Genomic DNA, 57,671 nt, shown 5'->3' with positions numbered 1-57,671 from the left:
GGCGGCGGGGCGAGCAGCGCCCGGAGGCTCTCGACGTCGGTGTGCGACGGGTCCAGCCAGGCGTCCCAGCGGTCCGGGGTGAGCATCAGGGGCATCCGGGGGTGGATGTCGGCGAGTGCGGCCGGGCCCTCGGCAGGGGCGACGGCGAGCGGGGCCGTCTCGGCCTCGGTGGTGATCACCGAGCAGGTGACCCACCATGCCTGCGGGTGGTCGTCGGGCAGGGTGCGGTCGCGCCAGAACTCGTACAGGCCGGCCATGGCGAAGACCGACCCGTCGGCGGGGGTCACGAAGTACGGCTGCTTGCGGGGCCGCTTCTTCTTCCCCTGCTCCTCCAGCTGCCGCTCGTCGGTTCCCGTGACCCACTCGTAGTAGCCGTCGGCGGGCAGGATGCAGCGCCGCGAGACGAAGGGGCGGCGGAACGACGGCTTCTCGTGGATCGTCTCCGACCGGGCGTTGATCATCCGGGCGCCGCCCTCCGGCGACTTGGCCCAGGACGGCACGAGTCCCCATTTCAGTGCGCGCAGCTGCCGAACCGGACGGCGGTCATCCGCGTCTTTCACGGGACGTTCCAGTACGGCGTAGACTTCTTTGGTCGGCGCCACGTTGTAGTCGGGCTCCAGAGCCTCCGCCGGTTCCCACTTCTCGACGCCGAAGAGTCCGGTGAGATCCTCGGGCCGCCGGCTCGATGCATACCGTCCGCACATAAGTGCCAGACTGCCACGACCCACCGGCACGACCGCAAGGAGCCGCCCGCACATGGACAGCACCGATCTCGGCGATCTGTGGGATCGCGTACTCGGCACCCAGCCCGCACCTGCCCAGTGGCTGGTGGTCGTGACCGCCACGGCCGCGCTCATCGCCGTCGTGCCGAACGTCCTGTGGCGGCTCTCCCGTAACGCGATCACCATCGCGCACGAGGGCGGCCACGGGCTGATAGCCCTGGTCACGGGGCGCCGGCTGCAGGGCATCCGGCTGCACTCGGACACCAGCGGGCTGACCGTCAGCCGCGGCAGGCCCACCGGTATCGGGATGATCCTCACCGCGGCCGCCGGCTACACCGCGCCGCCGCTGCTCGGGCTCGGCGGTGCCTGGCTGCTGACCAGCGGGCGGATCACCCTGTTGCTGTGGGTGGCGACCGCGCTGCTCGCGGTGATGCTGGTGATGATCCGCAACGTGTACGGGGCGCTGTCGGTGATCCTCACCGGCTCGGCCTTCCTGCTGGTGTCCTGGCTCGCCTCGCCCGACGTGCAGTCGCTGTTCGCATACACCGTGGTGTGGTTCCTGCTCCTCGGCGGCGTGCGCCCGGCCTTCGAGCTCCAGTCGAAGCGGCGCCGCGGCGGCGCACCGGACTCGGACGCCGATCAGCTGTCCCGGCTCACGGATGTCCCCGCGGTGCTGTGGCTCTTCCTCTTCCATGCGGTGTCGCTCTGCTCACTGATCGGCGGCGGCCGCTGGCTGCTCGGCCTGTGAGCTGCGTCAACACCCGGACCACGGTTCGCCGCGACGGGTACCCGTCTTGCGTTACACCCCGGTTTCCACCTATTTGATCAAGATCCGGGTTTGCGGTGAGCCACTAAAGTGAGGGCCATGACCGAAAGCTCCGTGCACCCCGCCCTCTGGCCCGCTCCCCAAGCGAGCGGATCCGTCGACGCCACCGTCACCGTGCCCGGGTCGAAATCGGTCACCAACCGGGCGCTGGTCCTCGCCGCTCTCGCCGCCGAGCCGGGCTGGCTGCGCCGCCCGCTGCGCTCCCGCGACACCCTGCTGATGGCACAGGCGCTGCGCTCGATGGGCGTCGGCATCGAGGAGGGCGTCGGCCCCGACGGCTCCGGCGAGGCCTGGCGCGTCATCCCGGCCGGGCTGCACGGTCCCGTCACGATCGACGTCGGCAATGCCGGAACGGTCATGCGCTTCCTCCCGCCCGTCGCTGCGCTCGCGGACGGGCCGATCCGCTTCGACGGCGACCCGCGTTCGTACGAGCGGCCGCTGAACGGTGTGATCGACGCCCTGCGGGTGCTCGGCGCAAGGATCGACGACGACGGTCGGGGCTCACTGCCCATGACCGTGCACGGCGGCGGTGCGCTGGACGGCGGCCCGGTGGAGATCGACGCCTCCTCGTCCTCCCAGTTCGTCTCGTCGCTGCTGCTGTCGGCACCGCGTTTCAACCAGGGCGTCGAGGTACGGCACACCGGTTCCCGGCTGCCGTCGATGCCGCACATCCGGATGACGGTCGACATGCTGCGGACGGTCGGCGCCCAGGTAGACGAGCCGGAGACGGGCGGTGAGCCGAATGTCTGGCGGGTCTCCCCGTCGGCGCTGCTCGGCCGCGATCTGACGGTCGAACCGGACCTCTCCAACGCCCAGCCGTTCCTGGCCGCGGCACTGGTCACCGGTGGCCGGGTCACCATTCCCGACTGGCCCCTGCGCACCACCCAGCCCGGTGACGCGCTGCGCGAGATCTTCACCACGATGGGCGGCAGCTGCGAGCTGACCGAGCACGGTCTCACGTTCACCGGTTCGGGCCGCATCCACGGCATCGACGTGGACCTCGGCGAGGTCGGCGAACTCACCCCGGGCATCGCGGCGGTCGCGGCCCTCGCCGACTCCCCCTCCACGCTGAGCGGTGTCGCACATCTGCGGCTGCACGAGACGGACCGGCTCGCCGCGCTCACCAAGGAGATCAACGAGCTCGGCGGCCAGGTCACCGAGACCGCCGACGGGCTCCGCATCGAGCCGCGCCCGCTGCACGGCGGTACCTTCCATACGTACGACGACCACCGGATGGCCACCGCGGGGTCGATCATCGGCCTTGCAGTCCCCGGAGTGGAGATCGAGAACGTGGCGACAACCGCCAAGACCCTGCCGGATTTCCCGCAGATGTGGACCCGAATGCTCGGGGTCTGAGTCATGCGTCGTTACGGCAAGAACCCCGACGAGGACGACATCCGGATCCGCCCCAACCCGAAGGGCAACCGGCCTCGTACGCATACCCGTCCGAAGCACGAGGACGCCGAGGACGGCATGGTCCTCACGGTCGACCGCGGCCGCCTCACCTGCCTTGTCGACGACCGTACGGTCATGGCGATGAAGGCCCGCGAACTGGGCCGGAAGGCCGCGGTGGTGGGCGACACCGTCTCACTCGTCGGCGATCTGTCCGGCGAGAAGGACACCCTGGCCCGTATCGTCCGCATCGGTGAGCGCCGCTCGGTGCTGCGGAGGACGGCGGACGACGACGATCCGTACGAACGGGTGGTCGTCGCCAACGCCGACCAGCTGGCGATCGTCACCGCGCTCGCCGATCCGGAACCCCGGCCGCGGATGATCGACCGCTGTCTGGTGGCCGCGTACGACGGCGGGCTCTCCCCGCTCCTGGTCCTCACCAAGTCGGACCTGGCGTCCCCGGAGAAGCTGCTGGAGGCGTACATCCCGCTGGGCGTCCCGTACATCGTCACCAGCCGCGAGGAACTGGAGAACGGCGATGCCGCGGACCGGGTGCGCGAGCAGCTGAACGACCGGATCACCGCGTTCGTCGGGCACTCTGGCGTCGGGAAGACCACGCTGGTCAACGCCCTGGTGCCGAAGGACCGGCGGCGTACGACGGGTGTCGTCAACGCGGTCACGGGCCGTGGCCGGCACACCACCACCTCGGCTCTGGCGCTGCCGCTGCCGGACGGGCGCGGCTGGGTGGTCGACACCCCCGGTGTGCGTTCCTTCGGGCTGAACCACATCGACCCGTCGCGGGTCATCCACGCATTCCCGGACCTGGAGCCCGGCACCGAGGACTGCCCGCGCGGCTGCACCCACGACGCCGTCCAACCGGAATGCGCCCTGGGCGCCTGGGTGACGGCCGGACATGCCGATCCGGCCCGGCTCGACTCGCTGCACCGGCTGCTGGCCACCCGCGAACGACGCGAAGGCGACTGACCCAGGCGCGTTTGCCGACTGCTGCTACCGGTAAGTGCATAATCGCTCAGCGGAACAGAGCAGTCACCGACGTGGGAGGGCACCGACGATGGCGTGGCTGCTGGTCGTGGTCGCAGGACTTCTGGAGACCGGCTTCGCCGTCTGTCTGAAGCTGTCGCACGGCTTCACCCGGCTCTGGCCGACGATCGCCTTCTGCGTCTTCGCGCTCGGCAGCTTCGGTCTCCTCACGCTCTCCCTGAAGAAGCTCGACGTGGGCCCCGCCTATGCCGTGTGGACGGGCATCGGCGCGGCGGGCACCGCGATCTACGGCATGGTCTTCCTGGACGATGTGGTGTCCACGCTCAAGCTGATCTCGATCTCCCTGGTGATCGTGGGCGTGATCGGGCTGCAGCTGTCGGGCTCGTCCCACTGACCTGCGGGGATCCGTCGACTGCACCGGGGCCGGCCGGCTGACGAAGCAGCGCGCCGGCCTCGCCCGCCCGTCACACCGCGGGCCACCGCTCCACCACCTCGCGCACCAGCGGCGCCGCGTCCGTGGGGACGGCGGACGCGGCTACCGCATACGACAGCGCGAGACGCAGCGCGATCTCACAGGTCACGGCCAGCAGAGCCGGGTCGTGCGGCGGGCGCCCCTCGCTCAGGGCGGCGACCGCGCGGTCGCGCACCAGACCGAGGAATTCCGCGGGCGTCGGCGGGCGGGCGTCGGCCCGGCGCTGCGCCGGTACGGGCGAGGAGGACGGCACCGAAAGAACTGCGGGGCGGGGTAACCACTCGCCCCAGCAGCCCGTGAGCAACGCCCTGACCAGGGCGTTCGTACGGGCGGCCCGCACCGTCCAAGCGGCGGTGGCGGCCAGTCTGTCCCCCGTACCGCCAGGCGGTTCCAGCGCCCGCTCGACACCGGCGAGGTAGCCGTCGGCGGCGCGCCGGACGAGGGCCCGGGCCAGCCCGTCCTTGCTGCCGAACTCGTTGTAGAGGGTCTGCCGGGAGACTCCGGCGGCGAACGCGACATCGACCATCCGCACGGACGGCCAGGGCCGGGTGGTGAGCGCCGCGAGGGCGGCGTCCATCAGTGCTTCTCGCGCCGTAGGCATCGTCGCCTCCCACGCCGGGGGTCTGCGGTTCAGAGTTGACTCGCCGCCCGGCACTGTCAAGAGCCCGTGCGGCCTCCGGGGTCGTGTAGCCCTGATCACCTGCGGTCGATACTGTGACGACATGCCCGACTACCACGATGATCTGCGCCTCGCCCATGTACTGGCGGACGCCGCCGACGCGGCGACGATGGACCGGTTCAAGGCTCTGGACCTCAAGGTCGAGACCAAGCCGGACATGACGCCGGTGAGCGAGGCCGACAAGGCCGCCGAGGAGCTGATCCGCGGTCATCTCCATCGGGCGCGCCCGCGCGACGCGATCCTCGGCGAGGAGTACGGGATCGAGGGCACCGGCCCGCGCCGCTGGGTCGTCGACCCGATCGACGGCACCAAGAACTACGTGCGCGGTGTGCCGGTCTGGGCGACCCTGATCTCGCTGATGGAGGCGGGCGAGAACGGCTTCCAGCCGGTGGTGGGCGTGGTGTCGGCCCCCGCGCTGGGCCGCCGGTGGTGGGCGGCGAAGGGTGCGGGGGCCTACACCGGCCGCAGTCTGACCTCCGCGACGCGGATGCACGTATCGAAGGTGGAGCGGATCGCGGACGCCTCGTTCGCGTATGCGTCGATGACCGGCTGGGAGGAGCAGGGCCGGCTCGACGGCTTCCTGGACCTGACCCGGGCCTGCTGGCGTACGCGTGGATACGGGGACTTCTGGCCGTACATGATGGTCGCTGAGGGTTCGGTGGACATCTGCGCGGAGCCGGAGCTCTCGCTCTGGGACATGGCGGCGAACGCGATCATCGTCCAGGAGGCGGGTGGCCTGTTCACCAGCCTGGACGGGGTACCCGGTCCGGGCGGTGGGAACGCGGCGGCTTCGAACGGGCTGCTCCACCACGAGCTGCTGGGGTATCTGAACCAGCGCTACTGATCTGCCTCCGCTGATCCGGAACGACCGATACGAGGCGTACGGACCCCCGAGGGGTGTGCGATGCGAGCGAGGGGCGCGGTGTACTTCCGCGCGCCCCTCGAATGATCTCCGCGCACCCCTTGTTGCCGTCCCGTAAGGATGCAACGCTGAAAGTCCCCCCACTTGTGAACTTGTGAATCGGCTCACGCAGTCGCTTCACGAAGGAGGTGGCTCCTTTCATGCTCGTCCGTGACGCCATGAGCACGATGGTTCTCACCATCGGCCCCACCCACACGCTGCGCCAGGCGGCCCAGCTGATGTCGGCCCGCCGCATCGGAGCGGCCGTCGTCCTCGACAGCGACACCAGCGGACTCGGCATCCTCACCGAGCGCGACATCCTCAACGCGGTCGGCGCCGGCCAGAACCCCGACTCCGAGACCGCGTCCACCCACACCACCAACGATGTGGTCTTCGCCGCACCCACCTGGACCCTGGAGGAGGCCGCGGAGGCCATGACGCACGGCGGCTTCCGGCATCTGATCGTGCTGGACGACCACGGGCCCGTCGGCATCGTCTCGGTCCGCGACATCATCCGCTGCTGGGCGCCCACCAGGCGTCACCCGGTGGAACTGGTCGGCTGACCTCCCCACCGCGCATACGCCGGTGGGCCGACCCCCTCGGTGCGAGGGTGCCGGCCCACCGACGTCGTCGGACCCGTCCGTGCCCGCTAACCGCGCAGGGTTTGGACCGCGGTCTCCAGCCGCTTGCCGAAATCGCCGTCCGCCCGGCGGAAGTTCTCGATCGCACGCTCGGCGATGTCGTCGCGCGAGACCTTGGCGATGAACCCGGCGAGGTTGTCGATCAGCCGGACCTTCTCGTCCTCGGAGAAGAGCCGGTAGAGGTTCCCGGCCTGTACGAAGTCGTCGTCCTCGGCGTGGCGCGGGGCCTCGTGCGTACCGGTCCCACCGCTGACCGTGGTGGCCTCCCACAGCGGCCGGTCGGTCTGGGCCGGGCCGCCGAAGCTGTTCGGCTCGTAGTTCTTCGCGCCCTTGTGCCGGCCGTCGTACAGGTAGCCGTCACGGCTGTTGGTCCGCGCCTCGGTGGCGTGCGGGCGGTTCACCGGAAGGTGGTCGGCGTTGATACCGACGCGGTAGCGGTGCGCGTCGCCGTACGCGAAGAGGCGGCCCTGGAGCATCTTGTCCGGGGACGGGCCGATGCCCGGCACGAAGTGCGCGGGACTGAAGATCGACTGCTCGACCTCGGCGAAGATGTTCTCCGGGTTGCGGTTGAGCTCCAGCTTCCCGATCTCGATCGGCGGGTAGTCCGCGTGCGGCCACACCTTGGTGAGGTCGAACGGGTTGAAGCGGTAGCCGGCCGCGTCTGCCGCGGGCATGATCTGGACCTGCACCGTCCAGGACGGGAAGTCGCCGCGCTCGATCGCCTCGCGCAGGTCGCGCTGGTGGCTGTCCGGGTCCTCACCGGCGAGCTTGTTGGCCTCCGCCTGGATGAGGTTCTTGATGCCCTGGTCGGTCTTGAAGTGGTACTTGACCCAGAAGACCTCACCGGCCTCGTTGTTCCACTGGTAGGTGTGCGAGCCGTACCCGTTCATGTGACGCAGCGTGGCGGGGATGCCGCGGTCGCCGAAGAGCCAGGTCACCTGGTGGGTCGACTCGGGCGACAGACCCCAGAAGTCCCAGACGTTGTCCGCCTCCTGCGAGCCGGTGTACGGGTCGCGCTTCTGGGTGTGGATGAAGTCCGGGAACTTGATGGCGTCCTTGATGAAGAACACCGGGGTGTTGTTGCCGACGAGGTCGTAGTTTCCCTCTTCGGTGTAGAACTTCAGCGCGAAGCCGCGGGGATCGCGCACCGCGTCGGCGGAGCCGAGATTGCCGGCGACGGTGGAGAAGCGCAGGAACGTCTCCGTCTGCTTGCCGACCTCCGAGAGGAATTTCGCACGCGTCCACTGCGAGACGTCGCGGGTCAGCGTGAAGGTGCCGTACGCACCGGCGCCGCGGGCGTGCACGATGCGCTCCGGAATGCGCTCACGGTTGAAGTGCGCGAGCTTCTCCAGCAGCGACTGGTCCTGCACCAGGACCGGACCGCCGACGCCCGCGGTCTGGCTGTTCTGGTTGTCGGCGACCGGCGCGCCGGCCTCCGTGGTGAGCGGTCCCTGTGTCACGAGTGCGCCTCCTGCGTCGTTCCCTGCACATCGTCATGTCCTGACGCCTGCGCGGTCTGTCCCTTGGCGTATGCCGAATTGGATCCTACAATAGACAAAGTCCAAGTCAAGGTGCCATCCAAAGTCACACCCGTTCGGAGCCAGGCTCCCCCACTGTTAGGCTTGCCCTTATGAGTGACCTGCTGGAACGACTGCGCGGACGCGGCTGGCGCATGACTGCGCAGCGGCGCGTCGTGGCCGAGGTCCTCGACGGAGAACATGTGCACCTGACGGCCGACGAGGTGCACGCCCGTGCCGTCGCCAAGCTGCCGGAGATATCCCGCGCCACCGTCTACAACACCCTCGGCGAGATGGTGACGCTCGGCGAGGTCATCGAGGTCTCCACCGACCACCGGGCGAAGCGGTACGACCCGAACGCACACCGCCCGCACCAGCACCTGGTCTGCGCCCGGTGCGGCGCGATCCGCGACGTGCACCCGGCGGGCAATCCACTGGCGGATCTGCCGACGGAGGAGCGGTTCGGCTTCACCGTCTCCGGCGTCGAGGTGACGTACCGCGGCATCTGCCCGAACTGCGCCGCAACCGCCTGAAGCGGAACGAAGGGCCCGGCGCGCGTGACACGCGCGCCGGGCCCTTCCGCGTTCCACCCGACCGGAAGCGGGCCGAAGCCGCACCCCCGGACATCTCCGCGCCGATCCGCTCCGCGCACACCCCCTTCCCGAATCTGACGGACCGTCATATCGTCGGCGGCGATCGTGTCCGCCCCGCGGCGGATCCACACCTCGACCGCGCGAGGAGAGACCCGTGGGAGATCCGCACCCGACCGCACCGTCACCCGCACCCCCGCCCACCGCCCCCACGCTCCGGGCCCAGGCGCTCACCCGCTCGTTCGGGCGCGGCGCCAAGGCGCTCATCGCCCTCGGCCCCGTCGATCTCACCATCGCGCCCGGCGAGTTCACCTGCCTCGTCGGCCCCTCCGGCTGCGGCAAGTCCACCCTGCTGCGCATCACCGCCGGGCTGCTCCGCCCCAGCGCGGGCCAACTGTCCCTCCATGCGGCATCACCCCGCCCGGCAGCGATGATCTTCCAGGACTACGGGATCTACGACTGGAAGACCGTCCTCGCCAATGTCCGGTTCGGCCTCGACATCCAGCGTGTACCGCGCAGGGAGGCCGACGCCCGGGCGCGTGACTGGCTCGCCCGGATGGGACTCTCCGAGTTCGCCGGCGCCTATCCGGCCACACTCTCCGGCGGGATGCGGCAGCGCGTCGCGATCGCCCGCGCCCTCACCGTCGAACCCGAAATCCTGCTGATGGACGAGCCGTTCGCGGCGCTCGACGCCCAGCTTCGGACCATCCTCCAGGACGAGCTGCTCGACCTCACCCAGACGACCCGCACCACCACGCTCTTCGTCACCCACAGTCTGGAGGAGGCGATCGTGCTCGGCGACCGGGTGCTGGTGATGTCCGCCAGACCCGGCCGGATCATTGCCGAGCGCCGGCCGCCGTTCACCCGGCCGCGTACCGGCGACGTCCGTTCCGCACCCGAATTCACTGCCCTGAAGAGCGAGTTGTGGGAGCTGCTGCGCGGCGAGGTCCGCAGAGAGGCGGTCCCGGCATGAGCACAGCCGCCACGCGCGCACGGCCGAAGGACGGAGCGACCGTGCTGGTACGCAGGCCGGGCCCGTAGGAGCTGCATCCCGTACGCACGTACCGCAGGCGCCGCACACTGGAGCTGGCGCTCGCCGTCGCCGTACCGCTGGTCCTCGTCCTGCTCTGGCAGCTGGCCGCCGCCCGGTCCTGGATCGACGACCGCGTCTACCCCGCCCCGTCCACCATCCTTGCCGACGGCTGGGACCGGGCGGTCGAGGGCGCTCTGTGGCCGGATGTGTGGGCCACGCTCAAGCGGGTCCTCGGCGGCTATGCGATCGGTACCGTCACCGGATACGCGCTCGGCCTGCTGATGGGCTCGCTCTCCCTCGTACGGGCAGCGCTGGAACCATCGCTCGACGCCCTGTACGTCGTACCGAAACTGGCTCTGCTGCCGGTCTTCCTCAATATGTTCGGCCTCGGCGAAGGACCGCAGATCGCCCTGGTCGCCGCCACGGTCTTCTTCTTCGTCTGGATCTCCACCATGGCGGCGGTCCTCGCCGTCCCGGTCGGTCACCGCGACGCCGGCCAGGTCTTCGGTGCCTCGCCCTGGCAGATGTTCCGCCATGTGCTGCTGCCCGCCTCGCTGCCCGCGGTGCTGGTCGGCGCACGGATCGCGGCGGGCGTGGCCGTCCTGGTCATCGTCGCGTCCGAGCAGATCGCGGCGGCCGACGGGCTCGGCCATCTGATCTTCGACTCCCGGGCGCTGTTCCGGAACGACGTGATGTTCGTCGGCATCGTCTGCGTGGCGGTGCTCGGCGTCGTCTTCTCCGAAGCGGTGCGGATCGCCGGACGGCTGCTCACCCCGTGGGCCCCGCGCGACCGCGGCCGCAGCCAGTCGTGAACGGCACCCCGCCGGCTCCACCGAGCTCTTCGTACGGAGGCACTGTGCGTACACGTACCCCTCTCACCTGCACCGTCGCACTCGTCGCGGTCTCACTGCTCGCCGCGGCGGGCTGCGCCAGGAACGATCCCGGCAGCGGTGGCGCGGATGCCGCGCCACGCACCGTCACGCCCGTCACGGGCTGCGGCGGGGGCAGCTGGACCGACCCTGCCGATCTGACGGCCGACCGCGAACCGGCCCGCTGCGACAAGGGCGCGCCCGCCCCCCGACCGCTGGCGAAGAAGCGGAGGATCACCGTCGCCACCGGCACCCTGAGCGCGGAATACGTCGCTCCGCTCCAGGTCGCCGTGGCAAGGGGCGAGTTCGCCAAGGAGGGCCTGGACGTCGAACTGAAGGTGCTGCCCACCCCGGACGCCCTGCCGCTGCTCGCCAAGGGCGATGTCGATGCCCAGTGGGCGGCCCCCGAGGCGGCCGTGATGAACGGCATCAACGGCGGCTTCGACATCAAGTGGGTGGCGGGGAACTTCTCCCCCGACCCCACATCCAAGAGCGGCCTCTGGGTGCGTCTCAAGGACGGTGAGAGCGCCGATCACGTCACCATGGCGGGCCGGAGAATGGGCACGATGATCGGCAAGGGCTCGGTCATCGCGTATCCGATGGACAGCTCGCTGAAGAAGCACGGCGGCGGTCTCGACAAGATCAGTTTTCAGCAGCTCGGCTCCGCGGACGTGCTGACCGCCCTGCAGAACGGGGGCGTGGACTCCGCCTGGCTGCTCGACCCGGTCTGGCGCAAGGTGGACGGTGACAAGCGGTACGCGTTCCTGGGCGGCCAGCCGGCCGGCGAACCGCTCGGCGGTCTGCTCTTCGGGCCGAAGCTGCTGACCGAGGACCCGGACGCCGGCGTCGCCTTTCTCCGCGCCTATATCCGGACGGTGAACACCTACTTCGCCGGGGACTACAAGTCCGATCCCGCGTTCGTGACGGAACTGGCGAAGCTGATGAAGATCGACGAGGCGACGCTGCGGTCGACGCCGTCGCTGCGGATGGACTGGGAGATCCGGAAGGGCACGACGGATCGGCTGCAGCAGGCCTACGCCGACGCGGGCGTCTCGGAGGGCAGGCCGCCGGTACCCGAGGAGAAGGCCGTCGACCGGGCGATGTACGCGGAGGCGGTGGGCCGCAGGCTCTGACCGGCGCCCCTGCGGCAGGCGCGGGCACCGGCATGCACAGAAGGCCGGATCCTCGAAAGGATCCGGCCTTCTGTCTTCAGTAGCGGGGACAGGATTTGAACCTGCGACCTCTGGGTTATGAGCCCAGCGAGCTACCGAGCTGCTCCACCCCGCGTCGGTGAACACAACATTACGTGACGCCCCGGACCAGTGCAAATCCGTTTCCCGGGGCCTCGGGGCGCGGCGCCGCAGGCCCCGGTGGGCCCCGTGCCGCGCCCCATGCGCGCCGCTCTACGCCGTCAACTCCTGGTGCAGCGCCTCGCGCAGCCGGGCGGCCCGCTCCGCCACCTCCGCCGGGCCCAGCTCGACCGCCCGAGCGCACCAACGCTGCCCCTCGGTGAGCTCACCGCGGCGGGCGGCGAGCAGAGCGAGGCGCAGTGCGGCCCGGCCATGGCCGTCGTTGGCCGCGCGGCTCCACCAGAGCGCGGCCTCGCGCTCGCTGCCCTCGCGGGCGAGGAGCAGCCCGAGGTTGAAGGCACCGTTGCGGCTGCCCGACTCGGCCGCCTCGCGGTACCAGCGCGCGGCGTTCTCCAGATCGCCGCGGGCCGCCGCGAGCATGCCGACGCGTACCTGGGCGCGGCGGTGCCCCTGCTCGGCGGCCCTCTCGTACCAGGCCTCGCACTCGGTCTTGTCCGGCGTCGGCTCGCCGAGCGCGGGCGGTCCCGGCGGCGGCTGACGCGCGTCCAGCACCCCGGCCAGCCGGAAGGCTGCCTCGGCGCTGCCGCCGCCCGCGGCGCAGCGCAGATGGCGTTCGGCCTCCTGCTCCTCGCCGTGGTGCAGCAGCGCCATGCCGACCTGGAGGGCGGCCTCGGTGTGCCCGGCGGCCGCGGCACGCTCGTACCAGCTCAGGGCCGCCCGGTCCTCGTCGCGCCCGGCGTGCAGGATGCCGAGGTTGAAGGCGGCGTCGACGCTGCCCGCCTCGGCGGCCTTGGAGAACCAGGGCTCCGCGCCGGTCGCGTCGCCCGCCTGGAGCAGCAGGACGGCCAGCGCGTTGGCGGCCTCGCGGTGACCGGCGTACGCGGCGCGGCGGTACCACTGCTCGGCCTGCGGCGTACGGTCCTGGGCGGTGCAGAGCAGCCCCAGGTTGTACGCACCGTTGACGTCGCCCGCGTCCATGGCGGCGCGGTACCAGCGCTCGGCGGTCTGCGGCTCCCCGCGCGCGGCGTGCAGGGCGCCCAGGGCGTTGGCGGCGTTGCCGTCGCCCTCCTGGGCGGCGCGCAGCCACCACACGGCCGCGCTCTCCTCGTCGCCCGCGTCGCGCAGCAGAAAGCCGAGCGCGCAGGCGGCCCGGGCCTCGCCGGCCTTGGCGGAGGTGAGGTACCAGCGGCCGGCCTCCTTCAGCTCGCCGCGCTGCTCGAGGATGGCGCCGAGGTGCAGGGCGGCTCGGCGGTGACCGCGCGCGGCTGCCTGCCGGTACCACTGCTCGGCCTCTCCGACGCGCCCGGCGTCAGGGCCCGCCACGGGCCCGTCGTCCTTGCGCCCGCTCGCGCGGCGCGCGACCGGTGCGCCGGTCCCGGCTCCTGCGCCGTCGGCGGCGTCCCCGGCCGCGGGCAGGCCCGCTCCCCTTCCGGCGTCCGCGCCCGGGCGGCCGAAAGCGTCGTGCGGGTCGTCGGCGGCCTTGCGCTCCAGGATGCGCGCCAGGCGGTACGCGGCTTCCCGGTGCCCCTGCTCGGCGGCAGCCCGCAGCCAGCGCTCGGCGCCGACATCGCTGCGGTGTTCCAGCAGGTCGGCGAGGGCGTACGCGCCCAGCGCATGGCCCTGCTCGGCGGACTGGCGCAGCCAGTACTCGGCGCCGGGCTCGTCGCCGCGCTCGCGGTAGTGGCGGCCCAGCGCGTGCGCCGCGGCGGCGGAACCGGCGACGGCCGCGATGCGCCACCAGCCGGCCGCCTCGTCGGCGTAGCCGCGCTGGTGAAGGAGGACGCCCAGGTTGTTGGCCGCGGCCCGGTCGCCGTCGGCGGTGGCTGCGCGCAGGTAGGGTTCGGCGCCGCTCAGATCGCCCCGGCGCAGCAGCAGCGCGCCGAGGACGCTCATCGACGCGGGGTCTCCGGCATCGGCGGCGCGCCGGTACCGCGCCTCGCTCTCGGCGCTCTCGGTGCTCTCTGCGGTGCCGCCGTCAGTCGTGGCATCGATCCCGGCGCCGGCGCTCGCGGAGGACTCAGCGCCCCCCTCGATCCCGGCGTTCTCTACGGCCTGGGCGGCCGCGGCATCGCTTTCAACATCTGCGGCAAAAGCCGCATCTGCTACGTTCCCCATCCGATGGACGCGCCGCTGCACAAACCGCCCTGTCTCCAACAGAGTTGCCCTGTCCCCCATAAATACCATCGTCGCACCACCTGTAACCCGCGTACACCTGGTATATCGCGGCCAGTGAGGTCACTTCAGCGTTTTGTCGACATGCCCACAGAGAGATAAGTCAAACACGTCCGGGCCCAACTCGTGCCCTGCGAACCGCACTTCAGGCCCTCCGCATAAGAAAGTCTCCGGGACACGACGAAGGCCCGGATCCTCGAAAGGATCCGGGCCTTGGTCTTTCAGTAGCGGGGACAGGATTTGAACCTGCGACCTCTGGGTTATGAGCCCAGCGAGCTACCGAGCTGCTCCACCCCGCGTCGTTGTGTTCAAACCGTACCACGACGCGGGGGTGGCGCTTTACCGGCTCCTACCGGCTCCTACCAGCCGCAACCGTCCCTGCCGGCTGCCGCGACCCGTCACTCAGCTGCCCTTCTCCGTCTTGGGCTGGGCCGCCGCCGCACGCTCCAGGGCGTCCTGCAGATCCGCCTGGGCCTTGCCGTAGGCGGTCCAGTCCTGCTTCTTCAGGGCCGCCTCGCCTTCCGCATAGGCCTTCTGCGCATCCGCGATCGCCTGCTTCAGCGCCGCGTCACCGGTGGCCGGTGGCCTCGTGGTGTCGCCCGGCGGCCGGGTGGTCTCCGCCGGCGGCTCCGTGGTGCCGGAGTCCGCCACCCCGAAGACCGAGTTGAGCGCCTCGCCGAGGCTGTTCTCGAAGACGGTCTTCGATCCGTACGAGGCGGCGACCTTGCGCAGCAGCGGGTAGTTCTGCGTGCCACCACGCGTGTACACCGGCTCGATGTAGAGGAATCCCCCGTCGAGCGGCACGGTCAGCAGATTGCCGTACTCGATGTCGGAGTCGGTGCCCTTGAGGTTCCTCACGAACTCGGCGACATCGTCGTTGCCGTTGAGCTCGCTCTGCACCTGGCCCGGGCCCTTCACCGTGGTGGTGACTCTCAACAGCCTTATCGTGCCGTAGTCCTTGCTGGCCGCATCCGCGTCCACCGCCATGAACGCCCCGAGGTCGGGCCGCCCCTTCGGGGTGAACGTGGTGGTCAGCGAGAACTTCTGGGCCGTCTGGTCCGGCATCTTTATGCTCAGGTAGTACGGCGGAACGGCACCGGACTCCTTGTTGGTCGGGTCGTCCGGGACCTGCCACGCGTCACTGCCGCTGTAGAACTGCGCGGGGTTGGTGACGTGGTAGCGGGTGAGCAGCTCGCGCTGCACCTTGAACAGGTCCTGCGGGTACCGCAGGTGGTCCATCAGATCCTGCGGGATGTCGGCCCTCGGCTCCACCGTTCCCGGGAATGCCTTGCGCCAGGTCTTGAGGACCGGGTCCTCGGTGTCCCACTCGTACAGCTTGACCTTGCCGTCGTACGCGTCGACGGTGGCCTTCACCGAGTTGCGGATGTAGTTGACCTGGTTCTGCTGGGCGACGACCGCACGCTGGTTGGTGGTCAGCGAGTCGGCCGTGGTGTCACCGAGCGTCGTACGCGAGGCGTACGGGTACCCGTTGGTGGTGGTGTAGGCGTCGACGACCCACTGGATGCGGTGGTTCACCACGGCCGGATAGGCGTCGCCGTCGATGGTCAGCCACGGGGCGACCGCCTCGACGCGCTCCTTGGGCGTGCGGTTGTAGAGAATCCGCGAGCCCTCGCCGATGGCCCCCGAGTAGAGGATCTGCGGCTCGCTGAACGACACCGCGTACGCGGCACGGTTGAAGGCGTTGGAGAGGCTGACCCCGCTGTTGCCCTGGTAGCTGGTGGTCCGCTCGCCGTCCTCCTCGTAGTCGAGCTCCTTCTGGGGCCCGCCGACGATGGAGTACTGCTCCGTCTTCTCGCCGTAGTAGATCTGCTGCTGGTACGAGCCGAGCTCGCCGGTGGTCGGCAGACCGGATTCGGTGAAGTCCGGGGAGCCCTTCGGGTTCTTGCCCGTCGTGGTGCCCCGGGCGGCGATGGCGCCGTAGCCGTGCGTGTACGTGAAGTGGTCGTTGATCCAGTTGCGCTTGGGGATGCCGTCCAGGTTGAGCTCGCGCAGACCGATGATCGTGTCCTGGTCCTTGCCGGCGGCGTCCTTGTAGCGGTCGACGTCCAGCGTCTTGGGGAACTGGTAGTAGTTCCTCTTCTGCTGGAGCTGCTGGAAGGCCGGGGAGACGACGTTGGGGTCCATCACCCGGTAGCTCGCTGCTTCGTCCGCGGAGGCACGCAGCTTCGCGTCGTCCGTCGTGGTGCTCTTGCCCGTGTAGTCGTCCACCTGCGCGTCATCGATGTCGTACGCGTCACGCGTCGCGTCGATGTTCTTGCGGATGAACGGGGCCTCCTTGGCCTGCTCGTTCGGCTGGACCTGGAACTTCTGCACGATCGCCGGGTACAGCCCGCCGATCAGAATCGCCGAGAGCACCATCAGGCCGAAGCCGATCATCGGAAGCTGCCAGGTGCGGCGCCACAGCGTCGCGAAGAACAGCACGGCGCAGATCGCGGCGATGCAGAACAGGATCGTCTTCGCCGGCAGGTATGCGTTGGCGTCGACGTACCTCAGGCCCGTCCAGTTGTCCGTCGCCTTGAAATCGCTGGACTTCACCGCGAGGCCGTACCGGTCGAGCCAGTACGCAACGGCCTTCAGCGAGACGAAGACACCGAGCAGCACCGACAGATGGCCGGTGGCCGCGCCGGTCGCCCGCGCGCCGGGGCTGGTGATGCGGAGTCCGCCGTACAGGTAGTGGGTCAGCGCGGCGGCGATCAGCGCGAGCACCGTGGCCGCGAAGCCGAAGCCGAGCAGGAAGCGGTACCACGGCAGGTTGAAGGCGTAGAAGGACACATCCAGGTGGAACTGGGGGTCCTTCTGCCCGAACGGCACACCGTTCACATACATCAGCCAGGTACGCCACTGGCCCGACGCGGACGCTCCGGCGATCAGTCCGACGAGCGCGGTGATCGCGAGCAGCACCCACTTCTTGTACGGGGCGAGGCTCATCCGGTAGCGGTCCAGGCTCTGCTGCTCCAGCGACATCGCGCTCAGCGGCGGCCTGAGCCGGTGCGCGAGCCAGATGTTCACACCGACGGCGATCGCCATCAGCAGTCCGAAGACGAGGAACAGCCCGATCTTGGTCCACAGGGTGGTGGTGAAGACGGACGAATACGCAACCGACCGGTACCAGAGCCAGTCCGTCCAGAACCCGGCGAACATGACGAACGCCATGGCGAGGACCGCCAGGACGCCCAGTGTCATGAGCAGGGTACGGGCGCGCCGGGACGGGCGGCCGACTCTGATCCGTGGCCCGGTCGGGCCTCCGCCGCGGTCCGGCATCTGGAAAGCCAACGTGCGCACCTCGAAGTTCGCGGTCGTGTGGAGCGGGCCCCGCGATCGTAGAGCCCACCTATGCAACTTACTGAGGCTTTACCTAGTTCCCGAACCCGGGGCGGAAGGAGGCAGGATATTGAGCATGCCCAACGTTTCCTCTTCAGGCCCTCCGATGGCCGCGAGCCCCCTCACCGTCGCCGTGCTCGAGATCGACGAGTACGCCGCCGGCCTCGGCTGGGACCAGCCGGCCCGGCTCTTCGCACTCGTCGACACCGCCAAGCTGCGCGTCCAGGAGCCCGGCCTCGCCGCCCAGCTCGGTCTCGACAGCCCCGATTCGAAGGCCGCCACACTCACCCCCATCGAGCAGGAGGAGCTTCCCCCCGGAAAGGCGCTGGACGAGTTCCTCGCCACGATCGCCTGGCCCGACGCGGTGGCCGGCTGCGCCATGACGGTGGAGCGCCTGATGCTGCCGCCGTCCGCCGAGTCCTCCGTACCGGAGGGGCTCAGTGACGCCCAGCTGACCAAGTGGGTCGCCAAGCACCCCGACCGGCAGGAGGTGCGGATGACCGTGGCCGTCCTGCGGGACGGTGCCCGGGAGTCGGCCGTACGGCTCCGGGAGAAGGACTCACCGACCGAGGTGCTGACCGGCGCCGGCCTGGTGCCGGGGCTCGCCGAGGCGCTGGCCGCCACATTCGAGTCCTGACCGGATCGAACCGCACCGCCCGTTCCGCCCGCCGGGGCGGCGCGGTCAGCCTGCCGAGCAGCTCGGCAGGTCGGCCGTGTCGCCCGTGCGGATCTTCTCCAGCGACTGCTTCGCGTCGTCGATCGTCTTCACCTTCACCAGCGTGAGCCCGCTGGGGGTGTCGGACGCGGCGGCCTTGCAGTTGTCGGTCGGCGTCAGGAAGTACCTGGCGCCCGCGTTGCGCGCGCCGACCAGCTTCATGTTGATGCCGCCGATCGGGCCGACCGTGCCCTGGTCGTCGATGGTGCCGGTGCCCGCGACGAACTTGCCGCCGGTCAGCTGCCCGGGTGTCAGCTTGTCGACGATGCCCAGGGAGAACATCAGGCCCGCGCTCGGGCCGCCCACATCGGCGAGCTTGATGTCGATCCGGAACGGGAACGTGTGGTCCGTCCCGGCCTGGATTCCGACGATCGCCCGGTTCTGCTCGGGCGCCTTCTTCGTCGTGATGGTGATCTTCCGGCTGCCCTCGGGCTCCTTGCCGGCCTTCTCGGCCGCGGCCGCCGTCTTCGCGGGGATCACCGTGAAGGTGACGTTCTGCCCGGGCTTGCGCTGGGTGACGAGCTTGGCGACGTCCTCGGGCTGCTTGACCGTCGTACTGTCGACCGCCTTGATCACGTCACCGGCATGCAGCTTCCCCTGCGCGGGGCTGTCCTTGATCACCGTGGAGACCACGACCCGCGAGGTGACCGGGATGCCCAGCTCGTTCAGGGCGGCGACCTTGGCGCTCTCCTGGGACTGGCTGAACTCCTCGGCGTTCTCCTGCGTCGACTGCTCCTCGGTCTTGCCGTTCGGGTACAGCGTGTCGTGCGGCACGACCACGCTGTCGTGGGCCAGCCAGCCGTAGACGGCCTCGACGAGGTTCATGGTGTAGTCGGCGCCCGTGACTCTGACCGTCGTCATGTTGAGGTTGCCGGACGTCTTGTACGTCGGGTGCCCGGAGATCTGCAGGACCGGTTCGCCGTCGACCTTGCCGAGGGTGTTCACGGTCGGCCCGGGCGACATCTCCGAATACGGCACGGTGATCATCACGCCTGCGCAGAGGAGCGCGATGAGGATCAGCGTGGAGGCGAGCATCGTCGCGGTGCGGCGTGGCATGGAACGACAGTACGGGAAGGGTCTGTCAGTGCACCGCCGGGGCCGGTCCGTACGGGGCGGAGGGCCGGGCGTCGTGTTGTGCCGCGTGGCGGGGCAGTCGGCGCCGGGATCCGGATCGGCGACTGCGGATGTTTCGGTGCTGCGTCATGCGGCGTCGGAACCGGAATCCGATCGTTCCATCGCTTCGCGGAACCGGGCATATCCGGCAAGTTCGGTGACATCACCGGCTGTGCGATTGCGCGCGGCCCACGTTGCCCATATCGCAGCGCCGAAAGCAGCAAAAAGCGGAATCAAGAGCCAGGCGAGTGCTGCCATCACGACCTCCCTACCCCATGAGCGACCGCAACTGACCGATCAGCAGATTAACCATCTGCAGAAACAACGCTCATGGCAGGGGTGCGGTTACGCAAATCGGGGCGGATGACGGCCGGACGGGTTTGCGCTCAGCAGGCGCCGACCCACTCCTCCGTGCCGTCGGAAAACCGCTGGTGCTTCCAGATCGGGACCTCGTGCTTGAGGTCGTCGATGAGCTTGCGGCACGCCTCGAAGGCCTCCGCGCGGTGCGGGCACGAAACGGCGACGACCACGGCCGTGTCGCCCACCTCCAGTTCACCCACTCGGTGGACCGCGGCGAGCGCCCGGACCGGGTAGTCGGCGACGACCTTCTCGGCCACCCGGCGCAACTCGTCCTGCGCCGACGGATGGCAGGAGTAGCCCAGCGCACCGACGTCCTGGCCGCCGTCGTGATTGCGGACCGTGCCGACGAAAAGCGCCGTGCCGCCCGCGGCGTCGTCCCCGACGGCGCGGAAGATCTCGTCGACGGACAGCGGTGTGTCCCGGATCTCCAGCAGCCGGATCGGGTCCTGCGCCGCCTGCTCGCCGGGGTGGTCGTGGGTGGGTGCCATGGCGTCCATGGTGCCGTACCGCGCCGACATCACGGAATAGCGCCTTTCACCGGCGGGCTGCCGACCGCCTTGGAGCCTTCTACAGCCCCTGGCGCCGCCCGGACCTGTCTCAGATGCGGCGGCGGGCCTTGCGGGCGCGGCGGACCAGGGCAGCGGTGCCGAGCAGCGCGACGGTCGCACCGGCGGCGCCGGCGGCGGTGGCGTCCTTGCGGCCGAGCCTGCGTCCGGCGACGGTGTGGCGGCCCTCGACCTCTTCGAGGAGCGCGGCGAGCACTTCCTCATTGGTCCACCCGGGACGCCAGCCCGCATCGTGCAGCCGGCTCACGCTGACCACCCAGGGGTGCATCGTGTAGGCGAGGTCTCCGGCCGGGGACGGGGTGAGGCCGATCCGGTGCAGCCGGGCGGCGGCGCCCAGGGCGACCGCGGAGGGCAGTTCCATCCGGCGCACACCACTGAGCTCCTCGACCTCGTCCTGCTCCAGCCAGCCGTCGCAGCCGACCGCGAACTCTCCGTCGATCTTCTCCAGGGCGGCGTACTCCAGGGCCGTCACCAGGTCGTCGACATGGCAGAACTGCCAGGTGGGGCGCGATCCGGCGACCACCAGGAGGCGCGGGGACTCGAAGTAGCGGGTGAGCGCCGTGTCCGTACCGCCGACCAGGACGGTGGGGCGGACCACGGTGACGTTGAGGCCGGGGTGGGCACGGGGCGCGCGGCGCCCCAGCCGCTCGATCTCCAGGAGGTCGCCGACGCCGGTGGCCTCCGCGGTGGCACGCAGCTCGGCGTCCTCGGAGAGAGGGATGTCGTTGTCGGGAAGTGCCCCGTAGACCATCGCCGAGGTGCAGAGCACGACGCGGTGGACCCCGACGGCCGCGGCGGCGGTCAGCACGGTCTGGGTGCCGCGGACGTTGTACGCGGTGCGGGCGGCGGGGTCCGTCTCCAGGTCGAGATCGAGTGCCAGATGGACGACCACGTCTGCGCCGCGCAGCTTCTCGGCGATGGCGGGGTCACGTACGTCGAGGATGTGCCAGGTCGCCCCGGAGACCTCGCCCCGCCGCTCGTCGATGGCGATGACCTGCTTGATCTCCTCGGAAGCCGCCAGGCGCGCGGTGAGCAGCTCACCGACGCCGGTCGCGGCGCCGGTGACCGCGACGACGGGACCGCGGTTCTTGGAGCGGTTCTTCGAGGGCGTGCTCTCGGGCGAAGGGTCGGCCAGGTTTCGCGCTGCGCGAACCTGAGGATCTGGGGAACTCACCGGGCGTCTCCAGCGGTTGTCTTCAGTACGTACCCGAATGACGCGTACGTACCAGGTGGCGTCCATCCTGCCGCAGGCCGGGACCCGGCGGAGCACTGAGGCCCCGAGCGGACCAGGTGTCTACGCTGGATGGTGATGTCGGGCAGTCGCCGTCGGTTCGAGCCGGCGGCCCTACGAGCCGAGGAAACCCGTGAGTGACACCCCATTCGGATTCGGCCTTCCGCCGGAGGAGCCGGAGAACGGCGACGAGGGCAAGAAGAAGGACCCCACCGGAGGTGGGCAGGGTTCGGGCGGGCCGGCGAACCCGTTCGGCTTCGGGCCAGGCGCGGGCGGGGACAATCCGTTCGCGGCGATGTTCGGCACGATGAACCCCAACGACCTGGGAGCCGCCTTCCAGCAGCTCGGCCAGATGCTGAGCTACGAGGGCGGTCCCGTGAACTGGGACATGGCCAAGCAGATCGCCCGCCAGACGGTCGCCCAGGGCACCCCGGACGGCACGAAGGACGCGAGCGTGGGTTCTTCGGAGCGGTCCGCGGTCGACGAAGCACTGCGGCTGGCCGATCTCTGGCTGGACGGCGTGACGTCCCTGCCCTCCGGTTCCGTCTCGACCGTGGCGTGGAGCCGCGCCGAGTGGGTCGAGGCGTCCCTCCCCGCCTGGCAGAAGCTGGTCGACCCGGTGGCCGAGCGTGTCGGCCTGGCCATGGGCGACGTGCTTCCCGAGGAGATGCAGGCGATGGCGGGCCCGCTGATCGGCATGATGCGGTCGATGGGCGGCGCCATGTTCGGCCAGCAGATCGGTCAGGCCGTGGGCGTGCTGGCGGGCGAGGTCGTCGGCTCGACCGATATCGGGCTGCCGCTGGGCCCGGCCGGCAAGGCCGCGCTCCTTCCGCTGAACGTCGAGAGGTTCGGCAAGGACCTGAGCGTGCCGCAGGACGAGGTGCGGCTGTACCTGGCCCTGCGTGAGGCCGCCCACCAGCGGCTCTTCGCCCATGTGCCGTGGCTGCGCTCGCACCTGTTCGGCGCGGTCGAGGGGTATGCGCGCGGCATCAAGGTCGACACCAGCAAGCTGGAGGACGTGGTCGGCCAGTTCGACCCGTCGCAGCCCGAGCAGCTGCAGGACGCCCTTCAGCAGGGCATGTTCCAGCCGGAGGACACACCGGAGCAGAAGGCCGCTCTGGCCAGGCTGGAGACGGCCCTCGCGCTGGTCGAGGGCTGGGTCGACGCCGTGGTCCACGAGGCCGCGAAGTCCCGGCTGACCTCGGCGGACGCACTGCGCGAGACGATGCGCAGGCGGCGCGCCTCGGGCGGTCCGGCCGAGCAGACGTTTGCCACGCTGATCGGCCTCCAGCTGCGGCCGCGGCGGTTGCGGGACGCCTCGCGGCTGTGGGCGTCGCTCACGGACGCGCGCGGCCTGGACGGGCGCGACGCGCTCTGGGCGCACCCGGACATGCTGCCGACGGCCGCCGACCTGGACGACCCGGACGGGTTCGTGCACCACGAGCAGCTGGACTTCTCCGAGCTGGACAAAATGCTCGGCGAGGCGGCGAAGGGGTCCCAGACGCCCACGGACGAGCAGAGCGACGCCGGCGACAAGAGCGACGGCACCGGCAAGGACGACACCGACGGCAAGGGCGAGTCCGACCAGTGAGCTTGTACGACGACGCACTCCTCGTACTGAAGCGGTACGAGGACCCGGACACGGACCAGGAGCAGCTGCGCCGGGTCTATCTCGACCATCTGGCGCGGCACCCGGACGGCATGTGGAAGGCCTGCGAGGCGGGCCATCTGACGGCCAGCGCGCTGGTCGTCGATCCGGAACGCGGCCGGGTTCTGCTGACGCTGCACCGGAAGCTGCAGATGTGGCTGCAGATGGGCGGTCACTGCGAGCCGGACGACGCCACGCTGGCTGCCGCCGCGCTGCGCGAGGCCACCGAGGAGTCCGGCATCAGCGGTCTGACGCTGCTGTCGGGCGGTCCGGTGGCACTGGACCGGCATCCCATCCCGGCGCCCTGTCACTGGCATCTGGATGTGCAGTACGCGGCGCTGGCACCCCACGGTGCCACGGCGCAGATCAGTGACGAGTCGCTGGACCTGCGCTGGTTCACGTACGACGAAGTGGCCGAGGTGGCCGATGCCTCAGTCGTACGCCTGGTGGCACGTACGCGCGCGGCGCTGGACGGCGGCCGGTAGCGGCGACGGACCTCAACGGGGTGAGGGGCGCCCTCCCAGGAGGGCGCCCCTCACCCGTTTCCGTGGCGCGTGTGCGTGCGGTGCGGCTCAGTTCCAGGCGTTGTTCTGGTTCTGGCCGTGCGCTCCCTGCGCGCCCATGCCGTACTGGGCGCGCGCCCCCTGACCGATCTGGGCGTTCTGCGGCGGCAGCACCTCGCTCGGCTGGACCAGGGCGAAGCCCTGTCCGAGGAAGCTGAGCTCCCAGCCCTCGCCGGTGTTGCCACGCCGCCGCCAGACCCCGGAGGAGTGCGTCTGGGCCTGCATCTGCACCCGCAGCGAGCTGGACCAGGCGACGATCGCATCGGCGTCGACGTTGACGTACTTGTCGGGCGTCACCTGCATCATCAGCGGCTGGCCCGAGGTCATCAGGGCGACCTTGCCGGTGCCGGAGATGTTGAGCTGGTACTTGCCGGTGCCCGAGATGCCGTACTGGCTGTCCACGGCGATGACCTCGGCGTGCAGCGACGAGTCGAGCGCCAGGACGTAGGCGCTGTCCACCGTCATGCCGTCGTGGTCCACGTCCACGACGTGGACGTACTGCGCCAGATTGGCGAGGTAGACGGTGCCCTGCCCCGAGCAGCGCATCAGGTCGAGGCCCTCACCGGTCCTCGCACGGGCGCGGCGCTGCCCCTGCGACTGGTACTCACCGTCGAACTCCATCAGCCCCTGGTAGGCGACCATCGCGCCCTTGCGGGCGAGGACGTCGTCACGGCCGGTCAGCGACACCCGCAGGAGCTGCGGGTTCTGCATGGTGTACCGGTCCTGGGACTGCTGTTCCGTGTGGTTGAAAAGCGGACTCTGCATGGTGTGTACTCGCTCCCCCTCAGTTCCGGACCCGCAGGCGGTCCGTACTGTCCTCACTCGGCTGGACGACGACGATGCCCTGGCCGGAGAACGCCATCTGGTACGCCTCGCCGCTTCCGCGCCCGATGAGCGAGGAGGCCTTGAAGCTGCGCTTGCCCTTCACCTTGAGGTTCGGGGACCACGCCACGAGGGCGTCCGGGTCGACGTAGGTCTCGTCCTCGCCGCGTCCGCAGTCGACGACGATCGGCGTGCCGCGCGAGGTGATGGCCACCCAGCCGGTACCGGAGATGCAGACGTTCCACAGGCCCTGGCCGGCGAACTTGGCCAGCCCCTTGACCCGCTCCACACCCCAGGTGAGGTGGCCGTCGAAGGCCAGGACGTTGGTGCCGTTGACCGAGAGGGAGTCGTTGTTGAGATTGATGACGACCACATCGGCGCCGTAGTCCGCGAGGTACAGCAGTCCGTCACCGGAGCACTTCATCAGGGGCGCACCCTCGCCGGTGATCCACTGGGAGGCGATCTGGCGGACGGCGGGCGGGTTGGGTTCGTACTGGATGAATCCCTCGTACGACACCATCGAGCCGGTGCGTGCGTAGAGGTCCTGGCCGGTGGCCATGGCGACCTTGAGCATCGAGTGCCCGTGGTTCTCCATACGGGCCGTGACGGGGGTCGGGGCGAAGCCCGCGAGTTGCTGATTCATGACGGGCTCCCTCAGACCTCGTAGGGCTGGACGACGATGAAGTTGCCGGGCGCTCCCCGGAACTGGAGGTTCACGGTCTCTCCGCTGTGCCCGGGATACGCGTTGCGGCGCAGCCGGACCTGGCTGGAGATGATCACCTGGGACGCCGACGACCAGGCCACGACGGCGTTGCAGTCGGCGAACGTGGTCGGCGTGACCGGCAGCACGACGGGAACGCCGTGCGTCTTGACGACGACCGTGCCGGTGCCCTGGAACTGCATGGTGAACAGGGCGCCACCGGGGATACCGTGCCCCTCGATCCGGCGGACCTCGTACTGCAGCGACTCGTCGAAGGCGAGGACGCTCTCCGCCGAGACGCAGATGCCGTCCCCCTGGAGCTCGATGGGGTGCAGATGGGCGGCGTCCTCGGCGAGGAAGACCTGCCCCCGGCCGGTGCACCGCATCAGCTGCATTTCCTGACCAGTGGCGTTTCCGACCACGCGGCCGGCGAAACCGGCACCCTTGTAGCCGAAGTCGACCTTGCCCTGGTACATCACCATGGAGCCCTGGCGGGCGAGCACGGGGGTGCCGCCCATGGTGAGGTCGACCCGCATGAGCTGCTGGTTCTGCGGGGTCCAACGCTGGCCGGTGGCCGTCTCCTTGTACGGCTGGAGCGCGGCCTGCAGACCTGCACCGGACTGCGGCACTCCCTGCGGCACGCCCTGGGGTATACCGGGAGGCTGCTGCCCGAACGGGGCGGGAGCCTGCTGGCCGTACGGGGCGGCGGGCACCGGCTGGCCGGGGACCTGTCCGAACTGCGGCTGCTGCGGCGGCTGGCCCGGCTGCCCGTACGGAGCCGGGGCAGGCGCGGGCGGCGGAACGGTGCCGCCCTGCGGCGTCATCGGAGCCGCGATGGTCGGCGCCGCATGCATCTGCTGCTGCGGCGCAGGAGCCTGGCCGGCCGGGGCCCCGAAGGACGGTGCAGGCTGCGGAACTTGGGGGGCGGCCGGAGCCCCGAAGGACGGGGCCGGCGCCGGGGCGGCAGGCTGCGCGGGCGGGGCGAACGACGGGGCGGCCGCCTGCGGCTGCGGCGCTGCGGGCGCCTCCTCGGCGACCTCACCGCCGAAGTTCTTCAGCAGCGCATCGAGGCCGCCGTCGAAGCCCTGACCGACGGCAGCGAACCGCCAGACGTCCTTCAGGTAGAAGTCGCCCAGCATCACCGCACGCTCGGTGGTGAACTCCGAACCGGTGAAGGCGTACCTGACGACTTCCTCGCCACCCGCGACGATCCGGATGTACCCCGGGCCGACCTGGGACATCTGCCCCGCGCCGTCGACCGTCGCCGTGAAGGAGAGCTTGTGGATGTTCGCCGGAATGCGGTCCAGCGTGACGCGGAACGACTCGGTGTCACCGGCCTGGGCACCGAGGAGCTGAATGGACTCCTCGGGCGATTTCGGCTGGTTGAAGAAGATGAAATACCGGTCGTCGGAGAGCTGCTCATTGGCATCGAGGCCGAAGCAGCTGATGTCAAAGGTCAGCCCCGGGCCGGCGATCTGCACACCTACGTACAGGTCCGTCCCCGGCGTGAGATCACTGATCTTGGCCTTGTGGCCGCGTTGGAATTCCCTGGCCATGCGTAACGACCGTCCCCCATCCCGAATATGAATGCGTCGCGCCAGGCTAGCCGCAAAATCCGACATTGGGCCAAGTCGGTACACACCCGGTACAGAACCACCGCGCGTCACTCACTGCGGGCGGCCGGCAGATGCGGCAGCCGGTCGGCCGCCACCACCCCTTCGAGGTAGCCGCGGGCCCGCTCGGTCCGCGGATACGCCTCCAGCAGCCGCCAGAACCGCGGACCGTGACCAGGAACCAGCAGATGCGCCAGCTCATGCACGAGCACGTAGTCGACGACGTACTCCGGCATGCCCTGCAACCGGTGCGACAGGCGGATACTGCCCTCCGCCGGAGTGCACGAACCCCATCGGGTGTTCTGATTGGTCACCCAGCGGACGGACGCCGGTCTGGCCCGGCCGCCGAAATACTGGGCGGACAACCGCTCGGCCCGCTCCGCGAGTTCGCTGTCACCGAGGATCCGCTTGCTCTCCTGGGCGGCCAGTTTGTCGAGCATCACGCTCACCCAGCGCCGCTCCTCCGCGTCCGACATCCGTGCGGGGATCAGCACGATGGTTCGGTCGCCCTCCCGGTACGCGGATACCGTTCTGCTGCGCCGGGTGCTCCTGCGGACCTCGACCGCGCTCGTCGCCGAGACGCGGGGCGGATGGCTGGCCGCGCTGCGCTGATGATCTCCGGCGCTGCGCGCGGGGGTCTCCCCGGCGAAGCCGGGTGACGGGTCGGCGGGCACGGCACGACGTTACCCGGTACCGGCAGGGGAAGTCCCGCCCCTGGGCTGTTGATGCTTGATCCACTCCACGGCATGCACCATTTGAACGACTAAATGCCCCGCCTGTGGACAACTTTCTGCACGTTTCGAGGCCGGCCTGCATTCTGGCAACGGATCACGCGGAGCTCCGCACGAAGGACACCGACCGGGGGAAACCATGCATCCGATGTTGAAGCCCGCGCTGCGGCGCGCCTGGCGCGGCAGGAACACCGTGCAATTCGGCGTGACACGCGCTCACGCGGTGAAGCTCGGCCCGGTGGACATCGCCACGGGCAGTTTCCTGGAACTTCTCGACGGAACGCGCGGACTGCCGCTGCTGCGCGAAGAGGCACGAGCACTGGATCTGCCGGGTCCTCAGGTGGACACACTGGTGCGGCGCTTGGCGGACGCAGGGCTGATCGACGATGTGCGGGCCGGCGGCCCGGAGGCCGACGCCCTGCGGAACCGGACCGACGTCCTGGAGCGGCAGCGCCCCGACCTCGCGTCGCTCTCGGTCGTCCATCCCGAACCGGGCGGCGGGCTGCGCCGGCTGGCGGCCCGCCGCTCGATGCGGGTCCAGGTGCGAGGCGCGGGCCGGGTCGGTGCCGCCATCGCCGCGTTGCTGTCCGGGTCCGGAGTGGGCCGGGTCGAGGTTCTGGACGGCGGGCTCGCCGAGCCCTCGGACGTCGCACCCGGCGGACTCCCGGCGACCGCGGTCGGAGAGCGCAGGGACACCGCAGCCCGGCAGTTGGTGCGTCGATCGGCCGTCGGACCTGCGCCGCGGGCGACGGAAACCGCGGGCACCGCGGCGGCCGGCACCCGGGGAAGTGGCGTCCCGGTCCTCGGTGATGCGGCGAACGGCGGGCCCGGCCTGTCACTGGTCGTCGTCGCACCCCGGGACGGTCTCGCGGTGTACGCCCCCGACCCGCGCGCCGCCGAAAGCTGGATCGCCTCCGGCATTCCTCATCTCTATGCCGGGGTGATCGAAGCCACCGGCGTGGTCGGCCCCTTGGTTCTCCCCGGGGGTACGGCCTGCGCAGGATGCCTGGAGCTGGCCCGCGCGGACCGTGATCCGCAGTGGCCGCGGATGCTGGCACAGTGGCGGTCCGGTCGGCGCAACGCGGTGCAGGCGTGCGATCTGGGGCTCGCCACGGCAGTGGCGGGCTTGGCGGCAGCCCATGCACTGGCTTTTCTGGACGGCGAACTGCCCGCCACCACCGGGGCCCGGTGGGAGGCCGCTCTGCCGCTGCTGGACTGGCGGTCGGAGCAGATCGGGGCTCACCTGGGCTGTTTCTGCGGGGCGGGTGGGCACACTGTGGGGGAGCGCACCTCAGTGCTCGACGCGGCGCACGACACAATGGCCGGGTAATCGCCGCACGCGGCACAGCAGTCTGGGATTTGGAGGGGCGCATGTCTGATCTTCCCCGGAAAGCGGTCACCCGCACCGCGAAGCTGGCTGCGCTGCCACTCGGCTTTGCCGGCCGTGCCACGTGGGGCCTGGGCAAGCGGATCGGCGGCAGGTCCGCGGAGATAGTCGCCCGTGAGCTCCAACAGCGCACGGCGGACCAGCTGTTCAAAACCCTGGGAGAGCTGAAGGGCGGTGCCATGAAGCTCGGCCAGGCCCTGTCCGTCTTCGAGTCGGCGCTGCCCGAGGAGGTCGCCGGTCCCTATCGGGCGGCGCTCACCAAGCTGCAGGAAGCCGCACCTCCTATGCCGACCCGCACGGTCCATACGGTGCTGGAGGAGCGGCTCGGCGAGGACTGGCGGCAGCTGTTCCTCGAATTCGAGGACAAGCCCTCGGCCGCCGCCTCGATCGGGCAGGTGCACCGGGCGGTCTGGCACGACGGTCGCGACGTCGCGGTGAAGGTGCAGTACCCGGGCGCCGGGGAGGCCCTGCTCTCGGATCTGACCCAACTCAGCCGTTTCGCCCGGCTGCTCGGGCCGCTGATCCCCGGGATGGACATCAAACCGCTCATCACGGAGCTGCGTGACCGGGTGTCGGAGGAGCTGGACTACGAGCTGGAGGCACGGTCGCAGCGGGCGCACGCCGAGGAGTTCGCAGGCGATCGCGATGTGGTGATCCCCGATGTGGTGCACCAGTCCGATCAGGTGCTGGTGACGGAGTGGATCGAGGGGGTTCCGCTCTCCGAGGTGATCACGGAGGGCACACAGGAGCAGCGGGACCGGGCGGGCCAGCTGCTGGCGCGTTTCCTGTTCTCCGGCCCGGCGCGTACGGGCCTGCTGCACGCGGACCCGCATCCGGGCAACTTCCGGCTGCTCCCCGCGGACAAGGAGGACGGCGACGCCGGGCAGTGGCGGCTCGGGGTGCTGGACTTCGGCACGGTGGACCGGCTGCCGGGCGGTCTGCCGCAGCCCATCGGGGACTCGCTGCGGCTGACACTGGAAGGTGACGCGGAAGCGGTGTACGCGCTGCTGCGCGAGGAGGGATTCGTCAAGGAGTCGATCGCCCTCGACCCGGAGGCGGTACTCGACTATCTGCTGCCGATCATCGAACCGGCGCAGGTGGAGGAGTTCACCTTCACCCGGAGCTGGATGCGCACTCAAGCGGCCCGGATAGCGGATCTCCGCTCCCCCGCCCATCAGCTGGGCAAGCAGCTGAATCTGCCACCCGCCTATCTGCTTATACACCGGGTGACGCTGAGCACGATCGGGGTGCTGTGCCAGCTGGGTGCGAAAGTGAGACTGCGGGACGAACTGGCCGCCTGGGTGCCGGGGTTCATGCCGATCGAAGAGGCGCCGGTCGAGGAGGCGCCGGTCGAGGGGCTTCCCGGGCAGGAGCAGTTGGTGGGCGACGCGGCGACCGAGGTATAGGCGCGGGTCCGGGCCCGGCCGGGCCCGTCACCACCAGACCGAGTCGAGGCGGCCCTCGATCGCCCGGATATGGAGCCGGGCGCAGTCGTCGCAGAAGTACTGGCGTCTGCCGTTCTCCACGGAGCAGACCCAGGTCGGCGGCGCGTAGTCGCTGTCGGCGGCGGCGCCGCACCGGGAACACACCACGGCACCGACGCCCGGCTGTGCGGGGTGATGAGTCTCCTCGTCCACCACGTGACGATAACTCCGTCCCCACCGCACGGCACGGCACCACACAGCACGACCGCGGGGCCGGCCCCGTTCGGACCGGCCCCGCGGAAGGGGTACTGACTTGCCGTCGGGCAGAGCGGTGCCCGGCAGCGGGTGCTGCGCTGGTGGAGCCTGACTAGAGCATGACCGCCATGGCCAGCGCACGGCGGGCGCGCATCGAAGCGCGCTCCGCACGGCGCTGCATCCGCCGGGCCGAGACCAGGCGTACGGCCCGGCGTTCGACGTCGGCTTCCCTCAGGCGGTCGTGCATATGCGCACGAGCCAGGGCTTCTGGGATGAGTTGCATTTCGCGGGTCCTGTTCTGACGCGAGTCGTTCGCGCCGATGGTCGTGGCGTTCGGTGTTGCGGAGCCGATGGGCTCATGTGTGGGGACGGACATTGGTGCCTGATTCCGGGGGTCGTGGGTTCGGGGACGGTCGATGGTTCCGATGCGCTTCATGGGTTTGGGGGCCGTGACCCCCAGGCCGGCGGTCACGCCGCGACCGGGTTCTTGCGCGGACGGCCACGCGGCCGCTTGCGAGCGACGACGACGCCCTGGATGAAGAGCTCGCCACCCCAGACACCCCACGGCTCGCGGCGCTCCTTGGCGCCGGCGAGGCAGGCCTCGACGAGCGGACAGGTGCGGCAGAGGGACTTGGCGTACTCGACATCGGCCGGCGACTCGGCGAAGAAGACCTCCGGGTCGTAGGAGCGGCAGGGGACGGGCACGCCGAGGTTCTCGATGGCGTCGTCGAGCGCGGTGAGCGCAGTGAGGGGGATCAAGGTGGAGTCCTCCGTGAGGCCGGGCGGGGGGATCGTTTCGGAAGGCGGTACGGACGGGGCGTGCGCTTCGAGTTGCACGGTGGTGGTGTCCTCGTCTGGTCGTTCCGGCCGGTCGGCCGGGTGGCTGCTGGTACCGGGTACTGCTTGTCCCGAGGCGCCTTCTCGCTGTGTCGTCCGTTGGGACAAAACAAAAGGGCCGCGGATCCCGAGTGGGGTTCCGCGGCCCTGAAGGCGCCGGCCTGATGGTCCATCAGGCTGGATCGCTCCAGGGTTCAGGCCCACGGAAGGCCCACATCGTGTGGTGGTGCGTCGTCTGCTGCTCGGCTCCGGCTCCGGCTCCGGCACCGACCGCCGCAAAGGCATAGGCCGCCTTGGCCTGTCCCTTCGCTACTGCTGCCGTCGGTGCCTGGGTCGGTCGCTCATTGCGCTCCCGCACGGGAAGGCTCGCCAGGGACAGCGGGCTGACGGCGGAAATGCCGGACAGACCGGTGCCAAGCAGCGAAGATTCCGAAGAGCAGGCGAGGCCGAGCGAGCAGGCGGAGACGACCGAGAGATCGGTCATTTTGTTGGTCTTGATGATGCTGATCACGACAATCGCCTCCTCTCGGCGTCTCGGTGGACCGGCCGTGCCGGTCCTGCGTATTCGGATAAGTACAGCACGGGGTCAGGGCTTCAGAGAAGTCGCTGTTCCCGTGGTTAAGAACCTATGGTGATGACTGGTGCGGGCGCAAACTATTTTTTCGACGAGTTTTGCTCACACCTCCCCGTCGTCCTCCCCGCTCTCCTCGTCCGGGTCCTCACCTGCACAGATGGCCAGTACGGCGGCGCCGAACCGGTCCAGCTTCCGGACACCGACCCCGGCGATTCCCGCCAGTTCGCCGTCGCTTCGCGGGACCGCCTCCGCGATCGCCATCAGCGTCTTGTCGGTGAACACGCAGTAGGCGGGCTGGCCGATTTCCTTGGCGCGGACCGCGCGCCAGTCGCGCAGCCGCTCGTACAGCGCCTCGTCCATGTCCGAGGGACAGTCCTCACAGCGCATCAGCTTCATCTCGCCCGCGTCGGTGAGGGTCTTGCCGCAGACCCGGCACAGGGCAGGGCCACGGCGCCCGCGCCTGACCACCGCGGGCCGTTCGACACCGCCCCCGCCGACTCCCCCGCCGCGGGCCGCACCGCGCCCGCCGAGCGCCGCCGACCCGGGTCGCAGCCCGTTCAGGAAGCGGCTCGGGCGCCGTCCGCCGCGGCTGCCAGGAGACCGGGACAGGGACCAGGACAGCGACAGATGCAGGCGCGCCCGGGTGACGCCGACGTAGAGCAGCCGACGCTCCTCCTCGATCTGCTCGTCGGTCCTGGCGTAGGTGATCGGCATCATGCCCTCGGTCAGCCCGACCAGGAACACGGCGTCCCATTCCAGCCCCTTCGCGGAGTGGAGCGAGGCCAGCGTGACTCCCTGGACCGTCGGGGCGTGCTGGGCAGCGGCCCGCTCGTCCAGCTCCGCCACCAGGTCGGAGAGCGTCGCTCCCGGCCTGGCCTGTTCGAAGTCCTCGGCCAGCCGGACCAGGGCGGCCAGGGACTCCCAGCGGTCGCGCACCACTCCGGACCCCGCGGGCGGCTCCGTGGTCCACCCCTTGGTGGAGAGCACCGCCCGCACCTGCGAGGGCAGCCCCTCCGCGTCGTCGAGCAAGGAGTCGTTGCCCCCGGCGCGGGCCGCACCGCGCAGGGCGACGCCCGCCTCCCGCACCTCGGCCCGCTCGAAGAAGCGCTCCGCGCCCCTCAGCTGGTACGGCACGCCCGCGTCGGCGAGGGCCTGCTCATAGACCTCCGACTGCGAGTTGACCCGGTAGAGCACGGCGATCTCACCGGCCGGCACACCCCCGGCGATCAGCTCACGGATCCTGCGGGCGGTGCCCTCGGCCTCGGCGGGCTCGTCCGCGTACTCCGTGTAGCCCGGCTCGGGGCCCTGCTCGCGCTGCGAGACCAGCTCGAGTCGGTGCTCGGCGGCCCGGCCGCGGGCCTGGCCGAGCAGGCCGTTGGCGAGATGGACGACCTGGGGCGTGGAGCGGTAGTCCCGGACCAGCTTGACCACGGTCGCGTTCGGGTAGCGGGCGCGGAAGTTCAGCAGGTGGTCGGGGGTGGCCCCGGTGAACGAGTAGATGGTCTGGCTGGCGTCCCCGACGACGCACAGGCTGTCCCGGTCGCCGAGCCAGAGGTCGAGGAGGCGCTGCTGGAGCGGGCTGACGTCCTGGTACTCGTCGACCACGAAGTGCTGGTACTGGCGGCGGACGTGGTCGGCGATGTCGTGGCGGTCCTGGAGGATCGCCACGGTGAGCAGCAGCACATCCTCGAAGTCGATCACCGAGCGGTCGCGCTTCAGCTGCTCGTACATCGCGTAGACCTGGGAGATCTCGGCCGGATCGCGTGGGGCGTCCCGCTGGGTCTTGGCGACCACGGCCGGATAGTCGGCGGGCACGGTCTGGGTGACCTTGGCCCACTCGATCTCGCTGGTGACGTCCCGCAGCTCGTTGCGGTCGAGCCGGATGCGGCAGCGGGCCGCGGCCTCGGCCACCAGTTGGACCTTGCGCTCCACCAGCCGCGGCAGATCACCACCGACCGCTTTCGGCCAGAAGTACTGGAGCTGGCGCAGGGCGGCGGAATGGAATGTCCGCGCCTGCACCCCGGCCGCGCCGAGCTGGCGCAGCCTCCCCCGCATCTCGCCCGCGGCCCTGTTGGTGAACGTGACGGCCAGCACACTCGTCGGCTGAAGTATCCCCGCGCGCACCCCGTACGCGATGCGGTGCGTGATCGCGCGCGTCTTTCCCGTACCGGCTCCGGCCAGCACGCACACCGGGCCGTGCAGGGCCAGGGCGACCTCGCGCTGCTCGGGATCCAGCCCGTCGAGCACGGCGTCCGCCGTCTCGGGGACCTGGGGGAAGAAAGAGGAATGCGTTGCTGATGTCACCCCGCCATGCTGCCAGGTCGGGAGAGGCGGACGCGGAAGTTGTCCACAGGGGAGCGGTATCCGTCGTACTAATGCGGGGCCACCGCGGGAATGGCAACCGGGTCACGTACGTTCCACTCCCAGCGAGGACTCACCTTTCCAGCTTTTCCGCGAGATGTGACGACGCGACGTAACGAGACGAACAAGACAGAGGAGAGCGAAGACATGCCGGGCACTGTGACGATGTACAGCACCACGTGGTGCGGCTACTGCCGTCGGCTCAAGGGCCAGATGGACCGCGAGGGCATCGCGTACAACGAGATCAACATCGAGCAGGACCCGGAGTCCGCGGCCTTTGTCGAGAAGGCCAACGGGGGCAACCAGACCGTTCCCACCGTTCTCTTCGCCGACGGTTCGACGCTGACGAACCCCTCCCTGGCCCAGGTCAAGCTGAAGGTCGGCGTCTGACCGCACGCCTGCGCAGGGCGCGCTCGCCCGCTGCCTTCCGGCTGGTCCGGAAGGCAGTGGGCGTTCGTGTTCCCGGAAGCCCGGGCCTCAGGTCGGGGCGCTGCGGCGCCGGGCTGCCGGGCCGCAGCCGTGACCGCCCGCCCGAGGACGACCGCGAAGGTCACCGGCCCGACGCCGCCGGGGACCGGGGTGATCAGACGGGCCCGCTCGGCCGGCTGTGGCGAAGTCGACATCGCCGAGGTCGCCCTCGTCGCAGCCGGCGTCGATCACCATGGCGCCCGGTCCGATGTCCGCGCCCGCGATGAAGCGCGGCCCGCAGACTGCGGCCGGCAGGACGTCGCCTACCGGACCATCGACGTCACGTCACGTCCCGGGGCCGGATCAGTGGCCCTGAGTCGTTTCCCGGGGGCGAGCGGCCCCCCGGCACCGCCGGCCCGCAGACCGTCACCGGTCAGCGGTCAGCGGTCAGCGGTCAGCGGTCAGCGGTCAGCCGACGCTGCCCGGCCTCGGGAGCGGCTTGCCGTACCAGAGTTCGATCAGACGGGCCGCGATCGAGATGCCGAAGGGCGGCAGGACCTCGCCCGACTCGAACGCCGCCGTCAGGTCCTCGCGGGAGAACCAGCGGGCCTCCTCGATCTCCTCACCGTCCACATTGATCTCCGACGACGTGGCCCGCGCCATGAAACCGAGCATCAGACTGGATGGGAACGGCCAGGGCTGGCTTGCGATGTACTCGACCTCGCCGACCGTGATGCCCGCTTCCTCGTACACCTCGCGGGCCACCGACTGCTCGATCGACTCCCCGGGCTCGACGAAGCCCGCGAGCGTCGAGAAGCGGCCCTCCGGCCAGTGCACCTGACGGCCCAGCAGCGCACGGTCGTGTTCGTCCGTGACCAGCATGATCACCGCCGGGTCGGTGCGCGGGTAGTGCTCGGCGCCGCAGGCCGGGCAGCGACGGATGTGGCCGGCCGCCGCGATGACCGTGCGCTCGCCGCAACGGGAGCAGAAGCGGTGCAGCCGCTGCCAGTTCTCCAGCGCCACCGCGTGCACCATCAGCCCCGCGTCGCGCGGGCCGAGCAGCAACCCGGCCTCGCGCAGGCCGGCCGGGCGGGCCGGCTGGTCCATGCGGCCGGGCAGAGAGTCCTTCTGCAGCGCGAAGTAGCTGACACCGTCCTCGTCGGTGCCGAGGAAGTAGCGGTGGGTCTCGGTGACCGGGGCCTCGAAGGCCGGGGTCATGACGATCTCCGTACCGCCGTCGGCCGTGTCGTCGATCAGCACCTGCCCGCCCGAGACCACGAAGACCCGGGTGGTCGGGTGGCTCCAGGCTGCGGAGAGCCAGGCCTCGTCGAGGCGGTGGTGTGCGGCGCGGTCGATGCCGCTGGGCGCGGTGAGACCGATGGGCCGGTCGGTGGTGGCGTTGTCGAAGGTGCTCACAGGTGCTTCCTACTCCCCCGGGATGGATCGGGCGTTCAGAGGATTCAGCGGAGTGCGGCGGACAGTTCGCCCCAGAGGTGGGCGGCCGTCTCCACGCCCTTGAGCAGAAGGTCGAGTTCGACCTTCTCGTTGGGGGCGTGCCAGCCGTCGGACGGTACGGAGATGCCCAGGAAGAGGACGGGCGCGCCGAGCACGTCCTGGAGGTCGGCGGCGGGTCCCGAGCCGCCTTCGCGGGTGAAGAGGATCTTCTGTCCGAAGGCCCGCCCCATGGCGCGGGCCACGGCCTGCAGCGCGGGGTGGTCCAGCGGGGTCAGACAGGGGCGGGTGGCCGGGGCGAAGGTGATCCGATGGCGGACACCGGCCGGGAACTGCGCCTCGGCCCAGGCCCGGACGGCCTGTTGGACCCGGTCGGGGTCCTGGCCCGCGACCAGCCGGAAGCTGAGCTTCACGAGGGCGGAGGACGGGATGATGGTCTTGCTCCCGGCGCCCTGGTAGCCGCCGCCGATGCCGTTGACCTCGGCGGTGGGGCGGGCCCAGATGCGCTCCAGGGTGGAGTAGCCGGCCTCGCCCGTCGTCGCCTGCGACTTGGCGGCGCGCAGCCAGGTGGCCTCGTCGAAGGGGAGCTCGGCGAAGAGGGCGCGCTCGGTGTCGGTGAGTTCCGTCACGCCGTCGTAGAAGCCGGGGATCGCGACCCGTCCGTCCGCGTCGTGCAGCGCGGCGACGAGCCGGGCCACCGCGGTGGCCGGGTTGGGGACGGCGCCGCCGAACGATCCGGAGTGGATGTCCTGCCCGGGCCCGTGCAGCTCGATCTCGCACTCGGCGAGGCCGCGCATGCCGGTGCAGACCGTCGGGGTCGTCTCGTCCCACATGCCCGTGTCGGAGACGATCACGGCGTCGGCGGCGAGGCGTGCGGCCTGCTGCTCGACCAGCGCGCGGAAGTGCGGGGAGCCGGACTCCTCCTCGCCCTCGACGAGGAGCTTGAGGTGCACGGCGGGGGTGGTGCGGCCGGTGGTGGCGAGGTGGGCCCGGACACCGAGGGTGTGGAAGAACACCTGGCCCTTATCGTCGGCCGCGCCACGCCCGTACATCCGCCCGTCCCGGATCACCGGTTCGAACGGGTCGGTGTCCCAGCCGTCCTCCCGGGCGGCGGGCTGCACGTCGTGGTGCCCGTAGACCAGGACGGTCGGAGCCTCCGGGTCGTCCGAGGGCCACTCGGCGAACACCGCGGGCGCACCCGCGGTCTCCCAGATCTCCGTGACCGGGAAACCGGTCTCCTTGAGCTTGGCGGACAGCCACTCGGCGCTGCGCCGTACGTCTTCTTCGTGCTCCGGCTGGGCGGACACGGAGGGGATGCGCAGCCACTCGGCGAGATCGTCGAGGAAGGCTGTGCGGTGCTGCTCGGTGTACGTACGGACGGCGCTGTCCGGGGTGTCGCTCATGGTCTTGAGCCTAACGGCCCGGTGGGGGTGGCTCGTCCAGGAGAAGCCTTTCCAGCTCGGCCCGGCCCGGCAGACCGGCGGGGTGGACGGCCTCTCCGCTGCGGACGAACAGGAATGTGGTGGTGACGGAGTCGAGCGGGACGTCGTGGAGCTCGGCCCACGCGAGGCGGTAGACGGCCAGCTGGAGCGGGTCGGCTGCGGGGGTGGAGCCCCGGGCGCCGTCGCGGCTGCTGGGCACGTTGCGGGTGGTCTTCCAGTCGACGATCTCGTACGTGTCCCCGTCGGGGCCCTCGTTGCGATACACGGCGTCGATCCGGCCGCGGATCACCCGGCCCGCGAGGGTGATCCGGAACGGTGTCTCGACGCGGTAGGGGGTGCGGTGGGCGTACGGGGTGCGCTCGAAGGCCTCCTTGAGCGCGGCGAGGTCACGCTCGTCCGCGATGTCGGCGTCGCTCTCGTCGCCGCCGGGCAGCTCGTCGGGGCCGAGCATGGGCAGCGGCAGCTCCTCGAAGCGGGACTCCACCCAGGCGTGGAACCGGGTGCCGCGGCGGGCCGCGGGCGCGGGCGGGCGCGGCATGGGGCGGGCCAGTTCCTGGGCGAAGCCGTCGGGGTCGTCGGCGAGACGCAGCAGCTGGGTGGCGGAGAGCGAGGCGGGCACGACGACCTCGCGCACGGTGGCGCGGGCGCGGCGCAGCTCACCGGCGAGCGCGTCGAGATCCCGGTCCCAGGAGGCGAGGGTGCGGGACTCCTCCGGGGTGAGCCGCGAGGGGGTGCGTGCTGCGGGGACGTGCGGGACCAGGGCGTCGGGGGCGTGCTGGGCGGGGACGTGCGGGACCGGGAGCCGTGCGGCTGGGGCCGTGGGGGGGTCGGTGGTCCAGGAGTCCCAGTCCGCGGCCTCGTCCGGGTACGGCTCGTCCGGGTACGGCTCGCCCTCGGTGTGCGGGTCGTCCGGGAGGGGGTACGGCTCGTCGGGGAACGGGACCGCGTCGTCGTCCGCTGCGACGGGATACGCCCCCGGCGCAGCGCCGCTCCCCCCCGTCGCCAGCTTCTCCAGATGAGCCATCACCGTGTCCGCGGCCGCCCGGCGGCGGCGGAGCGCCGTGTCGTCCAGGGGCAGCGGCCAGGCGTGGTCGGCGGCCGCCTCGGCCAGCGCCGGGTTCTCCTCGCCGTCCGCCGGCTCGTCCGCCCAGGCCTCGATCTCACCGTGACCGGCCGCGCAGTGCTCGTACAGCGCCTGCAGGAAGCCGGACGGACCGCGCGGCTTCTTCTGGGACGGGCCCCACCAGTGGCCGGAGCCCAGCAGCAGGGTGCGGGGCCGGGTGAAGGTGACATATCCGAGGCGCAGCTCCTCGGTGTGCTGGTGCTCCTTCATCTCCGCCTTGAAGCCCCCCAGTCCCCTGGCGTCCCAGGAGTGGACGACGGGCAGCGTGGCAGCGTCGCCGCGCAGGGCGTGCGGGAGGACCTTGGACTGGGACGTCCACGCGTCGCGGGACTGGCCGCTGGGGAACTGGCCGGTGACCAGGCCGGGCACGGCGACGACATCCCACTCCAGGCCCTTGGACTTGTGGGCGGTGAGGACCTTGACGGTGTTCTCGCCGCCGGGCAGCGCGTTGTCCAAGCCCTTCTCGTACTGGACGGCGGTGCGCAGGAAGCCGAGGAAGGCCAGCAGCGTCGCCTCGCCGTCGACGGCGGCGAAGCGGGCCGCCACGTCCAGGAAGTTGGCGAGCGTCTCACGGCGGCGGGCTGCCAGGGCATGCGGCGACGCGGAGAGTTCGACTTCGAGTCCGGTGGTGGCGAGGACGCGGTGCAGAACGTCCATGAGGGGGTCGGCCAGCGACCGGCGCAGGTCGCGCAGTTCGGCGGCGAGGCGGGCGAAGCGGATGCGGGCCTCGGTGGAGAACGGCAGCCCGTCGTCCTCCGTACCGCCCGATTCGAGGAACGTGTCGAGAGCGTCGGCGAGCGAGATCACTTCGGCCGGGTCGATGCCCTCGACGGCTTCGGCGAGCCGGCGGTCCGGGTCGAAGTCGTCGTCGGCGTGGGTCGCGCGGTGGACGAGGAGACGGGCACGGCGGCCGAGGAGGGCCAGGTCGCGGGGGCCGACCCGCCAGCGGGGGCCGGTGAGCAGCCGGACCAGGGAGGCGTTGGCACCGGGGTCCTGGAGGACTTCGCAGACCGCGACGAGGTCGGCGACCTCGGGCAGGTGCAGCAGCCCGGAGAGGCCGACGACCTCGACCGGGATGTCGCGGGCGACGAGCGCCGCCTGGATCTGCGGGAAGTCCCCGGCGGTGCGGCACAGGACGGCGATCTCGCCGGGCGCCTTGCCGGTCCGCACGAGATGGGCGATCGAGTCGGCGAGCCACTCGATCTCTTCGGTGTGGGTGCGCAGCAGGGCGCAGCGGACGATCCCGTCGCGCTCGGCGCCCGGGGCGGGGCGCAGCGCCTCGACGCCCTCGTGCATGGCGCGCAGCGGCTCGGCGAGCCCGTTGGCCAGGTGCAGCAGGCGGCCGCCGCTGCGGCGGTTCTCGCTGAGGGCGTAGCGGGTGGCGGGGGCGCCGTCGGCGTGCGGGAAGTGGTGCGGGAAGTCGTCGAGGTTGGCGACGGAGGCGCCCCGCCAGCCGTAGATCGCCTGGCAGGGGTCGCCGACGGCGGTGACGGCGTGCCCGGACGCGGTGCCGTCGGGGCCGCGGCCGAAGAGGGCGGAGAGCAGCAGGCGCTGGGCGACGGAGGTGTCCTGGTACTCGTCGAGCAGGACGACCCGGTATGCGTCGCGCAGGATCGCACCGACCTCGGGGCGGGTGAGGGCCAGCTCGGCGGAGAGCGCGATCTGGTCGCCGAAGTCGAGGAGGTCACGGCTGCGCTTGGCGTCCCGGTAGCGCCGGGTCAGTGCCAGCAGCTGGCGGCGGGCCTCGGCGGTCTCGGGGATCTTGCGCAGCTCGGCGTTGGTGAGCCGGGCCGATGCGAGCGTCCGGAGGAGCTCGGTGTCGTGCTCCGCGAGCTGTTCGGGGCGGACGAGATGCTCGGCCAGCTCGGCGTCGAGTGTCAGCAGATCGCTGACCAGGGTGGGGAACGACCTGGTCAGCGCCGGGTACGGGCCGGGCGCCTCGCGCAGCACGCGGGCGGCGAGCTGGTAGCGGGTGGCGTCGGCGAGGAGGCGGGTGGTGGGTTCGAGCCCTATCCGCAGACCGTGCTCGGTGAGGAGCCGTCCGGCGAAGGCGTGGTACGTGGAGATGCTGGGCTCGCCCGGCGGGTTGTCCGGGTCGATCGCGTCCGGATCGGTGACCCCGGCGGCGACGAGGGCTTTGCGGACGCGCTCCGCGAGCTCGCCGGCCGCCTTGTTCGTGAAGGTGAGCCCGAGGACCTGCTCGGGGGCGACCTGCCCGGTCCCGACGAGCCACACCACGCGCGCCGCCATCACCGTGGTCTTCCCGGACCCGGCTCCGGCCACGATCACCTGCGGGGCGGGCGGCGCGGTGATGCAGGCCGTCTGCTCCGGGGTGAAGGGGATCCCGAGGAGTTCCTTGAGCTGCTCGGGATCGGTGATGCGTGAGGACACTCCACAGAGGCTAACCGGGCGCACCGACAAAACGCGCGGGGCGACCGGCGGCGGCATCGACGCCCATGTGGCCGTCCGGCTGCGCGGGGTGACCGTCCACGACCGGTGCCCGCGTCACTCCAGGATGTGGCGGCCCTCCGGCTGCGCGCTGCACGAGGCGCGGAACGTGCAGTGGGTGCAGTGCTGACCGGTCGTCGGGGTGAAGCGTTCGTCCAGGACGCGGCCGGCGGCCGTGGCCAGCAGGTCGGAGACCCACTCGGTGGCGGGCGGCTCCTGGGCCTGCACCTTGGGAAGTGCGTCGCCGCCCTCCTTCTTGGGGGCGGGCTGCCTCAGCTGTACGAGTTCGGCTCCACCGGGGTCCGGACGGTGGCCGCCGAAGATTTCGTCGACGGCCCCTTCCCGGACGGCCAGCTGGTACACGGCGAGCTGGGGGTGACGGGCGACCTCGTCCTTGGTCGGCGACTGCTTGCCGGTCTTGAAGTCGACGACGTATGCCCGGCCGTCGGCGTCCTGCTCGACGCGGTCCATGGAGCCGCGGATCTGTACCTCGTACTCCCCCGCTTCGAGCGTCACGTCGAAGTCGTGCTCGCTCGCGGCGGCGGTGCGACCGGTGCGGTCCATCACATGCCAGCGCAGAAAGCGTTCGAGGGCGGCCCGCGCCTGTTCCTTCTCCTGCCTGGACTTCCACGGGGCGTCGAAGACCAGGCCGTCCCAGACGGAGTCGAGGCGCTCCATCAGGACCGCCAGATCGGCGGGGGTGCGGCCGGAGGCGACCTCGTCGGCGAGTACGTGCACGACGTTGCCGAATCCCTGGGCGGCCGTCGCGGGAGCGTCCGCCTTCACCTCCCGGCCGAGGAACCACTGCAGGGCGCAGGTGTTGGCGAGCTGGTCGAGTGCGCTGCCCGAGAGCGCCACGGGGTGGTCCCGGTCGCGGAGCGGGACGGCCGAGCGGGTCGGCTCGTACAGGCCCCACCAGCGGTACGGGTGGGCCGACGGTACGAGTGGCTGGCCCTCGTCGTCCGTGAGCGCGGCCAGCCGGGCCAGCCGGTGGGCCGCCTCGTCGCGCAGGGCGTCGGAGGCATCGGGGTCGACGGTGGTGGCGCGCAGCTCGGCGACGAGCGCGGCGACGGCGAGGGGGCGGCGGGGCCGGCCGGTGACGTCGCGCGGGGTGACGCCGAGCTCGGTGAGGAAGCGCGACGGCTGGTCGCCGTCGTCGGAGGGGGCCTTCACCGCGGTGACGATGAGGCGTTCGCGGGCGCGGGTCGCCGCGACGTAGAAGAGGCGGCGCTCCTCGGCGAGGAGTGCGCCCGGGGTGAGCGGTTCGGCGAGTCCGTCGCGGCCGATCCGGTCCGCCTCCAGGAGCGAACCCCGGCGGCGCAGGTCGGGCCAGAGGCCTTCCTGCACCCCTGCGACGACGACCAGCCGCCACTCCAGCCCCTTCGACCGGTGCGCGGTCATCAGGCGTACGGCGTCGGGGCGTACGACGCGCTTGGAGAGGGTGTCGGCCGCGATGTCCTGGGCGTCGACCTCTTCGAGGAAGTTGAGCGCGCCGCGGCCGCCGGTGCGTTCCTCGGCGCGGGCCGCCGTGTCGAAGAGCGCGCAGACGGCGTCGAGGTCGCGGTCGGCGTTGCGGCCGCCCGCGCCGCCGCGCAGCGCGGCCCGTTCGAGCCGCCCCGGCCACGGCGTGCCGGCCCACAGCTCCCACAGGGCCTCTTCGGCGGTGCCGCCGCCTTCGAGGAGCTCCCTGGCCTTGCGCAGGAGCGCACCGAGACGCTGGGCACCGCGGGCGTACGCGGGGTCGTGCGCGACGAGGCGCTCGGGCTCGGCGAGGGCGCGGGCGAGCAGGTCGCCGGAGGGCGGCGGTACGCGGTTCCCGGCGGCCCGCTCCTCGTCGCGCAGCGCCCGCCCGAGCCGTCGCAGATCGGCGGCGTCCATCGAGCCGAGGGGGGAGGCGAGGAGAGCGAGAGCGGTCTCGGTGTCGAGCCAGGGCGCAGAGGGGTCGCCGGGGGCGGGGTGCGCGGGCGGGGGCTGGGGCACGCCCGCTTCCGCGCCCGGGGCGGTCACGGAGTCCGGTACCGGGGCCGGGGGCGCGTCGGACGCTGCCGCCGAGGCCGCCACCGAGGCGGGTGAGCGGTGCAGTGCTGCCGTGGCGACGGTGCGCAGTGCCATGAGCAGCGGCGCCACCGCCGGTTCGTGGCGCAGCGGCAGGTCGTCCCCGTCGACCTCCAGGGGCACCCCCGCCGAGGTGAGCGCGCGGCGCACCGCGGGGATCGTGCGGCCGCCGGCGCGTACCAGCACCGCCATCTCGTTCCACGGCACGCCGTCCTCCAGATGGGCGCGGCGCAGCAGGTCGGCGATGTTGTCGAGTTCGGTGGACGCGGTCGGATAGGTGTACGCCTCCGCGTGGCCGCCCTCGCGGGCCGCGGCGAGCTCCCGGTGGGCGCGCACCTTCGCCGACGGCAGGCGGGTCAGCGGCATGCGTCGGGTGATCAGCCGGGTGGCGTCCAGCAGCTGGGCGCCGGAGCGCCGCGACGTAGTGAGGACGCCGACCGGGGCCGGGCCGCCGTCCGCCCGCCGGAACGTCTCCGGGAAGTCGAGGATGCCGTTCACATCGGCGCCCCGGAAGGCATAGATCGACTGGTCCGGGTCGCCGAACGCGATCAGGTCCCGGCCGCCGGCGGTTCCCGGCGCCGTCCCCCGGTTGCCGGCCAGCGCGTGGAGCAGCCGCACCTGCGCCGGATCGGTGTCCTGGTACTCGTCGACGAACACGGCGTCGTACTGCCCGGTCAGCTGCGCCGACACCTCGGGGCGCTCGGCGAGGAGCACCGCCCGGTGGACCAGCTCCGCGTAGTCCAGCACCCCCTGCGCGTCCAGCACGTCCAGGTATTCGGCGAGGAACTCGGCGGCCGCACCCCAGTCCGGGCGGCCGGTGCGGAGCGCGAAGTCGGCGAGGGCGTCCGGACCGAGACCCAGCTCGCGACTGCGGGCGAGCACCGCACGCACCTCGTCGGCGAAGCCACGTGTGGTCAGGCAGGCCCGCAGCTCGTCGGGCCAGCGGATGTGCGCGAGGCCCTCCTGCGCCAGTTCGAGCTGACCGGCCAGCAGATCGCGGACGGTGACGTCCTGCTCGGGCCCGGAGAGCAGCCGCAGCGGTTCGGCGAAGAGATCGGCGTCCTGATGGGCGCGGACCAGTGCGTAACAGAACGAGTGGAATGTGGTGGCCTGCGGACCGCGGGCGGCGCCGAGCCGGGCGGCCATCCGGTCGCGCAACTCCACTGCGGCCTTGCGGCTGAAGGTGAGCACGAGGATGCGGGCCGGGTCGCCGCCCCGGGCGACGCGGGCGGCGACCGCCTCGACGAGCGTGGTCGTCTTGCCGGTGCCGGGCCCGGCGAGGACCAGCAGCGGGCCGCCGGGGTGGTCAACCACCGCCCGCTGTGCCGCGTCAAGGAGAGGGGGGTCCACGGAACCCGGCCGGGTACGCACCAGTCGGTACGTACCCGTGGTCCGCTGCCGTGTGTGACGGTGCGGACTGTACCGGGTGAAGGAGGAGGAGCTCACGTGGATCGCCGGTCCTGGTGGGTGTGCTGGTGGTGAGGGGGCGGGGGTGCGCGCCGCGAACTGTCGACGCTACGCCAGCGGGGGCATGCAATGTGGCGAGTCCGCTGCGTCGATCGTCACGTTCCACATCGCCCGGACGGTCCCGCAGAGGGTGCACCCGAGTGCCGGGCAACCCGGAAATCAGCAGGTCAGGGGCGGATCAGGAGGTACGTCGCGCAGTCGCTCCCGTACGTCGCACGGGCCCGGCGCCTCCCGTGGCGGAGCCGAATGGCGGAAGCTGTCAGGTGTGAGCTTCCCCCGTCCTGTCCCCCGCCCCGGTCACGCCGTCCCACCGCGCGCGCTTCATGTCGAGGCGTGGCACGTGGCCGGCCGCGCTGCGGGACGCCTCACGCAGCGGGGTGCTCTCCTCGCGGTAGTGGTCCAGCGCCTGCAGTTCGTGGCCGGGGAGGAGTGCCCCGTCGGCACGGACCACACGCCACCAGGGCGCCGCACCGCCGTACAGCGCCATGACCCGGCCGACCTGGCGCGGGCCGCCCTCACCCAGCCACTCCGCGACATCGCCGTACGTCATGACGCGGCCGGGCGGAATCAGGTCGGCGACGTCGAGCACGCGCTCGGCGTACTCGGGAAGCTCGTCGGGCGCCCGGTCGTCCGTCGCCCCGCCGCCGCTCGTCCGTTGTTCGCTCATCCGACCCATGGTGCCGTAGGCCACCGACAGCCCGGACCGGACGGCGACCGAGCGGACCGTACACCTACGTTCACTGAGTGTGCACGCACGGGCAAAGGGGCGTATGTTGCGCATCGCGCAACCGTGCAATGCACCCTGATGCCCCTCTCTGCCTCCGGGCCGTGCCACCATCATGCGGGCGGTGACCGGTGATACGAGAACACGAAGACCAATCAGAGGCGACGAAGGAGCAGGGCGTGCAGCCACCGAAGGCGGCGGACGCCTCTGATGCCGAGCCTCGCCCGGAGAAGGGGCAGGACCGGACCGAGGCACCGGAGGAGAAGGACCGGGCCGAGGTACCCGACCAGGAGACGAAGCCCGATCGGCAGCAGTTCCCGGAGACGGCGCCCGAGCGGGAGCACCATCTGGTCGGCTCCACCCTCTCCACCGTCGCCGAGGCCGAACAGGCCGACCGCGTCTCCGGGGACGAGCCGCTGCTCCCCGCGCGCGTGCACCGCCCTTCCGACCTCATGCGGCTCCTCGTCGGCGTGCTGGCGATCGCCGTCCTGATCTCCATCGCCGCATTCGCCCACGGCACGACCACCGGCCTCGAACACGACATCAACAAGGGCACGGACCAGGCGCCCGACGTCCTGATCAAGCTCGCCGGTCTGGTCTCCAGCATCGCCGTGCTCCTCGTGCCCGTCGCCTTCGCCATCGAGCGGCTGATCAAACGTGACGGGCTGCGGATCGCGGACGGGGTCCTCGCCGCCGTACTCGCGCACGGGGTGACGCTCGCCACCGACCTCTGGGTCGCCAAGTCCGCCCCCGGCACCATTCAGGACGCTCTCACCCAGCCGCAGCCCGGTGACGCGCTCACCGATCCCGTGCACGGCTATCTCGCGCCCGTCATCGCCTATATGACGGCGGTCGGAATGGCGAGACGGCCGCGCTGGCGGGTCGTGCTGTGGGTGGTGCTGCTGCTGGACGCCTTCGCCATGCTGGTCGGCGGCTATACGACTCCGTTCTCGATCATCCTGACCGTACTGATCGGCTGGACCGTGGCGTACGGCACGCTGTACGCGGTCGGCTCGCCGAACGTCCGGCCGACCGGTCAGCATCTGATGGCCGGTCTGCGCCACGTCGGTTTCCGGCCGGTCACCGCGATGCGCGCCGACGACACCCCCGACTCCGGCGACCACAGCGACCGGGGCCGCCGCTATCTGGTCTCACTGGAGGACGGTCCACCGCTGGACGTGACGGTCGTCGACCGTGAACAGCAGGCGCAGGGCTTCTTCTACCGGGTGTGGCGCAGGCTCACCCTGCGCGCCTTCACCCAGCGCCGGTCCATCCAGTCGCTGCGCCAGGCGCTGGAGCAGGAGGCGCTTCTCGCGTACGCGGCGATCGCCGCCGGGGCCAACGCCCCCAAGCTGATCGCCACCTCCGAGCTCGGTCCCGACGCCGTGATGCTGGTGTACGAGCACATCAGCGGACGTTCCCTGGACGGGCTGGAGGACGCGGAGATCACCGATGACCTGGTACGCGGCGCCTGGTGGCAGGTGAGGGCGCTGCAGTCGCGGCGGATCGCGCACCGCAGGCTCACCGGCGACGCGATCCAGGTGGATCGTTCCGGCACGGTGTTCGTCACCGATCTGCGGGGCGGCGAGATCGCGGCCGGTGATCTGGTGCTGCGGATGGACATCGCCCAGCTCCTCACCACCACCGGCCTGCGGGTGGGAGCCGAGCGGGCCGTCGCCGCCGCGCTCGAGGTCCTCGGCCCCGATGCCGTCGCCGACTGTCTGCCGCTGCTCCAGCCGATCGCGCTGAGCCGGTCGACCCGGGCGGCGCTGCGCAGGCTCGCCCGGGAGCGGTCGCAGCGCGAACGGGAGGCGGTCCTCGAGGCGTCGGACGCGGCCAAGCGCGCCAAGGTTCAGGAGTCCGAGGCGCTGGAACGGGAAGGGACCCCCTCGGTCCCCGCCGACCGCAAGGCTCTGCGCAGTGAGAAGCAGGCGGAGAAGCGCGCCGAGAAGCGCGCCATGGACGATGCGCTGGACGAGGCTCGCGAGGAGGATCTGCTCACCCAGATCCGCCGCCAGGTGCTGCTGATCCGGCCGCAGGCGCCTGTCGAACCGGTCCGGCTGGAGCGGATCAAGCCGCGTACGCTCCTGAGCTTCATCGCCGGTGCGATCGCCGCGTACTTCCTGATCTCGCAGGTCACGGAGGCCGACTTCGGTGCGGTCGTCGAGCAGGCGGAGTGGGGCTGGGTGGCGGCGGCGCTCGGGTTCTCGGCGCTCAGTTACATCGCGGCCGCGATGAGCCTGCTGGGGTTCGTGCCGGAGCGGGTTCCGTTCGGCAGGACCGTGCTGGCACAGGTGGCCGGCTCGTTCGTGAAGATCGTGGCGCCGCCCGCCGTCGGCGGGGTGGCGCTGAACACCCGGTTCCTGCAGCGTTCCGGGGTGCGCCCGGGGCTGGCCGTCGCGAGTGTCGGCGCCTCGCAGCTGTTCGGGCTCGGCTGCCACGTGCTGCTGCTGGGTGCGTTCGGCTATCTGACCGGCACCGAGAAGACCCCGTCCTCGCTCACCCCGTCCAGGACGGTGATCGCGGGACTGCTGACGGTCGCGGTGCTGGTGCTCGTGGTGACCGCGATTCCGTTCCTGCGGAAGTTCGTGGTGACACGGGTACGGTCGCTGTTCGCCGGAGTCGTACCGCGGATGCTCGACGTCGTGCAGCGGCCGCAGAAACTGCTCACCGGCATCGGTGGGATGCTGCTGCTGACCGGCCTGTTCGTGATGTGCCTGGATGCGTCGATCCGGGCGTTCAGCGGTCCCGACGTACCGCAGCTCAGCTACGCGAGCATCGCGGTCGTCTTCCTCGCCGGCAACGCGCTGGGGTCGGCTGCGCCGACCCCGGGCGGGATGGGTGCGGTCGAGGGTGCGCTGACGCTGGGTCTGATCGCGGTCGGTCTGCCCAAGGAGGTTGCGGCGCCCGCCGTACTGCTGTTCCGGCTCATGACGTTGTGGCTGCCGGTCCTTCCCGGCTGGATCTGCTTCAACCACCTGACCCGCAAGGGCGCCCTGTAGGACCTGGTTCACCGATACGGACTACGGCCCGGCCTCCCCACCCTCAACCACCCGCATGGACCGGTGCCCCGCGCGCCCGCCGGTACCCCGCCGCACGATGGGGCGATGAGCACCTCCCCCGCCCTGCGCGCCGCGGCCCTCGCCGCCACCGCCACCGTTCTGCTGCCCCTCGCCGCGTGTTCGGATGCCGGCAGCGACCCAGCGGCCGGTACGGGCCGCATAACGAGCTCGCCCCATGCGGCCAACGCCGCCGAAACGACCGCGCCCGGCGACCTGGCGTCCCAGAAGCTGGAGTGGAAGCCCTGCCCCGCCCCGTCCGCGGCCGAGGGCGGCGGCACCGCCCCCTCCCCGCTGCCCGGTGGCGCCGCCTGGGAGTGCTCCACCATGCGCGTGCCGCTCGACTACGCGAAGCCGGACGGCGACACCATCGAGTTGGCGCTCATCCGCGCCAGGGCGATCAACCCGAGCCGGCGGATCGGCTCGCTCATCTTCAACTTCGGCGGCCCCGGCGCCTCAGGCATCACCACGCTGCCGGCCTTCGGCACCACGTACGACAAGCTCCGTGCCCGCTACGACCTGGTGAGCTTCGATCCGCGCGGGGTCGGCCGCAGCGAGGGCGTGGAGTGCCTGGACGACAAGCAGCTCGACGCCTACTTCCAGAGCGACCTCACCCCGGACGACGCCGCCGAGGTGCAGGCCTTCGCCAAGGGACAGCAGAAGTACGTGGCGGCCTGCAAGAAGAACTCCGGCAACAAGCTCCCCTACGTCGGCACCACCAACGCCGCCCGCGACATGGACCTGATGTACCGGGTGCTCGGCGACAAGAAGCTGAACTACTTCGGCATCTCGTACGGTACCGAACTGGGCGGCGTCTACGCCCACTTGTTCCCGAAGAACGTCGGCAGGGCGGTGCTCGACGCGGTCGTCGACCCGACCGAGAACTACGAGCAGTCCTCCCTCGGCCAGGCAAAGGGCTTCCAGCTGGCCCTGGACAACTTCACGAAGGACTGCGCGGACCGCGGCGACGCCTGTCAACTCCCCGGTGCGACCGGCAAGGAGGTCGAACTGTGGATCGCCGACCTTCTCCAGCGGCTGGAGAAGCGGCCGATCCAGGGGCTCGGCACCCGGAAGCTGACACAGACCCAGGCCGTCACGGGTATCGCGGCCGCCCTCTACTCCAGGGAGACCTGGAACCTGCTGGAGCAGGGGCTCGACGAGGCGGACGGCGGGAACGGCGCACTGCTCCTGGCCCTCGCCGACTCGCTGAACGGCCGCTCCGACGACGGGCAGTACAACAACTTGTCGCCCGCCAACACGGCCATCAACTGCACCGACTCCAAGCAGCGGTTCAACGTCGACGAGGCGAAAACGAGGCTCCCCGAGTTCCAGAAGGCTTCGGCGATCTTCGGCAGCTATCTGGGCTGGGGTCTGGTGGCGTGCAACGGCTGGCCGGTGCCCGGCGCCTGGGACACCCCGGACGTCAGCGCCCCCGGCGCGGCCCCTGTCCTGGTCATCGGCAACACGGGTGACCCGGCGACCCCGTACAAGGGCGCGAAGGCGATGGCCGACGAGCTGGGTCAGGGCGTGGGGGTGCAGATGACGTACGAGGGTCAGGGGCACGGCGCGTACAACAGCGGCAATGCCTGTGTGCAGAAGGCGGTGGGCGGCTACCTGATGGACGGAAAGGTACCTGCGGCCGGCACCGTCTGCCGCTGAGGGGCTGTCGGCGGCGGCCACTAGTGCCGTGTCAGCCAAGGTTCGCCCGTCGCGACGCGGCACTAGCATGGCTCGCACGCCGTACACACGGGCCCATCGGGGAGGGACGTCCACGTGGTTCACCACGCACGCGCCGGGGTGCTGGCTGCCGCCGCACTGCTGCTGACGGGGGCGCTGGCGGGCTGCGGGGGTGCGGATCCGACGGCGGACGGGAAGACGGGCAGCAGCGCGTCGCCCTCGTCCGCCGGAGCCTCGAAGGCGGCGTCCGGCGCTCCGTCCGACGGGGCGGACCAGAAGCCCGGGGCACTGCCCGCTCTGCCGGCGGGCCTCACCTCCCAGCGGCCGGCCTGGAACCGCTGCAAGGCCGTCGGGGGCGAGAGCGCACCCGGTTCCGACTGGAGGTGTGCGACGGTCGAGGTTCCGCTGGACTACGCGGAGCCGGCCGGTGACACGATCAGGATCGCACTGATCCGCAAGGAGGCCCGGGACAAGGGCCGCCGGCTCGGCTCGATGCTGTTCAACTTCGGCGGCCCCGGTGGTTCGGGCGTCTCCATTCTGCCGCGCGCCGCCGGCTCGTACGGGAAGCTCAACGCCCGCTACGACCTGGTGAGTTTCGACCCGCGCGGGGTCGCGGCCAGCTCCGGGGTGAACTGTCGCACGGACCGGGAGCAGGAAGACGCCGCCCGGAAGATCGACATGACTCCGGACACGGCGGCGGAGGAGGCGGCGTTCATGAAGGACGGCGCGGACTTCGGCGCCGGCTGCGAGCGCCGCTCGGGCAAGGTCCTCCCATTCGTCGGTACGACGAATGCCGCGCGGGACATGGATCTGATCCGCGAGGTGCTCGACGACAAGAAGCTCGCCTACTTCGGCATGTCGTACGGGACGGAGCTCGGCGGTACGTACGCGCACCTCTTCCCGGAACACGTGGGACGCACGGTTCTCGACGCGGTCGTCGACCCGACCGCCGACGCGATCGGGCACGCCCGCAACCAGACGACGGGCTTCCAGCGGGCGCTGGAGAACTACTTCAAGAACCGCGGCCAGGACCCGAAGGCGGGCACTCATCGCATCACGCAGCTGCTGGAGCGGATCGACGGCAAGCCGCTGCCGACCGGCTCAGGCCGGAAGCTCAACGAGACCCTGGCCCTCACCGGCATCGTGACGCCGCTCTACTCCAAGAGCAACTGGCCCGTCCTGACGCAGGCGCTGGACGAGGCCGAGAAGCAGGGCACCGGCAATCTGCTCCTGCAGCTGGCGGACTCGTACAACGGCCGTGACGAGAACGGGCACTACGACACCCAGAACCACTCGCAGCGCGCCATCTCGTGCGCCGACAGCAGGCTGCGGCCGACGGCGGCCGATGCGAAGGCGCTGCTGCCCGAGTTCCGGAAGCTGTCCCCGGTCTTCGGTCCGTTCCTGGCGTGGGACACGGCCGGCTGGTGCTCCGGCTGGCCGGTGAAGGGGGAGCACGACACCCCGGAGGCGAGCGCTCCGGGCGCCGGTCCGATCCTGGTCGTCGGGACGACCGGTGACCCGGCGACGCCCTACGAGGGCGCGCAGAAGATGGCTGACGAGCTGGGCAAGGACGTCGGCATCATGCTCACCAACAAGGGCGAGGGCCACGGCGCGTACGGCGAGAGCGCGTGCGTGACGTCGGCCGTGGACGCGTACTTCCTGGACGGGAAGGTCCCGGCGAACGGCACGACCTGCTCGTAGGGGAGGTCGTGCCTACGGCGAAGGGGCCGGTCCGCGGTGTGCGGACCGGCCCCTTCGAAGCGTTCGGCCCCGGTAAAGGAGGCTCAGTACACCGGCTTCTCGGGCTCGATCTGGTTGACCCAGCCGATCACGCCACCGCCGACGTGCACCGCGTCGGCGAAGCCCGCCGACTTGAGGACCGCGAGGACCTCGGCGCTGCGGACACCCGTCTTGCAGTGCAGCACGATGCGCTTGTCCTGCGGGAGGTCCTGCAGGGCGTTGCCCATCAGGAACTCGTTCTTCGGGACCAGCTTCGCGCCGGGGATCGAGACGATCTCGAACTCGTTCGGCTCGCGGACGTCGATGATCTCGATCTTCTCGTCGGCGTCGATCCACTCCTTGAGCTGCTTCGGAGTGATCGTGGAGCCGAGCGCCGCCTCCTGGGCCTCTTCCGACACGACGCCGCAGAAGGCCTCGTAGTCGATGAGCTCGGTGACGGTCGGGTTCTCGCCGCAGACCGCGCAGTTCGGGTCCTTGCGAACCTTGACCTGGCGGTACTGCATCTCCAGGGCGTCGTAGATCATCAGCCGGCCGACCAGAGGGTCGCCGATGCCGGCGAGCAGCTTGATGGCCTCGTTGACCTGGATGGAGCCGATGGACGCGCAGAGCACGCCCAGCACGCCGCCCTCGGCGCAGGACGGAACCATGCCCGGCGGCGGCGGCTCGGGGTAGAGGCAGCGGTAGCAAGGACCGTGCTCGGACCAGAAGACGGACGCCTGTCCGTCGAAGCGGTAGATCGAGCCCCACACGTACGGCTTGTTCAGCAGCACCGCGGCGTCGTTGACGAGATAGCGGGTGGCGAAGTTGTCCGTGCCGTCCACGATCAGGTCGTACTGGGCGAAGATCTCCATCACGTTGTCGGCTTCGAGCCGCTCTTCGTGAAGGACCACGTTCACGTACGGGTTGATGCCCAGGACCGAGTCCTTGGCGGACTGGGCCTTGGAGCGGCCGATGTCGGCCTGGCTGTGGATGATCTGGCGCTGCAGGTTCGACTCGTCGACCTCGTCGAACTCGACGATGCCGAGCGTGCCGACACCGGCCGCGGCCAGGTACATCAGGGCCGGCGAGCCGAGACCGCCGGCGCCGACACAGAGCACCTTCGCGTTCTTCAGCCGCTTCTGCCCGTCCATCCCGACATCCGGGATGATCAGGTGGCGGGAGTACCTGCGGACCTCGTCGACGGTGAGCTCAGCGGCGGGCTCGACCAGGGGTGGCAGCGACACAGGAACCTCAACAATGCAGGTGGTCGGTTTATACGTACTTCATCTGCGTACGGTTCTTATTGCAGTAACACTGCCACGCCCCCCGTCATTCCGAGATACCAGGTCCGATCCGCGAGACGATTTCGTCCCAGTACCCGGGCAGTGCCGCGAATGGGTCGGTTTGCCCGCCGTGGTGGGAGCGGACCGTGCGGTCGGTGAAGAAGATCGTCCCGGCCCCCTGCCAGCGGGCGATCCGCATGGCCTCGTCGAGGTGGGTGCGCGGCACACCGTGCACGAAGTGCGCGAAGCGCCCCGGCGGGTAGTCGGCGGTCCACTCCGCCACCTGCGACCAGCGGTAGTCGGTCCATGCCCCGGAGAAGGTGACCAGTTGGTCGGCCGTCTCGGCGTAGCCGGGGTACGGATGGGTCCCGTGCCCGAGCACCAGCAGCCCGCTTTCGGCCTCCTCGCCCCCGTGGTCCAGGCCGCCTTCCAGGAGCGCGGCGAGCCCGCTGGTGAGGCGGCGGACCGCCGGGAGGTCGGCGCGCTCGGCCGGGCACCGGTCGAGATAGAAGCCGTCGACGCGGTACCAGTCGAGGAAGGACTGCGCGTCGGCGACCAGTTCACCGAACGGGCGGTTGCCGAAGGCCAGATCGAGATGGCCCAGCAGCCGTCCGGCGCCCGCCCGGACGGTGTCCTGCACGGCCCCGCTGCGCACGGCCCGGTCCCGGGCGTTGCGGAGCCGGCCCGCGGCCTCCAGGCAGTGCGGGTCGGGGCGGGCACCGGGGCCGGCGTCGACGTTGAGGACCGCCCAGTGCAGCGGGGTGCCGGGGCGGGTCAGTTCGGCCCATTCGGTGGGCGCGAGCAGCGGATGCGCGTACCCCGGCACGCCGAAGCCGAGCTGGTCGGCGCCGCTGGTGCGGCGGGCGGTTCCGGTACGGGTCAGATGCGGCATGCCGCCTCCATCCAGATGTCGGCGAGGGACTCCTCGAGATTGATCCGCGGACGCCAGCCGAGCCGGTCGCGGGCGGTGCGGACGTCCGCCTGCTGCCAGGCACCGCAGCCGTCGGGGTACGGCGACGGGGTCGCCGAGAGATGTTCGATGACGGACTCGGCGGAGGTGCGGGGGGCGCCGATGGGGAGCCGGGCGGGCGGTGTGTCGAGCTCGTGGAGCGCACCCGGGTAGCCCGCGACCTTGGCAAGCACGGCGGCCGCGTCGCGCAGCCGCACGGCCCGGCCGGTCCCGATGTTCACGACGCCCTGCGCGGCGGAGAGCGAGGCCGCGTGCACGGCGCGGGCGACGTCCCGTACGTCGACGAAGTCGCGCTGCACCCCGAGGCCGCTGAGCTTCAGTTCGCCGTCGCCGGACTGCATGGCGCGGCGCATCGCCTCGGCGAGCCGGCCCAGCGGGGAGCCGGCCGGGGTACCGGGGCCGACCGGCGAGAAGACCCGCAGCACGACGGCGTCGAGGCCGGAGCCGAGGACGAGTTCGGTGGCGGCGAGCTTGGAGACCCCGTACGGGCCGCCGGGACGCGGGACGGCGTCCTCCGCGGTCGACGAACCGGGCTGCGAGGGCCCGTACTCCGAGGAACAGCCCAGCTGGACGAGGCGGGCGCTGCAGCCGCTGCGGCGCATGGCCTCGCAGACGGTGGCGACGGCGACGGTGTTGTGGCGGGTCAGATCGCGGGCACCGCCGCGGGTGGCACCCGCGCAGTTGACGACGACTCCGGGGTGGACGGCGTCCAGGAAGCGGGTGAGCGCTCCGGGGCTGCCGCCGGCGAGGTCGAACCGTACGTCGGCATCGTCGCCGCGGCCGAGCGCGGTCAGGTGCACCGCGGGGTCGGCGAGCAGCCGGTCGGCCACGAACCGGCCGAGAAAACCATTGGCTCCGAGCAGCAGAACCCTCATCGTGCGCCCCCTTCGAGCCGACGGCGGCCTACCGGTGCGAGGGTTTGGGCGGTCATGTCCGGTGTCTCCTTGGGGAGGTTGCGATCAGTACGGAACAGGCACCCGCGGCGTCGGCTCCGCGGGGTCGTGCGGGGTTACGCGAGGGTGTGGGCGGAGGCCCTGGAGAGAGCGACGGTGGCGTGGACCAGCAGCCCGAGCGCGGCTGCGCCGCAGGCGAGGGCGGGCACGGCTCCGGTGCCGCCCGCCGCGATGACGGCGTCGACGGGGCGTGCCACGAAGTGGAGGCCGGGCAGCCGGCCGGTCAGGATCAGGGCGGGCGCCGCCGCTTCGACGGCGCAGGCGGCGGCGAGTCCGGTGGTGGCGGGCTCGGGAAAGCCGTGGACGGTCAGCAGCCGGGCCAGCAGGAGCAGTGCGCCGAGGGCGGCGGCCGCGACGAGGGAGCCGCCGCCTCCGTACCCGAGGTCGGCGAGGCGGAGCAGTCCGGTGAGAACGCAGAGGAAGAGTGCGACGGTCCCGAAGAGCAGAGGGCGCACCCCTGCCGCGAACTCCTCCAGCGCGCGGCTTCCGGCGAGTTTGCGCTGTGCGTGTACGGAAAAGAGGTGCGCGCACCAGGCTGCCGGGGCGACGGCGAGCGCCAGTCCCAGAAGGGGTGCGGGCGTGATCGACCAGGGTCCTTCGGGGCCGCCGCTGAGCACCTGGTGGAGCAGGGCGTCGCCGTAGAGGACGTAGCCGAGGAGCCAGTAGCCGTAGACCGGAGCAGCGGCCGAGGAGTGCCCCTCGACGGCGCGCAGGGGGCCGTTGCGCAGGCACAGGCTGAGGCCGACGAGCGCGACAAGGGTCCCGCCGAGGGTCACGGTGAGCCGCGCCCCGCCGCCGAGCACCCCGTCGGTGAGGCGCAGCGCGACGGCGGTCGCGATGCAGGCGGCGCCGGGCAGCAGCGCGAGGAGCGTCCAGGCGGCGCGCGTCTCGATGTCACGCATCGGTGCGGGCGCGGGCGCACGACCGGGCTCGCCCGCGACGGTGGGCACCCGTGCGTAGAGCTCCTCGGCGAGGGAGAAGACATCGCGGTGGCGGTAGCGGGCGGCGGTGCGGTCGGTGACTCCGTGGGCCTCCAGCCCGGCGGCGATCTCCAGCGGGTCGACGGCGCGTTCGCAGAGCTCGCGGTGGCGGTGCATGAGCGTCTTCACGGGGTCGACGGGCCCGCGCCGGGACGTACTGAGCTTGCGCGCGGGGACGGCGGAGGGGTGCCCGACCTCGGGGGCACGGCGGGTGTCGGCGGGGGTGGACCGAGGCGTCGGTGGGGCCGTGGCCACGTGCGTGCTCTCGGAGGGACGCGTGGGCGCGGGCGCGACCCCGGCCGCGGGTTTGAGCGGGCGCGTGTCCTCGGACGCGGGCTCGGGTGCGGGCGTGGCCATAGGTGCGTCCTCGGGCACATGCGCGACCTCGGCCGCCGTCGACGCGGGCGCCGCTTCGGCCGCCTCCGGCTCGGCGGTCGGGGGGTGCCCGTGGCCCGAGGCCGCATCCGCTTCCTCGTCCCGATCCGGGCTCGGAGCAGCGTCCCGATCGACGCCCCGATCCGGGTTCGGGCGCCCGCCCCGCCCTGTCGGCCGTCCCATGACCGACACCGCCCCGGCCCCGGAGCGGCCCGGCATCACCTGCCCCGTCCCGGGCAGGCCCGGCACCTCCGACAGCGGTGCGGACAGGTCCCACATCGGTGCGGAGATCTCCGCGACCTGTGCCTCGGAGACCAGGGCCCCTGCGCGAGGGTCCCGGTTTCTGCCGGACATCGGTGTGCCGACGGGTGCCTCGGTCGGGCGGCCGCCCATGGGTGTTCCTGCGTGTTGTTCGCCTGCTGCGCCGGACGCACCCGGCCGGCCCGCCCTCGCGTTCGTCTCCTGCTCACACATCGCCGTCCCCCGTACCTCGCGCGCCCGCGCACACGCCCTCGGTGGCCCAGCTCGGGGTGCGCTGACCGGCCGCGGACGGGACGGGGGCCGTCCAGCTGCCCAGCACATGGGCCTCCGGCGGCGTCGCGAACGGGCGCGGGACACCGTTCGCCTCCAGCGCGTCCGTCGGGCGCACCGGGGCCCGCGAGATCAGGTCCAGGTAAATGCCGCGAAATGCCGCAAGATTCTGTTCGACGGTGAAGAGTTCGAGCGCGCGGGCGCGCGCCGCCGCGCCGAGTCGTGCACGGCGCTCGGGGTCGTGCAGCAGCGCGATGCACGCGTCGGCGAGCGCTCGCGGGTTGCGCGGGGGCACCACCAGCCCCGTACCGCCGATGACTTCGACGACCGCTCCGACGTCCGTCGACACCGTGGCCCGTCCGCAGAACATCGCCTCGACCAGGCTGATCGGGAAGCCCTCGACCACGCTGGAGAGGACCACGATCCCGCCCGCGGCGTACGCCTCGGCCAGGTCCGGGAGGTCGGCGTCGCCGATGTCCTCGAAGGAGACGGGGTTGTCCCCGACGGCATGTGCGTCGGCGGCCTCGTCAGGGAAGAGCTGGGCGGCGAACGCCCGGCAGTGGGCGAGGTACGTCGTCCCCTCCGGGCCCGGCGCCGTCGCGCCGACGATGCGCAGCCGCGCGTCCGGTTCGGCCTT

Annotated in this window: 47 protein-coding genes, 2 tRNA genes and 1 pseudogene (2 of these 50 only partly in view); 19 read left to right on the top strand and 31 right to left on the bottom strand. The window is 71.2% G+C overall.

The window, feature by feature from the left end:
• Positions 1–704, bottom strand: the 5' portion of a protein-coding gene (locus LRD69_RS22110; RefSeq protein WP_277328283.1) for an SOS response-associated peptidase. Its footprint begins 112 nt before the window's first position; 704 of the gene's 816 nt are visible here — the first part of the coding sequence; it begins with the start codon at positions 702–704; its stop codon lies off the left edge, out of view.
• Between the two features lie 52 nt (positions 705–756).
• On the opposite strand from LRD69_RS22110, the gene LRD69_RS22105 reads away from it, so the two are divergent.
• The 4 genes from LRD69_RS22105 to LRD69_RS22090 all read left to right on the top strand — a co-directional run bounded on the left by LRD69_RS22105 (position 757) and on the right by LRD69_RS22090 (position 4,336).
• Positions 757–1,470 (top strand): M50 family metallopeptidase, encoded by a 714-nt coding sequence (locus tag LRD69_RS22105; RefSeq protein ID WP_277328282.1) that lies wholly within the window; start codon positions 757–759, stop codon positions 1,468–1,470.
• A gap of 117 nt (positions 1,471–1,587) precedes the next feature.
• Positions 1,588–2,904: a 3-phosphoshikimate 1-carboxyvinyltransferase gene (gene aroA, locus LRD69_RS22100; protein ID WP_277328281.1), complete on the top strand. Its 1,317-nt coding sequence runs from the start codon at positions 1,588–1,590 to the stop codon at positions 2,902–2,904.
• A 3-nt stretch (positions 2,905–2,907) separates the two neighbouring features.
• On the top strand, positions 2,908–3,924 hold the full coding sequence (rsgA, locus tag LRD69_RS22095) for a ribosome small subunit-dependent GTPase A (protein WP_277328280.1): 1,017 nt from the start codon (positions 2,908–2,910) through the stop codon (positions 3,922–3,924).
• A gap of 88 nt (positions 3,925–4,012) precedes the next feature.
• The gene (locus tag LRD69_RS22090; RefSeq protein WP_277328279.1) at positions 4,013–4,336 is read left to right on the top strand and encodes a multidrug efflux SMR transporter; all 324 of its coding nucleotides are present in this window, start codon (positions 4,013–4,015) and stop codon (positions 4,334–4,336) included.
• Positions 4,337–4,406: 70 nt separating this feature from the next.
• Here the strand turns inward: LRD69_RS22090 and LRD69_RS22085 are convergent, their stop codons facing one another.
• Entirely contained in the window at positions 4,407–5,015 is a 609-nt protein-coding gene (locus LRD69_RS22085) for a TetR/AcrR family transcriptional regulator (protein WP_277328278.1), read from the bottom strand.
• Positions 5,016–5,136: 121 nt separating this feature from the next.
• On the opposite strand from LRD69_RS22085, the gene hisN reads away from it, so the two are divergent.
• Together hisN and LRD69_RS22075 are read left to right on the top strand one after the other, a co-directional pair.
• Positions 5,137–5,937 carry a histidinol-phosphatase gene (gene hisN, locus LRD69_RS22080; RefSeq protein ID WP_277328277.1) on the top strand — a complete coding sequence of 267 codons (801 nt, stop codon included), beginning with the start codon at positions 5,137–5,139 and terminating at the stop codon, positions 5,935–5,937.
• A 218-nt stretch (positions 5,938–6,155) separates the two neighbouring features.
• The gene (locus LRD69_RS22075) at positions 6,156–6,557 is read left to right on the top strand and encodes a CBS domain-containing protein (protein ID WP_277328276.1); all 402 of its coding nucleotides are present in this window, start codon (positions 6,156–6,158) and stop codon (positions 6,555–6,557) included.
• Positions 6,558–6,643: 86 nt separating this feature from the next.
• Here the strand turns inward: LRD69_RS22075 and LRD69_RS22070 are convergent, their stop codons facing one another.
• On the bottom strand, positions 6,644–8,095 hold the full coding sequence (locus tag LRD69_RS22070) for a catalase (protein WP_277328275.1): 1,452 nt from the start codon (positions 8,093–8,095) through the stop codon (positions 6,644–6,646).
• Positions 8,096–8,265: 170 nt separating this feature from the next.
• Here LRD69_RS22070 and LRD69_RS22065 point away from each other — a divergent pair, with 170 nt between their 5' ends.
• From LRD69_RS22065 to LRD69_RS22050, 4 genes are all read left to right on the top strand, one after another.
• Entirely contained in the window at positions 8,266–8,685 is a 420-nt protein-coding gene (locus LRD69_RS22065) for a Fur family transcriptional regulator (RefSeq protein ID WP_277328274.1), read from the top strand.
• Positions 8,686–9,007: 322 nt separating this feature from the next.
• Positions 9,008–9,715, top strand: a complete 708-nt coding sequence (locus LRD69_RS22060) for an ABC transporter ATP-binding protein (protein WP_277329837.1) — start codon at positions 9,008–9,010, stop codon at positions 9,713–9,715.
• Positions 9,716–9,786: 71 nt separating this feature from the next.
• Positions 9,787–10,587: an ABC transporter permease gene (locus tag LRD69_RS22055; RefSeq protein ID WP_277329836.1), complete on the top strand. Its 801-nt coding sequence runs from the start codon at positions 9,787–9,789 to the stop codon at positions 10,585–10,587.
• Between the two features lie 44 nt (positions 10,588–10,631).
• The gene (locus LRD69_RS22050) at positions 10,632–11,777 is read left to right on the top strand and encodes an ABC transporter substrate-binding protein (protein WP_277328273.1); all 1,146 of its coding nucleotides are present in this window, start codon (positions 10,632–10,634) and stop codon (positions 11,775–11,777) included.
• A gap of 80 nt (positions 11,778–11,857) precedes the next feature.
• On the opposite strand, the gene LRD69_RS22045 is transcribed toward LRD69_RS22050, so the two are convergent.
• The 4 genes from LRD69_RS22045 to LRD69_RS22030 form a co-directional block, all read right to left on the bottom strand.
• Positions 11,858–11,931: transfer RNA gene (locus tag LRD69_RS22045), tRNA-Met, on the bottom strand.
• Positions 11,932–12,047: 116 nt separating this feature from the next.
• Positions 12,048–14,138, bottom strand: coding sequence for a sel1 repeat family protein (locus LRD69_RS22040; protein WP_277328272.1), 2,091 nt, complete (start codon positions 14,136–14,138; stop codon positions 12,048–12,050).
• Between the two features lie 213 nt (positions 14,139–14,351).
• A tRNA-Met gene (locus tag LRD69_RS22035) sits at positions 14,352–14,425 on the bottom strand.
• Positions 14,426–14,528: 103 nt separating this feature from the next.
• Positions 14,529–17,408, bottom strand: coding sequence for a UPF0182 family protein (locus tag LRD69_RS22030; protein WP_277329835.1), 2,880 nt, complete (start codon positions 17,406–17,408; stop codon positions 14,529–14,531).
• Between the two features lie 136 nt (positions 17,409–17,544).
• Between LRD69_RS22030 and LRD69_RS22025 the strand changes: the two genes are divergently transcribed.
• On the top strand, positions 17,545–18,105 hold the full coding sequence (locus LRD69_RS22025; RefSeq protein ID WP_277328271.1) for a PPA1309 family protein: 561 nt from the start codon (positions 17,545–17,547) through the stop codon (positions 18,103–18,105).
• Positions 18,106–18,150: 45 nt separating this feature from the next.
• On the opposite strand, the gene LRD69_RS22020 is transcribed toward LRD69_RS22025, so the two are convergent.
• The 4 genes from LRD69_RS22020 to LRD69_RS22005 form a co-directional block, all read right to left on the bottom strand.
• Positions 18,151–19,239, bottom strand: coding sequence for a PDZ domain-containing protein (locus LRD69_RS22020; protein ID WP_277328270.1), 1,089 nt, complete (start codon positions 19,237–19,239; stop codon positions 18,151–18,153).
• A gap of 144 nt (positions 19,240–19,383) precedes the next feature.
• Positions 19,384–19,554, bottom strand: a complete 171-nt coding sequence (locus tag LRD69_RS22015; RefSeq protein WP_277328269.1) for a hypothetical protein — start codon at positions 19,552–19,554, stop codon at positions 19,384–19,386.
• A 128-nt stretch (positions 19,555–19,682) separates the two neighbouring features.
• The gene (locus tag LRD69_RS22010) at positions 19,683–20,144 is read right to left on the bottom strand and encodes a molybdenum cofactor biosynthesis protein MoaE (protein ID WP_277328268.1); all 462 of its coding nucleotides are present in this window, start codon (positions 20,142–20,144) and stop codon (positions 19,683–19,685) included.
• A 109-nt stretch (positions 20,145–20,253) separates the two neighbouring features.
• Entirely contained in the window at positions 20,254–21,396 is a 1,143-nt protein-coding gene (locus tag LRD69_RS22005; protein ID WP_277328267.1) for an SDR family oxidoreductase, read from the bottom strand.
• A 190-nt stretch (positions 21,397–21,586) separates the two neighbouring features.
• Between LRD69_RS22005 and LRD69_RS22000 the strand changes: the two genes are divergently transcribed.
• Both LRD69_RS22000 and LRD69_RS21995 read left to right on the top strand, forming a co-directional pair.
• Positions 21,587–23,044 (top strand): zinc-dependent metalloprotease, encoded by a 1,458-nt coding sequence (locus LRD69_RS22000; RefSeq protein WP_277328266.1) that lies wholly within the window; start codon positions 21,587–21,589, stop codon positions 23,042–23,044.
• Positions 23,041–23,586 (top strand): NUDIX hydrolase, encoded by a 546-nt coding sequence (locus tag LRD69_RS21995; protein WP_277328265.1) that lies wholly within the window; start codon positions 23,041–23,043, stop codon positions 23,584–23,586. Before LRD69_RS22000 ends, LRD69_RS21995 begins: the two co-directional genes overlap by 4 nt.
• An 87-nt stretch (positions 23,587–23,673) precedes the next feature.
• Here LRD69_RS21995 and LRD69_RS21990 read toward each other — a convergent pair whose 3' ends face one another.
• The 4 genes from LRD69_RS21990 to LRD69_RS21975 form a co-directional block, all read right to left on the bottom strand.
• On the bottom strand, positions 23,674–24,429 hold the full coding sequence (locus LRD69_RS21990; RefSeq protein WP_277328264.1) for an AIM24 family protein: 756 nt from the start codon (positions 24,427–24,429) through the stop codon (positions 23,674–23,676).
• A gap of 19 nt (positions 24,430–24,448) precedes the next feature.
• On the bottom strand, positions 24,449–25,129 hold the full coding sequence (locus LRD69_RS21985; RefSeq protein ID WP_277328263.1) for an AIM24 family protein: 681 nt from the start codon (positions 25,127–25,129) through the stop codon (positions 24,449–24,451).
• An 11-nt stretch (positions 25,130–25,140) separates the two neighbouring features.
• Entirely contained in the window at positions 25,141–26,742 is a 1,602-nt protein-coding gene (locus LRD69_RS21980) for a TerD family protein (RefSeq protein ID WP_277328262.1), read from the bottom strand.
• Positions 26,743–26,849: 107 nt separating this feature from the next.
• Positions 26,850–27,473: a M48 family metallopeptidase gene (locus LRD69_RS21975; protein WP_277328261.1), complete on the bottom strand. Its 624-nt coding sequence runs from the start codon at positions 27,471–27,473 to the stop codon at positions 26,850–26,852.
• A gap of 196 nt (positions 27,474–27,669) precedes the next feature.
• Here LRD69_RS21975 and LRD69_RS21970 point away from each other — a divergent pair, with 196 nt between their 5' ends.
• Both LRD69_RS21970 and LRD69_RS21965 read left to right on the top strand, forming a co-directional pair.
• Positions 27,670–28,860, top strand: a complete 1,191-nt coding sequence (locus LRD69_RS21970) for a ThiF family adenylyltransferase (protein ID WP_277328260.1) — start codon at positions 27,670–27,672, stop codon at positions 28,858–28,860.
• A 41-nt stretch (positions 28,861–28,901) separates the two neighbouring features.
• On the top strand, positions 28,902–30,323 hold the full coding sequence (locus LRD69_RS21965; RefSeq protein ID WP_277328259.1) for an AarF/ABC1/UbiB kinase family protein: 1,422 nt from the start codon (positions 28,902–28,904) through the stop codon (positions 30,321–30,323).
• A 27-nt stretch (positions 30,324–30,350) separates the two neighbouring features.
• Here the strand turns inward: LRD69_RS21965 and LRD69_RS21960 are convergent, their stop codons facing one another.
• The 5 genes from LRD69_RS21960 to LRD69_RS21940 all read right to left on the bottom strand — a co-directional run bounded on the left by LRD69_RS21960 (position 30,351) and on the right by LRD69_RS21940 (position 34,311).
• A complete protein-coding gene (locus tag LRD69_RS21960; RefSeq protein ID WP_277328258.1) occupies positions 30,351–30,554 on the bottom strand; it encodes a hypothetical protein in 204 nt (67 codons plus the stop codon).
• Positions 30,555–30,708: 154 nt separating this feature from the next.
• Entirely contained in the window at positions 30,709–31,032 is a 324-nt protein-coding gene (locus LRD69_RS21955) for a hypothetical protein (protein WP_277328257.1), read from the bottom strand.
• 32 nt (positions 31,033–31,064) lie between these two features.
• Positions 31,065–31,433, bottom strand: coding sequence for a WhiB family transcriptional regulator (locus LRD69_RS21950; protein ID WP_030915514.1), 369 nt, complete (start codon positions 31,431–31,433; stop codon positions 31,065–31,067).
• Between the two features lie 172 nt (positions 31,434–31,605).
• Positions 31,606–31,944: a hypothetical protein gene (locus tag LRD69_RS21945; RefSeq protein WP_277328256.1), complete on the bottom strand. Its 339-nt coding sequence runs from the start codon at positions 31,942–31,944 to the stop codon at positions 31,606–31,608.
• A gap of 165 nt (positions 31,945–32,109) precedes the next feature.
• Positions 32,110–34,311 (bottom strand): ATP-dependent DNA helicase UvrD2, encoded by a 2,202-nt coding sequence (locus LRD69_RS21940; protein ID WP_277328255.1) that lies wholly within the window; start codon positions 34,309–34,311, stop codon positions 32,110–32,112.
• 204 nt (positions 34,312–34,515) lie between these two features.
• Between LRD69_RS21940 and LRD69_RS21935 the strand changes: the two genes are divergently transcribed.
• On the top strand, positions 34,516–34,758 hold the full coding sequence (locus tag LRD69_RS21935; protein ID WP_277328254.1) for a mycoredoxin: 243 nt from the start codon (positions 34,516–34,518) through the stop codon (positions 34,756–34,758).
• A gap of 107 nt (positions 34,759–34,865) precedes the next feature.
• On the opposite strand, the pseudogene LRD69_RS21930 reads toward LRD69_RS21935, so the two are convergent.
• The 6 genes and pseudogenes from LRD69_RS21930 to LRD69_RS21905 all read right to left on the bottom strand — a co-directional run.
• Positions 34,866–35,097, bottom strand: a pseudogene (locus tag LRD69_RS21930) (bifunctional 5,10-methylene-tetrahydrofolate dehydrogenase/5,10-methylene-tetrahydrofolate cyclohydrolase); the annotation flags it as partial.
• Between the two features lie 147 nt (positions 35,098–35,244).
• Positions 35,245–36,192, bottom strand: a complete 948-nt coding sequence (gene nudC / locus LRD69_RS21925; protein ID WP_277328253.1) for an NAD(+) diphosphatase — start codon at positions 36,190–36,192, stop codon at positions 35,245–35,247.
• Positions 36,193–36,236: 44 nt separating this feature from the next.
• Positions 36,237–37,631 (bottom strand): dipeptidase, encoded by a 1,395-nt coding sequence (locus tag LRD69_RS21920; protein WP_277328252.1) that lies wholly within the window; start codon positions 37,629–37,631, stop codon positions 36,237–36,239.
• Between the two features lie 10 nt (positions 37,632–37,641).
• Positions 37,642–41,184: a UvrD-helicase domain-containing protein gene (locus LRD69_RS21915; RefSeq protein WP_277328251.1), complete on the bottom strand. Its 3,543-nt coding sequence runs from the start codon at positions 41,182–41,184 to the stop codon at positions 37,642–37,644.
• A gap of 114 nt (positions 41,185–41,298) precedes the next feature.
• The gene (locus LRD69_RS21910; protein ID WP_277328250.1) at positions 41,299–44,742 is read right to left on the bottom strand and encodes an ATP-dependent DNA helicase; all 3,444 of its coding nucleotides are present in this window, start codon (positions 44,740–44,742) and stop codon (positions 41,299–41,301) included.
• Positions 44,743–45,022: 280 nt separating this feature from the next.
• Entirely contained in the window at positions 45,023–45,430 is a 408-nt protein-coding gene (locus LRD69_RS21905; RefSeq protein WP_277328249.1) for an MGMT family protein, read from the bottom strand.
• Positions 45,431–45,666: 236 nt separating this feature from the next.
• Here LRD69_RS21905 and LRD69_RS21900 point away from each other — a divergent pair, with 236 nt between their 5' ends.
• The 3 genes from LRD69_RS21900 (at position 45,667) to LRD69_RS21890 (ending at position 51,924) form a co-directional block, all read left to right on the top strand.
• Complete coding sequence (locus LRD69_RS21900; protein ID WP_277328248.1) at positions 45,667–48,489, top strand: lysylphosphatidylglycerol synthase domain-containing protein; 2,823 nt, start codon at positions 45,667–45,669, stop codon at positions 48,487–48,489.
• A gap of 105 nt (positions 48,490–48,594) precedes the next feature.
• The gene (locus LRD69_RS21895) at positions 48,595–50,205 is read left to right on the top strand and encodes an alpha/beta hydrolase (protein ID WP_277328247.1); all 1,611 of its coding nucleotides are present in this window, start codon (positions 48,595–48,597) and stop codon (positions 50,203–50,205) included.
• A gap of 114 nt (positions 50,206–50,319) precedes the next feature.
• Positions 50,320–51,924 carry an alpha/beta hydrolase gene (locus tag LRD69_RS21890; protein ID WP_277328246.1) on the top strand — a complete coding sequence of 535 codons (1,605 nt, stop codon included), beginning with the start codon at positions 50,320–50,322 and terminating at the stop codon, positions 51,922–51,924.
• Positions 51,925–52,007: 83 nt separating this feature from the next.
• On the opposite strand, the gene moeZ is transcribed toward LRD69_RS21890, so the two are convergent.
• The 5 genes from moeZ to LRD69_RS21865 form a co-directional block, all read right to left on the bottom strand.
• Positions 52,008–53,186, bottom strand: a complete 1,179-nt coding sequence (gene moeZ, locus LRD69_RS21885; RefSeq protein WP_277328245.1) for an adenylyltransferase/sulfurtransferase MoeZ — start codon at positions 53,184–53,186, stop codon at positions 52,008–52,010.
• 85 nt (positions 53,187–53,271) lie between these two features.
• Positions 53,272–54,117 carry a spherulation-specific family 4 protein gene (locus tag LRD69_RS21880; RefSeq protein WP_277328244.1) on the bottom strand — a complete coding sequence of 282 codons (846 nt, stop codon included), beginning with the start codon at positions 54,115–54,117 and terminating at the stop codon, positions 53,272–53,274.
• On the bottom strand, positions 54,105–55,070 hold the full coding sequence (locus LRD69_RS21875) for an NAD-dependent epimerase/dehydratase family protein (protein ID WP_277328243.1): 966 nt from the start codon (positions 55,068–55,070) through the stop codon (positions 54,105–54,107). Before LRD69_RS21875 ends, LRD69_RS21880 begins: the two co-directional genes overlap by 13 nt.
• A 134-nt stretch (positions 55,071–55,204) precedes the next feature.
• Positions 55,205–56,485, bottom strand: coding sequence for a hypothetical protein (locus LRD69_RS21870; RefSeq protein ID WP_277329834.1), 1,281 nt, complete (start codon positions 56,483–56,485; stop codon positions 55,205–55,207).
• A 484-nt stretch (positions 56,486–56,969) separates the two neighbouring features.
• On the bottom strand, positions 56,970–57,671 hold the 3' portion of the coding sequence (locus LRD69_RS21865) for a DUF3492 domain-containing protein (protein WP_277328242.1). Its footprint extends 1,083 nt past the window's final position; 702 of the gene's 1,785 nt are visible here — the last part of the coding sequence; its start codon lies beyond the right edge, outside the window; the stop codon is at positions 56,970–56,972.

Source organism: Streptomyces sp. JH14, from assembly GCF_029428675.1.
Classification (GTDB): domain Bacteria; phylum Actinomycetota; class Actinomycetes; order Streptomycetales; family Streptomycetaceae; genus Streptomyces.
The sequence above is the reverse complement of the archived record's forward strand: the minus strand, read 5'-3'. Positions and strand labels throughout refer to the sequence as shown.

Coding starts and splice junctions, on each gene's coding strand:
- LRD69_RS22040 (WP_277328272.1), bottom strand. CDS start 14,138: ATGGTATTTATGGGGGACAGGGCAACTCTGTTGGAGACAGGGCGGTTT.
- LRD69_RS22105 (WP_277328282.1), top strand. CDS start 757: ATGGACAGCACCGATCTCGGCGATCTGTGGGATCGCGTACTCGGCACC.
- LRD69_RS22015 (WP_277328269.1), bottom strand. CDS start 19,554: ATGGCAGCACTCGCCTGGCTCTTGATTCCGCTTTTTGCTGCTTTCGGC.
- LRD69_RS22010 (WP_277328268.1), bottom strand. CDS start 20,144: ATGGCACCCACCCACGACCACCCCGGCGAGCAGGCGGCGCAGGACCCG.
- LRD69_RS21965 (WP_277328259.1), top strand. CDS start 28,902: ATGTCTGATCTTCCCCGGAAAGCGGTCACCCGCACCGCGAAGCTGGCT.
- LRD69_RS22020 (WP_277328270.1), bottom strand. CDS start 19,239: ATGCCACGCCGCACCGCGACGATGCTCGCCTCCACGCTGATCCTCATC.
- LRD69_RS21875 (WP_277328243.1), bottom strand. CDS start 55,070: ATGAGGGTTCTGCTGCTCGGAGCCAATGGTTTTCTCGGCCGGTTCGTG.
- LRD69_RS22065 (WP_277328274.1), top strand. CDS start 8,266: ATGAGTGACCTGCTGGAACGACTGCGCGGACGCGGCTGGCGCATGACT.
- rsgA (WP_277328280.1), top strand. CDS start 2,908: ATGCGTCGTTACGGCAAGAACCCCGACGAGGACGACATCCGGATCCGC.
- LRD69_RS22025 (WP_277328271.1), top strand. CDS start 17,545: ATGCCCAACGTTTCCTCTTCAGGCCCTCCGATGGCCGCGAGCCCCCTC.
- LRD69_RS22090 (WP_277328279.1), top strand. CDS start 4,013: ATGGCGTGGCTGCTGGTCGTGGTCGCAGGACTTCTGGAGACCGGCTTC.
- LRD69_RS22085 (WP_277328278.1), bottom strand. CDS start 5,015: ATGCCTACGGCGCGAGAAGCACTGATGGACGCCGCCCTCGCGGCGCTC.
- LRD69_RS21870 (WP_277329834.1), bottom strand. CDS start 56,485: ATGGCCACGCCCGCACCCGAGCCCGCGTCCGAGGACACGCGCCCGCTC.
- LRD69_RS21920 (WP_277328252.1), bottom strand. CDS start 37,631: ATGAGCGACACCCCGGACAGCGCCGTCCGTACGTACACCGAGCAGCAC.
- hisN (WP_277328277.1), top strand. CDS start 5,137: ATGCCCGACTACCACGATGATCTGCGCCTCGCCCATGTACTGGCGGAC.
- LRD69_RS22075 (WP_277328276.1), top strand. CDS start 6,156: ATGCTCGTCCGTGACGCCATGAGCACGATGGTTCTCACCATCGGCCCC.
- LRD69_RS21970 (WP_277328260.1), top strand. CDS start 27,670: ATGCATCCGATGTTGAAGCCCGCGCTGCGGCGCGCCTGGCGCGGCAGG.
- aroA (WP_277328281.1), top strand. CDS start 1,588: ATGACCGAAAGCTCCGTGCACCCCGCCCTCTGGCCCGCTCCCCAAGCG.
- LRD69_RS21980 (WP_277328262.1), bottom strand. CDS start 26,742: ATGGCCAGGGAATTCCAACGCGGCCACAAGGCCAAGATCAGTGATCTC.
- LRD69_RS21990 (WP_277328264.1), bottom strand. CDS start 24,429: ATGCAGAGTCCGCTTTTCAACCACACGGAACAGCAGTCCCAGGACCGG.
- LRD69_RS21905 (WP_277328249.1), bottom strand. CDS start 45,430: ATGAGCGAACAACGGACGAGCGGCGGCGGGGCGACGGACGACCGGGCG.
- LRD69_RS21985 (WP_277328263.1), bottom strand. CDS start 25,129: ATGAATCAGCAACTCGCGGGCTTCGCCCCGACCCCCGTCACGGCCCGT.
- LRD69_RS21895 (WP_277328247.1), top strand. CDS start 48,595: ATGAGCACCTCCCCCGCCCTGCGCGCCGCGGCCCTCGCCGCCACCGCC.
- LRD69_RS21935 (WP_277328254.1), top strand. CDS start 34,516: ATGCCGGGCACTGTGACGATGTACAGCACCACGTGGTGCGGCTACTGC.
- LRD69_RS21880 (WP_277328244.1), bottom strand. CDS start 54,117: ATGCCGCATCTGACCCGTACCGGAACCGCCCGCCGCACCAGCGGCGCC.
- LRD69_RS22030 (WP_277329835.1), bottom strand. CDS start 17,408: ATGCCGGACCGCGGCGGAGGCCCGACCGGGCCACGGATCAGAGTCGGC.
- LRD69_RS21955 (WP_277328257.1), bottom strand. CDS start 31,032: ATGAAGCGCATCGGAACCATCGACCGTCCCCGAACCCACGACCCCCGG.